The following is a 44315-nucleotide window of genomic DNA, read 5'->3' on the forward strand; positions in this document are numbered from 1 at the left end:
GGTCATTGACGGCAAGGTGGCTTTCACCGGAGGCATCAATCTGGCGGATGAATATATCAATGAAAAGGAGCGCTTCGGACACTGGAAAGATGTGGGCGCCATGATTTCGGGAGATGCCGTGGAGCGGTTCACCTATATGTTCCTGGAGATGTGGGATGTGGACGAGAAAGAGCCGGAGGCATACGGAAAATATGTACTTCCGCCGGAGGCGTCCCTGTCCAGCGACGGCTATGTCATTCCTTACAGTGTCTGCCCGCTGGGGTCGGAGCGGGTAGGGCAGATGGTGTATCTGGAAATCCTGAATACGGCCCACACCTACGTGCATATCATGACGCCATATCTGATACCGGATTATCAGCTGCTGACGGCCATGACCTATGCCGTGAAACGGGGGGTGGAGGTAGTCATCCTCATGCCCCATATCCCGGACAAGAAATACGCCTTTCTGCTGGCGAAGACCTATTATAACCAACTGTTGGAGGCAGGGGTGCGGATCTGCGAATATGAGCCCGGTTTCGTCCATGCCAAGGTATTCATCTCCGATGATGTGAAAGCCGTGGTGGGCACGGTGAATCTGGACTACCGGAGTCTGTTCCATCATTTCGAGTGCGGCGTGGTGCTGTACCGAAATTCCCAGATAGGGGTGATGGAGCGGGATTTTCAGGATACGCTGGAGAAATGCATCGAAGTGAAAGTAGAGGATTATCAGAAATTAAGGCTGCGGGACAGGGCAATCGGAAGAATCATGCGGCTTGTGGCGCCGCTGATGTGACGGCGCTTCGTTCAGAATATGCAAAGGGTAGGGTCTCCTGCCCTTTTTCTATCTATTTTTTTCAATTAAGAAACTTTTCGCCATGCGTATCGTCTATAGAGGCATGAGACGGCTGCCATGCCGGGAGGGAGGCATACTTTGAAAGATGCGGAGATACTGGATCTATATTGGGGGAGAGAGGAACAGGCGATTTATGAGACACAGAAAACTTACGGAAACTACTGCTATAGTATCGCCTGGAATATCCTGTACTCCAAGGAGGACTCGGACGAGTGCGTGAACGATACATGGCTGCGGGCGTGGAATGCCATACCGCCCAGGCGGCCGGGGCGTCTGGCTTTGTTCCTGGGGACCATCACCAGGAATCTGTCGCTGGACAGGTGGAAAGAAAGGCATGCCATGAAGAGAGGAAAAGGCGAGATGGAGATTGCGCTGGACGAGCTGGCGGAGTGTGTGCCCGCCGCCCACGATACGCAGGCCGAGGTGGAGGCCGCGGAACTGGAGAGGCTGGTGAACGACTTCCTGCGTGGGCTGCCTGAGCGGGAATGCAATATATTCCTGCGCCGCTACTGGTACGTGGAGGAGTACAGCGACATCGCGAGACGATATGATATGAAGCTGAACACAGTGAAGACTTCCCTGTTCCGCACAAGGGCAAAGCTTCGGGATTATCTGGAAAAAGAGGGTGTGTTGATATGAAGGACGGGAAGAAGCGCGGGGCAGTGCGGCTGATGGAGGCGCTGTCAGGAGTGGACGAAGATTTGCTGGAACGCTGCGGTCAGGATTGCAGGAGGCAGATTCACCGCGGACTTTGGCAGTGGAATATGAGGACCGCTGCAGCAGTATTGTGCCTGGCGGTGGCAGGTGCGGTCAGCTGGGGAGGGTATCAGTTGTCTAATCTGAAGATGGGCAGTTCCTCAGGAGGGAAAGCCCAGATGATGGCCACGGATTCGGAGGGAGACGGACAGGAGGCCGTACCGGAAGATATGGAACCTGAGGAATTTGGGGCGGCAAAGGAGGAATCCGCGCTGGATGATATGGCGGATGCGGGAGGCACGGACATGACGGGACAGCGGGAAGAAGCCGCCGGAGGCGTAGGGAAGAGTCAGGACGTTTCGACGGAAGAAGGAGCTGCTGAGGAAAACGGCAGTTCCGGCGCGGACAGTGATGGCTGCCTGCCTCTGCAGTCTCGGAAACTTACGGAGGCCCAGAGCAGAGAGGAGGCGGTACTGGGAGCCTATGTGCCCACGGTGCTCCCGGCAGGATATGCTTTTGAGGATGCCTACTGCACAGTGGATGACGAAGAGGCGAATCTGACGGTGTGCTGGAGCAGAGGGATGGATACCATCATGCTGCACCTGAGAAAGACGGAAAATCCGCCCGGAACGGTGGATGTAGAGCAGGAGGAAAGCTATGACGAGCGTCTGTACGAGATTCCATATGGGGAGACCGTGCCGGAGCAATATCGGGAAAGTTTCGACAACCCGGTGTTCGCCGCGGAGGATTTCAGCCTGGAAATCGTAGAAAGCCGGATGAAATCCTATGATGACCAGGGGGACACGGATACCCCCAGAGGGAATTTCGGCGTACTGTATCCTGATAATGTGCTGGTGCGTTTCAGCGGCCGGGGCACGGCGGTAGAAATCTGGGAGATGTTCTGTTCCATGGGGGAAAGCAAATAGAGCCGGCAAAAGCCGGCTCTATTCAGTGTCGTTTTCCCGCATCCGGTATCCCACGCCCACCTCGGTGAACAGGTATTGGGGCTGGGCGGGATTCTTTTCGATTTTCCGGCGGATGTTCGCCATGTTGACCCGCAGGATCTGATTGTTGGTTTCCGCGTAGGGGCCCCAGATGCGCCGCAGCATTGTGTTGTAGGTCAGCACGCGGCCCGCGTTCTCGGCCAGGAGCGAGAGCAGCTGGTATTCTATCTGGGTCAGGTGGACCTGCTCGCCGTCCAGATGAATGGTCCTCTTGTCCAAATCAATTTCCAGATTGAGGGCTCTGTAAATCTGGCTTGGCGCCTGGCTGCGGCTATGGCGCAGGGCGGTGCGGATGCGGGCCGTCAGCTCGCCCGGATAGAAAGGCTTGGTGACATAATCGTCAGCGCCCAGATCCAGCGCTTTCACCTTTTCCTGCTCTTCGCTGCAGACGGAGACGATGATGATGGGGATATGGCTCCAGCTGCGCAGTTCTTCCAGCACCAGAAATCCATCTATGTCCGGCAGGCCTAAATCCAGCAGAATCAAGTCAGGACAGAGGGAGGCCGCAAGGCTTAAGCCCTCTGTGCCGGTCATGGCAGTGGTGATGTGATAGCCGCTCCTGCCCAGAAGAGCGGTGATATACGAACAGAAACTTTTTTCATCCTCGATTAAGAGGATATGGACTTTGGCATTCATGATAAATCAACCGCTCCTTTTTGGAAGGGTGAAGGTAAATTCCGCACCGAGACTGTGATTCCTGCCTGTAAGGGTACCGTGGTGGGCCGAGATGATGGCTTTGCAGATGATCAGCCCGATGCAGGTCTTTTTGTGAGGGTCTGAGGCGGCCTTTGTCAGGGAATCGCTGTCGAAGAGCCGGTCCAGCATTTCCTCGGGGATGCCGCGTCCGTAGTCCCTGACGGTAAAGATTACGGAATCTTCGCCCTCCTCTACGATGACCTCCACAGGTTTCCGGCTTTCGGAATGGAGCAGGGCGTTTTCCAGCAGATTGATGATGACCTGCTCTATCAGCAGCGCATCCATGGACAGGATGATGATTTCGTCCGGAATGATGGCACGAATCTCAAAGCCGGGATGGCGCATCTCCATTTTCTGCAGTGCCTCCCCCAGCACCTCTTCTACGATTTCTTCCCTGGTGCTGACAGGGTTTTCCGTGTCCCCGATACGGGTCATGGCCAGGAGATTTTCCACAATGTTGATCAGCCAGCCGGAATCTTCATGGATATGGCCTACAAGTTCCAGCTTCTCCTCATCATCCAGAGTCTGGTGATTTTCCAGATAGAGGAAGCTGTTGCCCATGATGCCGGAGAGGGGCGTGCGCAGGTCGTGGGAGATGGCGCGTATGAGGTGGCTGTGGATTTTCTCCAGATCCGTCTCCTGCAGTGGATTTTCCTCCGGGACTTTTTCCGCTTTCTGGCCGATGAACCGTGAGGCCAGCAGGCCGGTTACAGCGACTGCGGCCGCCGCGCAAAAGGCGGCGTAGAAACCGCTGCCGCTCTGGGTGGAAGGTTGTGTGTGCTGTGTTGGATTCTGTTGATTTTTACGCATGCTATATCCTTTCCTTATTTGTCTGGGTTTGAAATGGTTGCTGTCTTCTATTATATATTTTTTGGATACAAGAAGCAAGGAAACGGGCATAAAGAAAATGTTAAGAAGTTGTAGTCATATGGATGTAAATCGGTCCATTTCTTAAAATTTTCCTTTTGGCTTGCGGCATCTGCCTTGGTGGGGTACAATGTTGACACAGAAGAGGAGAAAGGCAGTGGGAATGAAGCAGATGAAAGAGCGGGAAGCTTTTCTGGATAAACTGAGGGTGTTTGCCACCTGTGCGGTAATATTGCTCCACACAGTGACCGGGGTCACGGATGCCACGGATATGAATCTCTATCCGGGGGAGAAAAGGGTCTTCCTGGCGGTGATGGATTTGGTGTGCTGGAGCGTGCCGGTATTTCTGGTGATATCGGGGTACCTGTTCCTGAATCCGGAACGGCGGATCGGAATGGGGAAGATGCTGACGAAATACTGCAGGCGCATCGCGCTGGCCCTGCTCCTCTTCGGGGTGCCCTACGGATGCCTGGAGCTGATTGCCGCGGAAAGGACTTTTCGCCTTGGGATGCTCCGGGAGGCTTTTCTGGGGGTGCTGCGTGGAAAGAGCTGGTCCCATATGTGGTATCTCTACCTGATACTGCTCCTGTATCTGCTGACGCCGCTTATGAAGAGGGCGCTCAAGTCCGTTCCGCGGTGGGCGGTATACGGAACTGAGCTTGTGCTGTTTCTTGGGTGTTCTGTCCTGCCTTATTTATATGAGCTTTTCGGGTGGACAGACGGGCCTGCGCTGCCGGGTGACGGCATCTATTTCTTCTATTATATATGCGGATATCTGTTTGCGGCGGAGAGCAGAAACCGGAGAGGGAAAGCAGCCGGAAAGAAAATTCTGCCCGCCCTGACTCTTCTGCTGGCAACCGGCATGGCGGCCAGCCGCCTTTGGGGAGAGTATATCCTGCAGATGGCCTATAATTATCCGTTTACGGTTCTGCTGGCGTTAATGCTGTTCGCCTGGATGAGCGGCAGGGAAGAAAGGCCGGATAGAAAGGAGGAGCGCATCGGCTGTCTCTTTTGGAGGCAGGCCTCAGAGCTCAGCTTTGCGGTGTACCTGATTCACCCGGTATTTTTGAACCTTGCGTACAAGTTCCTGCATGTGACACCTCTGTCACATTTAGACGTACTTTCTCTGGGGGTATCCCTGCCGCTGTTTTTCATCGGCACGGCGCTCCTCTCAACAGCAGTCGCGTGGATTCTGTACAAAATACCGCCGCTGAGAAAATATATCCTGTGAAATATCTTATGAAAAATGCTGCCAGCGTCCCGCGGCGCCGCAGGGCAGGACCAGGCCGCTGCCGGATACGGGCAGGCCGATTTCCTGAGCCTCCACCCGGCCGCCGAAAGGCCTGGCGATCGCTTCGCTGAGCATGTAGGAGAGTACTGCGGGCTGCAGGCCGGTGGTGTAGGAATTAATCAGGAAGAACAGGGCGTCTTTGGAGAGCAGCTGCGCCGTCAGGGCGATCAGGGGCCAGATGCCGGTCTCCAGTTTCCAGATTTCCCCTTTGGGTCCTCTGCCGTAGGAGGGAGGATCCATGATGATGCCGTCATAACGGCTGCCCCGGCGGATTTCCCGCTCCACGAACTTCACGCAGTCGTCCACCAGCCATCTGACGGGAGCGCTGCCTAAGCCGGAAGCGGCAGCGTTTTCCTTTGCCCAGTTCACCATGCCCCTGGAGGCGTCCACATGGGTCACAGATGCGCCTGCGGAGGCGGCAGCTATGGTGGCGCCTCCGGTGTAGGCGAAGAGGTTCAGTACTTTCAAAGGTCTGTCTGTCTGCTTTCCGGCGTCCCGCAGAAGCTGTGAGAACCATTCCCAGTTCGCCGCCTGTTCCGGGAAAAGGCCGGTGTGTTTGAAGCTGAAAGGCTTCAGCCGGAAAGTCAGGGGAGAATCCCCCAGCCGATAGGAGATGCTCCACTCGTCCGGCAGATGGAAGAACTCCCATTCCCCGCCGCCTTTGGCGCTCCTGTGATAGTGGCCGTTCTTTTTGCTCCAGCCCCTGTGGCCGCGGGGCGTGCTCCAGATGACCTGGGGATCCGGGCGGATGAGGATGTAGTTACCCCATCGCTCCAGCTTTTCGCCCTCTGTGGCGTCCAGCACTTCGTAGTCTTTCCACTTATCTGCGATCCACATATTCGTTTCCTCGATTCTTTCTGTTTTCTTTTGGTTTTTATTAAAGCATATTTATAGGAAAAAGTCATTTGTTTTCCCAAGAACAGATTGTACTAAAAAAAATACAAAATTTTTCAAAAATATCTTGCAAAGTAAGGAATTGCCATGTATACTAAGAATTGCTGTGACATGATAGCTGTGAAGCGTGAGGTTGCTGGTCGACAGCAATGGCGATTGGGTTTTCCGTGGAGCGAATGTCAAGATTGAAACTGACGACAAGTCACTGTACCGATTAAAATTCTGCAGATATGCAGTCCCGAATGTGGAGTTCCGGAATCGAGAGTGTTGCGTGAGAGGCCAGGACACACACGGGAGAGTGTACAGTCACCACTTGTCGTACTAAAGTGAAAATGTTTTTCACTTATGAAAAATGTTTTTCGCTTATGAAAATTCACATTTTCATCTTAAAAGTGCGAAAAGGAGGCGACTTTTTTTATGGCAAGTCAAGTAATGAGAATCACATTGAAGGCGTACGAGCACCAGCTGGTTGATGCATCCGCGAAGAAGATTATCGAGACTGTAAAGAAGACCGGATCCGAGGTGAGCGGCCCCGTTCCTCTTCCTACGAAAAAGGAAGTAGTGACCATTCTGAGGGCGGTGCACAAGTACAAGGATTCCAGAGAGCAGTTCGAGCAGAGGACCCACAAGAGGCTGATCGATATCATCGCGCCCACCCAGAAGACGGTGGATGCCCTGCAGAGGCTGGAGATGCCTGCCGGTGTGTACATCGATATCAAAATGAGAACCAAATAAGTGATTCGGATCGGATAACCGATTTGGATTTGACCTCTACTTAGACGTATGAACACAGGGAGCGGGAAACCGCTCACGGCCGCGGCGCAACAGTGGCTGATGTGGTCCGCTATGTAGATGAAGCCCTCAGGGCAGAAAGAGAGGAAACATGAAGAAAGCAATTTTGGCTACAAAAGTCGGAATGACACAGATCTTCGCCGAAGACGGCATGCTGATTCCCGTAACCGTCCTTCAGGCAGGCCCCTGCGTAGTGACGCAGATCAAGACAGTGGAAAACGATGGCTACAAGGCAGTGCAGGTAGGCTTTGTTGACAAGAAAGAGAGAATCATCAACAAGGATGCCAGCGGAAAGCGCGAGGTCATCCACAGACATGGCGCTACCAAGCCTGAGCAGGGCCATTTCAAGAAAGCCGGCGTCAGCCCCAAGAGATATGTGAGAGAATTCAAGTTCGAGAACGCTGAAGAGTATGCGCTGGGCGCAGAGATCAAGGCGGATATCTTCGAGCAGGGCGATAAGATAGACGCGTCCGCAATCTCTAAAGGTAAGGGATTCCAGGGCGCGATTAAGAGACACGGACAGCACAGAGGACCCATGAAGCACGGTTCCAAGTTCCATCGCCATCAGGGATCCAACGGCGCATGTTCCTCCCCCAGCCGCGTGTTCAAGGGCAAGGGAATGCCCGGCCATATGGGATGTGTAAAGGTGACAGTGCAGAATCTGGAAGTCGTGAGAGTGGACGCGGAGAAGAATCTGCTGCTGATAAAGGGCTCAGTGCCCGGTCCCAAGAAGGGATTAGTAACCATCAAAGAGACCGTAAAGGTAGAATGCTAGTTTAATGCGAAAGGAGGGCCAATCATATGGCAAGCGTATCTGTTTATAATATGGAAGGCAAGGAAGTCGGTACAATCGAATTAAACGATGCGGTATTTGGTGTGAAGGTTAATGAGCATCTGGTACACATGGCAGTTGTACAGCAGCTTGCAAATAAACGTCAGGGAACCCAGAAAGCGAAGACCCGCGGCGAGGTATCCGGAGGCGGAAGAAAGCCCTGGAGACAGAAAGGGACCGGCCACGCAAGACAGGGATCCACCAGGTCTCCCCAGTGGACCGGCGGCGGCGTGGTGTTCGCGCCCGTTCCCAGGGATTATTCTTTCAAGATGAACAAGAAAGAGAAGAGAGCGGCGCTGAAATCCGCGCTGACCAGCAAAGTGCAGGGCAACAACCTGATTGTGCTTGACGAACTGAAGCTGGATGAAATCAAGACAAAGAAATTTGTGGCAGTGATGAACAATCTGAAAGTTGAAAAGGGTCTGGTGGTCATCGCCGAGAACGATCAGAATGTGGTAATGTCCGCAAGGAATCTTGCTGATATCAATACGGCCCTGGCGAACATGATCAATACCTACGACATCATGAAGGCAAAGACGGTAGTCCTGACAAAGGATGCTGTGGCAAAGATAGAGGAGGTGTTTGCATAATGGCAGATATCAAATATTATGACGTAATCCTCAAACCGGTAATCACCGAGAAGAGCATGAACGGAATGGCCGCGAAAGAATATACTTTCCTGGTTCATCCCGAAGCGAATAAGAGCCAGATTAAAGAGGCTGTCGAGAAGATGTTCGAGGGCACAAAAGTGGAGCGTGTCAACACCATGAACTGCAAGGGCAAGGAGAAGAGACGCGGCACTGTGGTAGGAACCACTGCCAAGACCAAGAAAGCTATCGTCAAGCTCACCGAGGACAGCAAGGACATCGAAATCTACGCTGGTTTGTGATAAATAACAGCGCAGAGTCGGATTTAAGTATGTGGCTGCGGGAGAGCAGCCGCGCAAAGAATCATAGTAAAGGAGAATAGACAAATGGGAATCAAGACATATCGTCCCTATACACCTTCCAGAAGGCATATGACGGGCTCTGATTTCTCGGAGATTACGAAGAAGACACCGGAGAAGAGCCTTTGCGTTTCCTTAAAGAAACATTCAGGCCGCAACAATCAGGGTAAGATTACCGTGAGGCACAAGGGCGGCGGCTGCAGAAGAAAGTACAGACTGGTTGATTTCAAGAGAAATAAGGATGGCATTCCTGCAACAGTCATCGGTATCGAGTACGATCCCAACAGATCCGCCAACATTGCGCTGATCTGCTATGCAGACGGCCAGAAATCCTATATCCTTGCTCCTCAGGGACTGACCGACGGCATGAAGGTCATGAACGGACCCCAGGCCGAAGTAAGAGTAGGCAACTGCCTGCCTTTATCTGAGATTCCGGTAGGTACTCAGGTACACAATATCGAGTTGTATCCCGGCAAGGGCGGCCAGATGGCTCGTTCTGCGGGCAACAGCGCGCAGCTGATGGCAAAAGAGGGCAAATACGCCACCCTGCGTCTCCCTTCAGGCGAGATGAGAATGGTTCCCCTTGTATGCCGCGCTACGGTGGGCGTCGTAGGCAACGCTGACCACAACCTGATCAACATCGGTAAGGCCGGACGTAAGCGTCACATGGGCATCCGTCCTACGGTCCGCGGTTCCGTAATGAACCCCAATGACCATCCTCACGGCGGCGGCGAAGGCAAGACGGGTATCGGACGTCCCGGTCCCTCCACTCCTTGGGGCAAGCCCGCACTGGGCCTTAAGACACGTAAGGCTAAGAAGGCTTCCAATAAGCTGATTGTGAGAAGACGTGACGGCAGAGCGATCAAGTAATAAATGAGGAGGAAAGATAATGGCTAGATCACTGAAAAAAGGGCCTTTCGCAGATGAAAGCCTGTTAAAGAAAATAGATGCTTTGAATGCTTCCGGACAGAAGCAGGTCATCAAGACTTGGTCCCGTCGTTCCACGATTTTCCCTTCCTTTGTGGGACACACGATTGCGGTTCATGATGGCAGAAAGCATGTACCTGTATATGTTACCGAGGACATGGTTGGCCATAAGCTGGGCGAGTTCGTAGCGACCAGAACCTACCGCGGCCACGGTAAGGACGAGAAGAAATCGAAGGTCAGATAGCCTGGGCGCGGACTTCTCTCATGGCCGTATTGCGGCAGGGACGAGAAGAAGTCCAAGGTTAGGTAAGGATTAAGGAGGGTTTAGATTAATGGCTAAGGGACATAGAAGTCAGATTAAGAGAGAGAGAAATGCACAGAAGGATCCGAGACCTTCAGCAAAATTGTCTTATGCGAGAGTGTCCGTACAGAAAGCTTGCTTCGTACTGGACGCTGTCAGAGGCAAGGATGTGCAGACCGCACTTGCTATTTTGGAATATAATCCCAGATATGCTTCCGGCCTTATCAAGAAGCTGATTGAATCGGCAATGGCGAATGCTGAGAACAACAATGGCATGAACAAGGAGAACCTGTATGTGGCGGAATGCTATGCGAATAAGGGGCCTACCATGAAGCGTATCCAGCCCAGGGCGCAGGGCCGTGCTTACAGGATCGAGAAGAGAACAAGCCATATCACTGTTGTGCTGGACGAGAGGAAGTAAGGAAAGGAGCGGACGAATAAATGGGACAGAAAGTTAATCCTCATGGCTTAAGAGTCGGAGTTATTAAAGAATGGGATTCCAGATGGTACGCTGAGTCTGATTTTTCAGATTATCTTGTGGAAGATTACAACATCAGAAAGTACCTGAAGAAGAAATTATACAGCGCGGGTGTCTCCAAGATTGAAATCGAGAGGGCATCTGACCGCATCAGAGTCATCATCCATACCGCAAAGCCCGGTGTCATCATCGGTAAGGGCGGTGCTGAAATCGAAATCACAAAGACTGAGCTTTCCAAGATGACCGACAAGAAAGTCCTGATCGACATCAAGGAGATCAAGAGGCCCGACAAGGATGCCCAGCTGGTGGCCGAGAACATCGCGCAGCAGCTGGAGAACCGCGTGTCTTTCAGACGTGCCATGAAATCCTGCATGGGCAGGACCATGAAATCCGGCGCTCTGGGCATCAAGGCGGCATGTGCCGGACGTCTGGGCGGCGCGGATATCGCCCGTACCGAGTTCTACAGCGAGGGCACGATTCCCCTTCAGACCCTGAGGGCGGACATCGACTATGGCTTCGCGGAGGCAGATACCACCTACGGCAAGGTTGGAGTCAAGGTTTGGATCTATAAAGGCGAGATACTTCCCACAAAAGGAAATCAGACGGAAGGGAGTGATAAATAATGTTAATGCCTAAAAGAGTAAAGCATCGTAAACAGTTCCGCGGCAGCCTGGCAGGCAAGGCATCCAGGGGCAATACCATCACTCACGGAGAGTATGGCTTAGTGGCTACAGAGCCCTGCTGGATCAAGTCCAATCAGATTGAGGCAGCCCGTATCGCCCTTACCCGTTACACAAAGCGTACCGGACAAGTGTGGATTAAGATTTTCCCTGACAAGCCCGTGACAGCGAAGCCCGCTGAGACCCGTATGGGTTCCGGTAAAGGTTCTGTAGAGTATTGGGTAGCAGTCGTAAAGCCCGGCCGTGTGATGTTTGAGATTGCCGGTGTTCCCGAGGATCAGGCAAAGGAAGCGCTGCGTCTGGCAATGCATAAGCTTCCCTGCAAATGTAAAATCATTGCAAAGGCAGATTCGGAAGGCGGTGTAGAATAATGAAATCTAGTAAGTTTGTAGAAGAATTAAAGAACAAGTCCGTGGAAGAGTTGAATAAGGATCTTGTTGCTGCAAAGAAAGAGCTTTTCAATTTGAGATTCCAGAACGCAACCAATCAGCTGGACAATACTGCAAGAATCAAGGAAGTCAGGAAGAATATTGCACGTATTAACACAGTCATAACCGAGAAGTCAAGAGCGTAATTGTCCCAGGGCAATGAAAGGAGATCAATCGTGGAAAGAAATTTGAGAAAAGTGCGTACTGGCAAAGTTACCAGTAACAAGATGGATAAGACAGTAGTCGTAGCTATCGAAGAGCATGTAAAGCATCCCCGTTATAAGAAAATCATAAAGAGGACCTACAAGCTGAAAGCCCATGACGAGAAGAACGAATGCAATATCGGAGATACCGTCAAGGTCATGGAGACAAGGCCCCTGTCCAAGGACAAGAGATGGAGACTTGTCGAAATCATAGAGAAAGCCAAATAAATTTGGCCGGTTCATGTGAAATTTGGCCGTAGTACGGCAAAGGAGGAAAATCATGATTCAGCAGGAGACAAGATTGAAAGTCGCTGATAATACCGGTGCAAAGGAACTTTTGTGCATCCGCGTCATGGGCGGCTCTACGAGAAGATATGCGCATGTTGGCGATATAATCGTTGCGACTGTAAAAGATGCAACACCAGGCGGCGTTGTGAAGAAAGGTGACGTGGTCAAGGCAGTGGTGGTCCGCACTGTGAAAGAGGTGCGCCGCAAGGATGGTTCCTACATCAGATTTGATGAGAACGCAGCTGTAATCATCAAGGAAGACAAGACACCCAGAGGAACCCGTATTTTTGGGCCGGTAGCGAGAGAGCTTCGTGAAAAACAGTTCATGAGAATCGTATCTCTGGCTCCGGAAGTGTTATAAGGAGGTGCCCACACATGGCTATGTTGAAGATTAAGAAAGGCGACACCGTTAAGGTGATTGCCGGCAAAGATTGCAATGCAGAGGGAAAAGTAGTTTCCATAGATGCGAAGAAGCACAGGGTCATAGTAGAAGGCGTGAACATGATCACAAAGCATGCGAAGCCCTCAGCCGCGAACCCCAACGGCGGCATCGTTCAGAGGGAAGCCCCTATTGACATCTCCAACGTAATGCTTGTCTATAAGGGACAGCCTACAAGAGTCGGCTTCAAGATGGAAGGAGACAAAAAGGTTCGTTTCGCTAAGAAGACAGGCGAAGTGATTGATTAATCCAACTGTGTGTCACACAGTTTGGGAAGGAGGAGCGTAAAAGTGGCAAGATATAAGGAGACGTACTACGAGACGGTCGTAGACGCAATGACGAAGAAATTTGGATATAAGAATGTGATGGAAGTTCCCAAGCTCGAGAAAATCGTCATCAATATGGGTGTCGGCGAAGCAAAGGAAAATCCGAAAGTTCTTGAGAATGCCGTGTCTGACATGGAAATCATCACCGGCCAGAAGGCAGTCCTCACCAAGGCGAAGAAGTCTATCGCGAATTTCAAGATTCGTGAGGGGATGAACATCGGCTGCAAGACCACTCTGCGCGGCGAGAAGATGTATGAGTTTCTCGATCGTCTGGTGAATCTGGCGCTGCCCCGTGTACGTGACTTCAGAGGCGTCAATCCCAACGCGTTCGACGGCAGAGGGAACTATGCCCTTGGCATCAAGGAGCAGTTCATCTTTCCTGAAATCGAGTATGACAAGATTGACAAGACCAGAGGCATGGACGTCATCATCGTGACCACCGCGAAGACCGATGAAGAAGCGCGCGAGCTGCTGACACTGTTCAATATGCCTTTCGCAAAACAATAAGGAGGTAGATTTTTCATGGCTAAGACATCGATGAAGATTAAACAGCAGCGCAAGCCTAAGTTCTCCACACAGGCTTACACACGCTGCAGGATTTGTGGCCGTCCCCACGCTTACTTAAGAAAGTATGGCATTTGCAGAGTCTGCTTCCGCGAATTGGCATACAAGGGGCAGATTCCCGGCGTCAAAAAGGCGAGCTGGTAAAGTCAGTGCAAGTAGGCAGGCAGGTTGCTCGCCTGCAAGCTGGTAAGAAGGAGGAAAATATAATGACAATGAGCGATCCTATTGCAGATATGCTTACAAGAATCCGTAATGCAAATGCTGCCAAGCATGATACAGTGGATATCCCTGCTTCCAAGATGAAGCTGGCAATTGCCCAGATTCTTTTTGACGAGGGCTATATCACAAAATACGATGTTATCGATGACGGCAACTTCAAGGCTATCCATATCACCCTGAAGTATGGCGCTGACAAGCAGGAGAAGATCATCTCCGGCATCAAGAGGATTTCCAAGCCGGGCCTGCGCGTGTACGCGGGCAAGGACGAGCTGCCCAGGGTACTGGGAGGTTTAGGCATTGCCATCATTTCCACCAACCAGGGCGTCATCACGGACAAGAAAGCCCGTGAACTTCAGGTAGGGGGAGAAGTGCTTGCCTTTGTTTGGTAAAAGTGTGAGAGGATTTTCTAAGACAATAAAATTTATGATTCAAAAATATAGGAGGTACGGGCATGTCACGTATAGGTAGAATGCCAATCGCGGTTCCTGCAGGCGTAACTGTGGAAATTGCAGAAAATAACAAGGTGACCGTAAAGGGTCCCAAGGGTACTCTGGAGAGAGTTTTACCCGCTGAGATGGAAATCAAGATGGAAGGTGCGGAGATTCATGTAAGCAGGCCTAATGATTTGAAGAAGATGAAATCCCTTCACGGCCTGACCAGAACTCTCATCAATAATATGGTGCTAGGCGTCACTGTAGGGTACGAGAAGAAACTCGAGGTGAACGGCGTAGGATACAGGGCCGCAAAGGCCGGCAAGAAGCTGACCTTGAACCTTGGATACTCCCATCCTGTGGAGATGGAAGACCCTGAGGGCATCGAGTCCGTGGTAGAGGGACAGAATGTAATTATCATCAAGGGTATCGATAAAGAGAAAGTTGGCCAGTTTGCAGCTGAAATCAGAGACAAGAGAAGGCCTGAGCCTTACAAGGGCAAGGGTATCAAGTATGCCGATGAGGTCATCAGACGTAAAGTTGGTAAGACTGGTAAGAAATAATAGATAAGGAGAGTATGAAGATGGTTAACAAGAAGTCAAGAAAAGAAGTACGTGTGAAAAAGCACATGAGAATTCGTAACCGCTTCAGTGGCACTGCCGAAAGGCCCCGTCTGGCAGTCTTCAGAAGCAATAATCATATGTATGCTCAAATTATCGATGATACAGTTGGGAATACATTAGTATCCGCTTCCACCCTTGAGAAGGATATCAAGGCGGAACTTACGAAGACCAATGACGTCGCTGCGGCAAAATATATTGGTACCGTCATTGCCAAAAGGGCAGTGGAAAAAGGCATCACGACAGTTGTCTTTGACAGAGGCGGTTATATATATCATGGTAAAGTTGCAGCATTAGCTGACGCAGCCAGAGAAGCTGGCTTGGAATTCTAGGAAAGGAAGAGGAATACACCATGAAACACACAATCATAGATGCAAGCCAGTTCGAATTGAACGATAAGGTTGTAGCCATCAAGCGTGTTGCCAAGACCGTAAAGGGCGGACGCAACATGCGCTTTACAGCGCTGGTAGTTGTAGGCGATGGCAATGGCCACGTAGGCGCAGGACTTGGCAAGGCCGTAGAAATTCCTGAAGCCATCCGCAAGGGAAAGGAAGACGCTATGAAGCATCTCGTCCAGGTGGCGCTGGATGAGAACAATTCCATCAGCCATGATTTCATAGGCAAGTATGGCTCGGCGAATGTTCTGCTCAAGAAGGCTCCCGATGGTACCGGTATCATCGCAGGCGGTCCCGCACGTGTGGTGTGCGAGCTCGCAGGCATTAAGAATATCCGTACCAAGTCCCTTGGCTCCAACAACAAGCAGAATGTAGTCCTTGCAACGATTACCGGCTTAAGCCAGCTGAAATCCCCTGAGGAAGTGGCGAAGAGCCGTGGCAAATCCGTTGAAGAAGTATTGGCATAAGCTTTTTTCATGCCGATACAGTAGAAAGGAGAGCAACAATGGCAGATACAGATAAGAAATTGAAAATCACTTTGGTAAGGTCCACCATCGGCGCCGTTGCGAAGAACAAGGCAATCGTTGAATCTATGGGACTCCGCAAGATTGGCAAGTCTATCATCCTTCCTGACAATGCCGCTACGAGAGGACAGATTCGCCGGGTAGGCCATTTGCTGAAAGTAGAAGAAGTATAGTCGAGAAGGAGGTGTTCGAGATGGAATTATCCAATTTAAGACCCGCGAAAGGATCCAAGCATAATGATTTCAGGAGAGGCCGCGGACATGGTTCGGGAAACGGCAAGACTGCCGGCAAGGGACATAAGGGCCAGAAAGCCCGTTCCGGAGCTCCCAGGATTGGTTTCGAGGGCGGCCAGATGCCTTTGTACAGACGAATCCCCAAGAGAGGCTTCACCAATATAAATTCAAAGGATATCGTTGCTATTAAGTTGGGCGACTTAGAGCGTTTTGAAGACGGTTCCACCGTGGATGTGAATACACTCATTGAAGCCGGTATCATCAAGAAGCGCAGGGACGGCGTAAAGGTTCTCGGGAACGGAAAATTTACCAAAAAGCTCAATGTCAAGGTAGACGCGTACAGTGCATCCGCAAAAGAAAAGATTGAGGCGCTTGGTGGAACAGCAGAGGTGATGTAATGCTTACGACGCTGAAGAACGCATTCAAAATTAAAGAGCTTAGAGAGAAAATCCTTTTCACTTTCGCCATGTTAGTTGTGATCCGTATCGGATCACAACTGCCTGTGCCGGGGGTGAACGGAGAGTACTTCAGGAACTGGTTCGCTGCACAGTCCGGCGGAGCTTTCAGCTTCTTTGATGCGATTACGGGCGGCTCGTTCATCAACATGTCGATTTTGGCTTTGAACATCTCTCCGTATATCACATCATCCATCATCATGCAGCTGCTTACCATTGCTATCCCCAAACTGGAAGAGATGCAGCGGGACGGCGAGGATGGAAGAAAGAAGATTGCTGCCATTACGAGATATGTGACGGTAGGTCTGGCTTTGGTTCAGTCCACGGCCATGGCCATCGGTTTTGGCAGACAGGGGTACCTGATTCAGTATAATGCCTTAAACGTGATTTGTGCGATTGCGACTCTGACCGCAGGTAGTGCGTTCCTTATGTGGGTTGGTGAGAGAATCACCGAGAATGGTATCGGAAATGGTATTTCCATCGTTCTGGTAATCAATATTATTTCCAGACTGCCCGAGGATCTGGGCAATCTGTTCCAGCAGTTCGTATTCGGCAAGGCTCCGGCAACGGCAGTGCTTGCGGTTGTGATCATATTCGCAGTCATCATCGCCATGGTGGTGATGGTTATCATACTGAATGATGGTGTCCGGCGGATACCCGTGCAGTATGCGAACAAGGTGCAGGGCAGGAAGATGGTGGGAGGTCAGACTTCCAATATTCCGCTTAAGGTGAACACAGCCGGTGTCATTCCGGTCATCTTCGCACAGTCGCTGATATCTCTTCCCGGCTATATCTCCTCTTTTGCGGGCTATTCCGGCACAGGCGTCTGGAGTGAAATATTGCGGTACCTCAATGCCGGCAACTGGTGCAATCCAAGCCAGATTCAGTATTCTGTCGGGTTATTGCTGTATATCGCAATGATTATATTCTTTGCGTATTTTTATACCTCCATTACTTTCAATCCTTTGATGATTGCCGATAATATGAAGAAACAGAGCGGTTTCATTCCCGGCATCAGGCCCGGAAAGCCTACCAGCGACTATTTGAACAAGGTACTGAATTATATCGTGTTCATCGGCGCGATTGGCCTTACGATTATCGCAGTGCTGCCATATGTTTTCAGCGGCGTGTTCAAGGCTTCCGTGTCCTTTGGCGGCACCAGCCTTATCATTATCGTCAGTGTCATCTTAGAGACTATGAAGCAGGTGGAGTCTCAGATGCTCGTCCGCAATTACAAGGGCTTCCTGGAGAAATAAGAGGCCTGCCATGCAAGGAAAGGGATTGCCGGCGTGGAGCAAGAAGCTTACAGGAGGGGCTTTCCCGGAATGAGGGGAAGCTCCTTTTATAGAATGTTGTGCCGCAGATTGTCTGCGGGGCTTAAGAAAGCCATAGACGGAGGTTTATAATGAAGATTATCATGTTGGGAGCGCCTGGAGCAGGCAAAGGGACGCAGGCGAAGATGATAGCGGAAAAGTACGGAATCCCTCATGTTTCCACAGGGGATATTTTCCGCGCGAATATCAAGAATGGTACGGAGCTTGGTAAGGAAGCGAAGCAGTATATGGATCAGGGCCTCCTGGTTCCCGATGAGCTCACCGTGAAGATTCTGCTGGACAGGGTAGCTCAGGAGGACTGTAGGAACGGTTATGTCCTTGACGGATTCCCCCGGACGATTCCTCAGGCCCAGGTGCTGGACGAGGCTCTGGAGAAGCTGGGAGAGAAAATCGATTATGCGGTGGATGTGGATGTGCCGGATGAGAATATCGTAAAGAGGATGTCCGGCAGACGGGCATGCTTAAAGTGCGGCGCCACATACCACATTGAGCATGTTCCTCCCAAGAAAGAGGGTATCTGCGACAGCTGCGGCTCCGAACTGGTACTGCGGGATGACGACAAGCCCGAGACCGTGCTGAACCGCCTGAAAGTATACCATGACCAGACCCAGCCTCTGATTGAGTACTATACCGGCAAGGGCGTTCTCCAGACCGTGGATGGGACCATGGATATGCAGGATGTGTTCCAGCGTATTGTAGAGATATTAGGATAGGAAATGAAAGTGTCATGGCGATTATAATTAAGACAGAAGAACAGATTAAGCTGATTCGGGAATCCTGCAGGCGGCTGGCCATAGTGCACAAGGAACTTGAGGAGATGATACGTCCTGGCATATCCACCAGGGAAATAGATATCATGGGGGACAGCCTGATTCGGAAGATGGGAGGGATACCGAACTTCCTCCATTATAATGGATATCCTGCCAGCATCTGTGTATCCGTAAACGACGAGGTGGTTCACGGTATTCCCAGCAAGCACCGTATCCTGCAGGAGGGAGACATCGTGAGCCTGGACGCGGGGATGATTTATAAAGGATATCATTCCGATGAGGCCAGGACCCACGGCGTAGGCCAGATCAGTCCGGAGGCCCGCAAGCTCATCGATGTGACCAGGGAAAGCTTTTTTGAGGGTATAAAAAAGGCAAAAGCCGGAAATCATCTGTTTGAAATTTCCAATGCCATCGCAGCCTGTGTGAAGCCTTACGGCTACGGCATCGTGCGGGATCTGGTGGGCCATGGCGTGGGAACGAAGCTCCATGAGGATCCCCAGATTCCCAATTTTGCCCAGATCAAGCGGGGCCCGAAGCTGCGGGTGGGGATGACGCTGGCGGTAGAGCCTATGATCAACATAGGCAGGGCGGATGTGGAATGGCTGGATGATGACTGGACTGTAGTCACGGAGGACGGTTCCCTGTCGGCCCACTATGAGAATACGATTTTGATAACGGACGGAGAGCCTGAGATTCTGACGAAGTGTTAGCGCATTGTTGCGGAAAGGCATGGAATTCATATGATAGGACAGTTTGTGACCTCAAAGGCCGGACATGACAAGGGGCGCTTATACGTAGTCGTGGCGCAGGAAAACGATTTCGTGTATCTCTGCGACGGAAAGGCGAAAGGCCCTGAAGGGCCGAAGAAGAAGCGGAGGAAGCATATACAGCCAATCAGCGCGTGGGTGGATGAGAGTCTGCTTGAGAAGCTGAAAAGCGGCAAAAAGGTATATGCGGAGGAAATCAAATACGCGCTGAAGCAGTATTGCCATACATGTATGGGCAATTAAGAAAATTGGAGGAGATATATGTCTAAAAGTGATGTAATCGAAATCGAGGGTACTGTGGTAGAGAAGCTTCCGAACACCATGTTCCAGGTAGAACTGGAAAATGGACACCGCGTGCTTGCGCACATCAGCGGCAAGCTGCGTCAGAACTTCATCCGCATCCTTCCCGGGGACAGGGTGACTCTGGAACTGTCGCCTTACGATCTGACCAAGGGACGCATCATCTGGAGAGATAAGTAAATGGGAATCTGCGGGAAATTTGATTGAAATAATCATAAAAAATGGTTGCAAACAAGTTTCCCGCATGTTATAATACAAAATGGTCTTTTTTGAAAGGAGGGTTTAACGTGAAGGTTAGATCATCAGTAAAACCAATGTGCGAAAAGTGCAAGATCATCAAGAGAAAAGGACGCATCAGAGTAATCTGCGAGAATCCGAAACACAAGCAGAGACAGGGATAATCACCGCATGAGTGTTGCTCCCTGAGCGGAGCGCGTCATGTCAAGTGAGTTCTTGTCCTGTTTTTATGCGCGGCTGAACCAATGTGCAGATGCTTTGTACTGCGTGTTGATTGACATAGAACTGGGATAGGGCTTACAGGAGATTACTTCTTGATACCAAGGCGAAAAGATTTTCTAAAATTGTAAAGGACACAATTTAAGAAAATCTAAGTTTCGCCTACAAGAAATGCACAAGTGCAGTGCATTTCTTGCGGGTTGGAGCAAGCTGTCTTGGAAAGATCGGATAGATCAGAGAAATGAGTGTCCGGTTGGGTGGAAGCCCCAATCAATTAGTAACAGAAAATGGAGGAAATTTAAATGGCTCGTATCGCAGGTGTAGACTTACCCAGAGAGAAACGTATTGAAATCGGACTGACCTATGTCTATGGAATCGGCAGGACTACCTCTAACAAGATTCTGAAAGAGGCAGGCGTGAATCCCGATACCAGAGTCAGGGATATCACCGATGACGAGGTGAAGAGGATTTCAGAGGCTATCGAGAAGCTGAACGTGACGGTGGAAGGCGATTTGAGACGTGAAATCGCCCTGAACATCAAGCGTCTGCAGGAGATTGGCTGCTATCGCGGGATCCGTCATCGTAAGGGCCTGCCTGTTCGCGGTCAGAATACCAAGAACAACGCCAGGACCCGCAAGGGACCGAAGAGAACCGTTGCCAATAAGAAAAAGTAAAAAAACGTAACTGTAGAAAGATGAGAAAGTAGGTTAGTTTAAAATGGCGAAACAAGTTGCAAAAAAAGTGACAAAAAAGCGCGTTAAGAAAAACGTTGAACGTGGACAGGCACATATCCAGTCTTCTTTTAACAACACGATTGTTACGTTGACGGATACACAGGGAAATGCCTTAAGCTGGGCAAGTGCCGGTGGCCTGGGATTTAGAGGTTCAAGGAAATCTACTCCGTATGCTGCACAGATGGCGGCAGAGACAGCTACGAAAGCAGCTCTGGTACATGGACTGAAATCTGTCGATGTATTCGTAAAGGGTCCTGGATCAGGACGTGAGGCTGCTATCAGGGCGCTTTCCGCATGTGGTCTGGAAGTAGTGAGCATCCGTGACGTGACTCCTGTTCCCCACAATGGATGCAGACCTCCTAAGCGCCGTCGTGTATAAGTGCGAGAAGAAGTTCTAGGCGGCCAAAGGACGCCCGCCAAGAACTTCTAGGATTGCTTGCGAACAAGTTCGCTTTGCAATCGCATCTCGCACAGAAGAATGCCCGAAGTGCACGGGCATTCTTCCAGACTAAAGCAGACGAATTATATAATTAAGTTGGAAGAAGGTGCCTCCCCGGCACTGTAAACAAACAGGAAAGTTGAGGAAAACAGAATATGGCAGTAAATCGTGTACCCGTATTGAAGAGATGCAGAACTCTGGGCCTGGAGCCTTCTTATCTGGGATATGACAAGAAGTCCAAGAGGCAGAACGTGAGAGCGGGCAAGAAAGTAAGCGAGTATGGCTTACAGCTTCGCGAGAAGCAGAAAGCGAAATTCATCTACGGCGTTCTGGAGAAGCCTTTCCGTAACTATTACGAGAAGGCTGACAGAATGAAAGGGATGACCGGTGAGAATCTGATGATTCTGCTGGAGAGAAGACTGGACAACATCGTGTTCAGGATGGGATTTGCCAGGACAAGGAGAGAGGCAAGACAGGTCGTTGGCCACAAGCACATCCTTGTGAACGGCAAGAAAGTAAATATTCCTTCTTATCTGATTAAAGCCGGAGATGTGATTGAAATAACCGAAAAGGCAAAATCCATGCAGCGGTATAAAGAGATCGTCGAAGTGACCGGCGGCAGACTGGTACCGGAATGGATGGAAGTCGATATGGAAAACCTGAAAGGAACAATCAAGAATCTTCCTACCAGGGAGATGATTGATGCACCTGTGGACGAAATGCTTATTGTCGAGTTGTACTCTAAGTAAGCCCTGCTGGCCTCTGAGGTCATATTCCACCGAACAAGAGGAGGAATATGGCTTCGGAGTGCTTGTGTATTCATAAACAAAAAAAGGAGGGTATTCGAGTGTTTGAGTTTGAGAGACCCAATATTGAGGTTGCTGAGATTTCAGAAGACAAGAAGTATGGCAGATTCACAGTAGAGCCCCTGGAAAGAGGCTACGGCATCACCCTTGGCAATTCTTTGCGGAGAATCATGCTTTCCTCTCTGCCCGGCGCTGCGGTAAGCCAGATCAAGATTGAAAGCGTGCTGCATGAATTCAGCGGTGTGCCCGGCGTCAAGGAAGATGTGACAGAGATTATCATGAACATCAAGAGCCTCGCTATTAAGAACAGCAGCGAGACCAATGAAGCCAAGACTGCGTACATTGAATATGAGGGTGAAGGCATCGTACACGCTTCTGATATTCAGACAGACCAGGATATCGAGATTCTGAACCCGGATCTGGTAATCGCCACGCTCAGTGGTAAGGATGCCAAGCTGTATATTGAGCTGACCATCACCAAGGGCCGCGGTTACGTGAGCGCTGATAAGAACAAACACGAGGATTTACCGATTGGCGTGATTGCAATCGATTCTATATACACGCCTGTTGAGAGAGTAAATGTTTCGGTAGAGAATACCCGCGTGGGTCAGATTACCGATTATGATAAGCTGACACTGGATGTGTTTACGAATGGGACGCTGGCTCCCGACGAGGCTGTCAGCCTTGCGGCAAAGGTGCTGAGCGAGCATCTGAGCCTTTTCATCGATTTGTCTGAGAACGCCAAGACTGCTGAGGTCATGGTGGAGAAAGAGGACGATGAGAGGGAGAAAGTGCTGGAGATGAGCATCGATGAACTGGAGCTTTCTGTCCGTTCCTACAACTGTCTGAAGAGGGCAGGCATCAATACAGTGGAAGAATTGTGCAACAAGACTTCAGAGGATATGATGAAGGTTCGCAATCTGGGCCGGAAGTCACTGGAAGAGGTGCTGGCAAAGCTGAAAGAGCTCGGCCTGCAGCTGAACCCCAGCGAAGAATAGCATGAGGAGAAGTTCCAGGCTCGCATGAGCGAATGAATTTGCTCGCAAGCCAGTCTCGTGCGAAAGAATGCCAAGCAGAGGCATTCTTCCAAGTGCCGTGTATTTTGGCACTTTGCCTGCACCAGTTGTAAGAAAGATAATCTGCGGGTGGTAAATCCGAAGGGTTCATCTGCGGTTCATCTCTAAATGGAAATAAGGGTGCTGCAAGAGCAGCTGCACAAAGCGCCGCAAGAGCGGCTGCACAAAGCGCCGCAAGAGCGGCTGCGCTTGGCCAGTAAGACCAAAAGGCATGGCCGGGCGTACCATGAAAGGAGAAAGGAAAACAATTATGGCAAAGTACAGGAAATTAGGCAGGACATCACCCCAGAGGAAAGCGCTTCTGAGAAATCAGGTAACCGCTCTTCTGTATCATGGAAAGATCGTCACCACTGAGGCGAGAGCCAAGGAAGTGAAGAAGATTGCGGAAGGTCTGATCGCGATGGCTGTCAGGGAGAGAGACAACTTTGAGACTGTTACCGTGTCCGCAAAGGTGCCGGTAAAGGATAAGGACGGCAAGCGTGTGAAAGAGGTAATCGACGGCAAGCGCGTCACGAAATTCGAGACCGTGGAGAAGGAAATCAAGAAAGACCTGCCCTCCAGGCTGCATGCAAGACGCCAGATACTTAGAGTGCTGTATCCTGTGGTATATGTTCCCACAGAGGCTGCCGGCCGCAAGAGAAATACCAAAGAAATTGATTTGGCCGCAAAGCTGTTTGACGAGTACGGACCGAAGTACGCTGGCCGCAACGGCGGTTACACCAGAATCATCAAGAAGGGTCTCCGCAAGGGTGACGCAGCTATGGAAGTCATTCTGGAACTTGTGTAAATGTAAAGAGAAAATGGACAGGGAGCCAATGGGAAGTCATTGGTTCCCTTTTTACAAGGACAGATTTTGTGAAAGGCAGAAAGAATGAGATTGTTCCAGTATGACAAGGATGACGTGAAGAAGACTTTTGCCATGGCATGGCCCGCGATTTTGGAGTCGTTTTTTGCCGCGTTCGCAGGCCTTGTGGATTCCCTGATGGTCAGTTCCATGGGCTCCTACGCGGTGGCGGCGGTAGGCCTGACTACGCAGCCCAAATTCGTAGGTCTGTCCCTGTTCATAGCCGCGAATGTGTCCATATCTGCGCTGGTAGCCAGGCGGAAGGGTCAGGGAAAGCGGGAGGAGGCAAACCAGATTTTTGCCACATTTCTTGTATTCATTGTGGCCATGGCCATTGCTGTAAGTGTTCTGATGGTGGCGCTGGCTGACCCTATCATACGTCTGTGCGGTTCTGAAGAAGTCACCCATGACAGCGCGGTACTGTATTTCAGGATTATCATGGGCGGCATGATCTTCAACTGTATCCAGATGGGCATCAACTCCGCCCAGCGGGGCGCTGGCAATACCCGCATCACCATGCGCACGAACCTGGTGTCCAATACCGTGAATATCGTGTTCAATTATCTGCTGATTCAGGGACATTTCGGTTTTCCTGCCCTGGGGATAAGGGGCGCGGCTCTGGCCACGGTGCTGGGGACTGTGGTGTCCAGTGTCATGAGTGTCCTTTCCGTGTGGAAGACAGATAATTTCGTGAGCATTCCCTATATCCTCAAGGAGCGGATAAAGCCGGCCGGAGAAGCTCTGAAGAATATCATCAAGGTGGGCTACAGTGTCTTCGCGGAGCAGATTCTGATGCGCATCGGATTTATGCTGACGGCTATCATGGCGGCGAAGCAAGGAACCGCGGCCATGGCGGCTCATCAGGTGGGAATGAATATCATGGGCTTGTCTTTCTCTTTCGGAGACGGTCTGCAGGCCACTGCGGTGGCGCTGATCGGGTTCAGCCTGGGGGCGAAGCAGCCTGAGCGGGCCAAGCAGTACGGCAGGACATGCCGGATGATGGGCACGGTGATTTCCGTAGCGCTGGCGGTCATATATTTCTTTGGAGCCAGGGCTTTGATGGAGCTGTTCTTCGAGGAAGAAGAGATTGTTGCAATCGGCATCAGCATCATGCACATCATCATATTCGTGGTCGTCCTGCAGATTGCGCAGGTCATCTACATGGGATGCCTGCGGGGCGCAGGAGATACCCTGTACACAGCCGTTGCGTCTACCATCAGCGTCACCATCGTGAGGACTTTCGGCTCCTACTTCTTTGGATATGTGCTACATATGGGAATCACCGGCATCTGGATAGGGGTCATCGCGGATCAGCTGTCCCGTTTCATTTTCGGCAGCATCCGGTTCCGGCAGGGTAAATGGACGGAAATCAAGATATAGGAAATGCGGTTTACGGGGTTTTCTGGAAATGCTGGTAATCTTTCATATTGTTCCAGTTTCCGCCCCAGGTAAAGCCGTGTTGGGTGAAGAGCTTATAGCATAGATCGTTTTCATCGATTTTGTAGGGAAAGCCCGAATCCCTGTCGGCATAGGGGAGGGCGGAGGCAGGGGATACTTTTTCCCTGCCGTCCTCTGTATAGGTAACATAGGGATTGTACAGGGGATTGATGTCGATGGCCAGGCCGTAGGCGTGCCTGGAAAGGCGGTCTGTGTCATCCACCGTGCGGTAGTTGAAGCAGGAGGTGTTGTTGTCCTCCATGGAGGCGGTGTCGTCCCCCTCGTACTCATCGATTAAGAGCACTTTTTCCAGCCTGTATTCACTGCGGTAGAGCTCCTGGAAGATTTCCGCCAGATCGGCGGCTATCGACGCATTACAGACAAGTTCCCCCTCCGCAACCTCTCCGTCAAAGTCATAGTGGAGGATATGGAGATATCTAAGCTCGTCAAAGGTGATTTCCGGAGCGGAACCCTCTTTAACGGCGTCATCCTTATCTGTGCCGTCAGCAGCGGGATAAGAGATGCCGGTCATATAGCGGCGCAGGTTATCGGATATGGGCTCATAATAAAAGCCTTTCTCCAATGAGACGCGCTCTTCCAGCTGGCTGGTGCCGTTTAGTGAGGCGCCGATTAAAGAACCGGAGACAAAGGCGTCTTCCGGGCTGCCGGAGGAATCGGAAAGCATGGAACCGTCCGCCGATTCTGAAGAAGCCATGCCGTCTTTTGGAGGCAGAGTTGTCCCGGGGGAAGCCGCGCCGCTATGTGGCGCCGCGGGAGAGGGCGAGGGGAAGCCGTCATCGCTTTCCGGCATCGGTGAAGCGCTTGCTGGAACATGGCTGTTTTCAGGTTTTGGAGAAGCTTCCGCCGCGATGCCGTTCAGTTCGGCATATTCGCTCAGGCTCATGGAATCTCTGTTGAACAATTTGCCAAGGCTGGTTGCGATAATGACGATAGCCGCTAAAGCCACTACCATTTTAATGATTTTATCTCTATCCATAGAGGGAATTCCTTTCCGCATCTTTTTGCATAATAGAACTTTGGTAATAGAAATCCTGTGTCAGATTCTATTATAGAAACTTGATAATAGAATCCTCTCTTGGATTCTATTATAGAAACTTGATAATAGAATCCTCTCTTGGATTCTATTATAAGAATATCACAGGAAAAGATTTTTGTAAATCCAGCTGTGGCCGGAGGCACTGAAATATACTATATAACGCCAGAATCTGCCATACTGCCTTAGTTAATCGTATATAGCTGGCGCATGCAGTCAGGTTACTCGGAAATTTGAACTGTTAAGCAGTATATCTTGTAATAATCCATGGAATCTAATATAATGTGAGACAGGCGGGCCGTTTTCGGCCGCATGCCGTGGATGAAAGGAAGATAAGAAAGCATGGGAATCATTCGGACAAAGGATTTGGTATATGAATATGTCAGGCGGGATGAAGAGGGAAATGTAGAGGGCTTCACAACGGCTGTGGACAAGGTGAGCCTGGACGTTCAGGCAGGGGAATTCATTGCCATCCTGGGCCATAACGGCTCGGGGAAGTCTACGCTGGCCAAACATATCAACGCCATTTTGAATCCCACCGAGGGGACTGTCTGGGTGGACGGAATGGACACCTCCAAGGAGGAGCATGTCTGGGACATCCGCCAGAGAGCGGGGATGGTGTTCCAGAATCCGGATAACCAGATCATCGGGCAGGTAGTGGAGGAGGACGTGGGCTTCGGGCCGGAGAACATGGGCGTCCCTACCAGGGAGATTTGGGAACGTGTGGAGGAGAGCCTAAAGGCTGTGGGCATGTATGAGTATAGGAAGCATTCCCCCAACAAGCTTTCCGGCGGGCAGAAGCAACGCGTCTCCATAGCAGGAGTGCTGGCCATGCATCCCAAGTGCATCGTGCTGGACGAGCCCACCGCCATGCTGGATCCCAAGGGGCGAGGAGAAGTGGTCCGGGCAGTGCGGGCGCTGAATGATGTGGAGGGCATCACGGTGGTGCTGATTACCCATTATATGGAAGAAATCATCCATGCGGACAGAGTGTTCGTCATGGACAGCGGCAAAATCGCCATGGAGGGCACGCCCCGGGAGATTTTCTCCCAGGTGGAAAAGCTGCAGGAGCTGCGTCTGGATGTGCCTCAGGTGACGCTTCTGGCCCATGAACTGCAGAAAAAGGGCATCAGGCTGCCGGACGGCATCCTTACAGTGGAGGAACTGGCGGATGCCCTGGCCGCGGGCAATGAGATGCATTAGAACGCATATGAGGTATCGTTATGTCGATTATTCTGGATCATGTGAATTATATATACGGAGAGGACGGCCCTTTGGCGGTTAAGGCGCTGGACGATGTATGCCTTCAGATTCCGGACGGGCAGTTCGTGGGCATCATCGGGCATACAGGCTCAGGGAAGTCCACGCTGGTACAGCATATGAACGGCCTGTTGAGGGCTGCCTCGGGCCATATCTATTTTAACGGCGAGGACATTTATGACAAGGATTTCCAGATGAAGAAGCTGCGCAGCAAGGTGGGGCTGGTCTTCCAGTACCCGGAGCATCAGCTCTTTGAGATAGACGTGTTCAGTGATGTGTGCTTCGGGCCGAAGAATCTGGGACTGGACAGGAGAGAGGCAGAGCTTCGGGCTTTTGACGCGCTGCGCAAAGTGGGGATGCCTGCAGAACTGTATTACCAGTCGCCCTTTGAACTTTCCGGGGGACAGAAGCGCCGGGCGGCCATAGCAGGAGTGCTGGCCATGTCGCCGGAGGTGCTGATACTGGACGAACCTACGGCGGGCTTGGATCCAAAGGGCAGGGACGAGATACTGCGCCAGATTAAGGAACTGCAGGTCAGGACAAATATGACTATCCTGCTGGTGTCCCACAGCATGGAGGATGTGGCGGAATATGTGGATCGGATCATTGTCATGAACAAGGGAAAGGTCATGTATGATGATGTGCCCAGAGAGGTATTCTCTCATTATAAAGAGCTGGAGAAGATAGGACTGGCAGCCCCCCAGGTCACATATATCCTCCATGCGCTGAAAGACAGGGGATTTGATGTGGATGTGAATGCTACGACTACCGGCGAGGCGGTTGAGACGGTGCTGGGGGCGCTGGGGCGTAAAGGAACATATATATGAAGCGGTTAAATTTTGCAAAAAAAGGATAAACGGCATGACTGGCTGTGCTATGCGGCCGGCAGAATGAAATGTTGTTTATATAGATACTGGCGAGGAGCGATATGCTGAGGGATATTACATTAGGACAATATTATCAGACGGAATCGGTGATACACAGACTTGACCCCAGGGTGAAGCTGGGCGGAACGCTGCTGTATATCATTTCCCTGTTCCTGTTCCGTAATTTTCTGGGATACGGAGCGGCGGCCGTTTTTCTGGCAGCGGTCATTGGGCTTTCCCATGTGCCTTTTAAGTTTATCGTAAAAGGCATGAAAGCGATAGTGTTCCTGCTGCTGATTACGGTAGTCTTCAATCTCTTTCTGACTCCGGGCACGGAACTGGTCTCGGTCTGGAAACTGACGATTACGGTGGAGGGACTGCGGACAGCCGTCACCATGGCTGTGCGGCTCACGATGCTGATCATCGGCTCATCCCTTATGACTTTGACCACCACGCCCAACAATCTGACGGACGGCATGGAGCGGATGATGCGGCCGCTTAAAGTGTTCAAGGTGCCGGTGCACGAGGTGGCCATGATTATGTCCATCGCGCTGCGCTTTATCCCCATCCTGCTGGAGGAGACGGACAAGATTATGAAAGCCCAGATTGCCAGGGGAGCGGATTTCGAGACAGGGAATATCGTGAAAAGGGCCAAAGCCCTGGTGCCGCTGCTGGTGCCTCTGTTCATCTCCGCGTTCCGCAGGGCGAACGACCTGGCCATGGCCATGGAAGCCAGATGCTACCGGGGCGGAGAGGGCAGGACGAAGATGAAGCCGCTTGTCTATGAAAAGAGGGACAGGCTGGGCTATCTGTGCATCTTTGTCTATCTGGCGGTGGGCATCACGGTGGGCAGGCTGCGGTTCTGACAGATTGGGGCATGTCCTGCGGTATCGGAGTATGCAGGCCGGCGGAAAGACTGCGGCTGATGGGTGCCGTTCCCGGCACTTATGCTGCAGGCGGCATGCCCGGAAGCGTGCCTGAAGATACGTATGGAGAAAGAAGGGATAAGGGATGGATAAAAAGCGCGTCCGCATGATAGTGGCCTACGACGGCACGAATTATCATGGCTGGCAGGTTCAGGACAACGGTATCACCATCGAATCGGAGCTGAACAGATGCCTTACGGAACTTTTGAAAGAACCTATACAGGTCTCCGGCGCAAGCCGCACGGATTCCGGCGTCCATGCCATGGGCAATGTGGCCATATTTGACACTGTGTCCAGGATGCCGGCCGGGAAGTTTGCCTATGCGCTGAACCAAAGACTGCCGGAGGACATCCGCATACAGAAGTCCGAGGAGGTGCCCGGGGACTGGCACCCCAGATACTGCGAGAGCCGCAAGACTTACGAATACCGGATCTACAGGGCGGAATTTCCCATGCCGGTGAAAAGGCTGTATTCTTATTTCAATTATCATCCGCTGGATGTGGGGCGGATGCGGGAGGCGGCCGCTTACCTGGAGGGGGAGCATGATTTCAAAAGCTTCTGCCAGGCCGGGGCCCAGGTGCAGAGCACGGTGCGGACCCTCTATGTGCTGTGGGTGGAGGAGCAGGGCCCGGACATCGTCATCAGGGTGTGCGGGAATGGCTTTCTGTATAATATGGTGCGGATCATCGCAGGGACTCTGCTGGAGGTAGGCCAGGGAAAGCGGGAGCCGGAGTCCATGCAGGAGATTCTGGAGGCAAAAGACCGGGCCGCCGCCGGCCCTACCGCGCCGGCCCACGGGCTGACGCTGATACGCTATGAATTTCTATAGAAATCCTTAAATTTTTTGGATTTTTTGGGAAAATAATGATTGACATGAGATGTCGATTATAGTACAATATCCAAGTGTGACAGCGATTCAAAATGCCGAGCCAAAGCCCCGGCGAAGCATTTGATAATAGAAAAACCGTCCCGGCGAAGCGTGGAATGCAGCCCGGACATCTGCAGGATGCGGCGGACACGGGATACCGACTCAAGGAAAACGCAATACGGAGGGAACGCAATGAAAACTTTTATGGCTACTGAAGCTACAATCGATAGAAAATGGTATGTAGTAGATGCTGCTGGTATGACTTTGGGACGCCTTGCCTCAGAGGTTGCCAAGGTTTTAAGAGGAAAGAACAAGCCGATCTTCACCCCTCATATGGATACAGGTGACTATGTCATCATCGTCAATGCGGAGAAGATTAAGGTGACCGGCAAGAAGCTTGACCAGAAGATTTATTATCATCATTCCGATTATGTAGGCGGCCTGAAGCAGACCACCCTGAGGGATAAGCTGGCTAAGAAGCCGGAGCAGGTTGTGGAGCTGGCAGTTAAGGGCATGCTTCCGAAAGGACCTTTAGGAAGGCAGATGTACAGAAAGCTGTTCGTATACGCCGGGCCTGAGCACAAGCATGCGGCTCAGAAGCCTGAGATACTGACATTCTAAGGGATAGGAGGATAAGATAAATCATGGCTAAGACGGAAAAGTATTACGGCACAGGCAGAAGAAAGAAATCCATCGCAAGAGTGTATTTGACACCCGGCAAAGGCGATGTTATCATCAATAAGAGGAACATGGATGATTATTTCGGGATGGAGACACTGAAAGTCATCGTCCGTCAGCCTTTCGTGGCTACCGGCACCAATGAGAAGTTCGACGTGCTGGTGAACGTGAGCGGCGGCGGATACACAGGACAGGCAGGCGCTATCAGACATGGCATCGCAAGAGCGCTGCTTCAGGTGGACGCTGAGTACAGGCCGGTCCTGAAGAAAGAAGGCTTCCTCACGAGAGACCCTCGTATGAAGGAAAGAAAGAAGTACGGCCTGAAAGCTGCGAGACGTGCTCCTCAGTTCTCCAAGAGATAAGAGCATTTCCCTTAGAGAGAGGAAGATAATTTTACGGATTCAAAAATATGGACTCCGCAGGAAAACCTGCGGAGTTTTTGATTAACATATCAGGATATTCGGGTTATAATATTTGAAGATAAATTTGATATTTTGAGGTGCAGATATGTTTGATAAAAAGAAGAAATATATGCGAAAAAGAAAATACAGCACAGTCCTGCTTTCTGCCTTTCTAACGGCAGGGCTGATATGCGGATGCGGGGAAGACGCGTCTATAGGGGAGATGAAAGAGGGGACTTCCCAGAGCGGCACATCACAGGCTGCAGAGGAGGCGGAAAGTCCGGCTGCCGTCAGCTTTTCCGGACAGGATATGGAGGGGAATATCGTCACTTCAGATATCTTCGGCCAGTCCAGGCTTACTATGGTCAATGTGTGGGCTACCTACTGCAATCCCTGTCTGAGCGAGATGCCGGATCTGGGCGAGCTGGCCGGTGAATATGACGCGGGCGACTTCCAGCTGATTGGAATCATCAGCGATGTGGAGGAGGGCGCCGATGAAGAGATTATGGAGAACGCAAGGACTTTGATTGAGCAGACGGGGGCGGACTATCCTCATCTGCTGCTGAACAGATTTCTGTACTATTCAATGCTGAAAGACGTGACAGGGGTGCCTACCACTTTCTTTTTCGACCAGGAGGGCAATCTGCTGGAAGCGGTGCAGGGGGCGAAAAGCAAGGATGTGTGGAAGGAGAAGATAGATGGATTTCTGGAAGACATGTAGGAACCGGAATGGCCGCAGGGGGGCAAAAGACCAGTGGAAATGCACAGACCGCGCATGGATCCCGGGGCTGCTGGCCGGAGCGCTGTTCCTCTGGGCAGGCGCCGCCAGGGGAGAACTTGCCGATATCTGGCGAAAAGCGGTGATGATTTGTATGGAATGTATAGGGATAGGGTAGGATGATGAAGAGACTGAGAACGGCTGTCCAAATTATTTTTACCGTTTTTACGAATGGATATGCATACGGCTTTCTGCGTGGAAAAATCTATCAGGGGAATCTGAAGTATGCCTGTGTGCCGGGATTGAACTGCTATTCCTGTCCGGGGGCGCTGGCTTCCTGTCCGCTGGGGGCCCTGCAGGCTCTGCTGAATCGGCAGGGCTTCCGGATTCCTTTTGGGGCTTTGGGCTTCTTTTTTATCTTCGGAAGCGTTTTCGGGCGTTTCATCTGCGGATGGCTCTGTCCCTTTGGGCTGGTGCAGGACCTTCTGCACAGGATTCCCGTATTCCGCAAAAGGAAGAGGCTGCCTTTCCATCATATTCTGAAGTACGGAAAATACCTTGTGCTGATTTGCCTTGTGGGCATCGGCTCCGTTTTTTTGTTCAGTGGATTTGCCAAGGTGCCGGCTTTCTGCAAGTTTTTATGTCCCTCCGGCACTTTGTTCGGAGCGCTGCCGCTGCTCGCCTCCAATAAGGGGCTGCAGGAGCAGATAGGGGGGCTGTTTTTCTGGAAACTGGGCCTCCTGGTTTTTCTCCTGCTGCTCTCCGTGAAGGTCTACCGCCCTTTTTGCCAGTATCTGTGCCCGCTGGGAGCCATCTATGGCTGGTTCAACCGGTTCAGCCTGGTGCAGGTGCGCTGGGAGGAAGAGCGCTGTACTTCCTGCATGGCATGCAAAAAAGCCTGCCCTGTGGACCTGGCTCCTCGTGAGATTTCGCGCTCCCCTGAATGCATCCGCTGCGGCAAGTGTGTGGCTGCCTGCCCGGAGAAATGTCTTGGTTTCCGTTCCTTTACAAATTCTCCCAAAGCTGATATAATAAAAGAGAAACTGAAAAGCGATAAACAAAAAGCGGGGAACTGAAAATGGATGTAAAAGAACAGATTGCGAAAGCAGTAGACAAAATCACCAAAGACAAGCAGCTTCAGGAACAGTTCCGGAAAGATCCGGTAAAGGCGCTGGAGAGCGTCCCGGGCATCGATTTGCCGGATGATGTCATAGAACAGGTGGTGAAAGACGTAAAGGCAAAGCTGACCGCTGACAAGCTTTCGGATTCAGCGGATGCTCTGAAGGGCCTTTTCAAGAAATAAAATCATAAAAAGACAGTAAAAGCTGTGCGGAAGAAAGCGGCGTCATATGCGCGGTAAGGCCACTAAAGCATATGATGCCGTTTTGTTTTACCTGTTTCGCAGCTTAGAAATAATTTTCAGCATGATTTTGAATCATCAGGAAAGGTGCGTAAAATGATGGATTGGATTATAAATCTGGATGCCGGCATACTGCTCTTTATTCAGGAAACAATCAGGAATCCCGTGCTGACCCCTCTTTTTGCCGCTGTCACGGTGCTGGGGAACGCCGCCGTGGTATGGATTCTCATATCTCTGGGCATGTCGGCTTCGAGAAAGACCAGGAAGACTGCCCTGATGTGTGCCGTTGCCCTGCTGGTGTCTTTGCTGATCAACAACATGGTCTTAAAAAATATAGTGGGGAGGATTAGGCCATATGAAGCGATAGCGGGCCTTGTCCCGCTGATCGGGAAGCCCAGGGACTACTCTTTTCCCTCCGGGCACACCGCCAGTTCCTTCGCTGCGGCGTGGGTCCTGTTCCGCAGACTGCCGAGGCGCTTCGGAATCCCGGCGCTGATGCTGGCGGGCCTGATTGGCATATCGCGGCTGTATCTGGGCGTGCATTACCCTACGGATGTGCTGTTCGGCGTCATCAGCGGGATCGGGTGCGGCTGCGCTGCCTGTGCGCTGGTGTCCGCGCCGGCGCGGGGGAAAAGGCATGCCAAGACATAGAAAGAGGGATGGAAGGAAGCGGACAGTGATTGACAGGAATCTGCTTCTGGGAGTATGATGGAGATGACACGAAGGTGTCTGAAAGCACGGATTCAGCGGATGTATGGATTGGAGGGAAGAAAGCGGATGGAAAACGAACAATTGGATATGGATCAGATTTTGGCACAGGTGGATGCACTGTATGAGGAGAATAAGGGAGAGGAAGCGGAGCAGCTCATGCTGCGTGCTGTGGAAGAGGCAATCAGACTAAAGGACGACGGTGCCCGCCTGCAGCTTCAAAACGAGCTGTTGGGGTACTACCGCGAGACCAGCCAGAGGGAAAAGGTCTATCAGATGGCTTCGGAAGCCATAGAGTATGCGAAAGCCATAGGGCTGGAGGGAACGGTCCCTTATGCCACTACGCTGCTGAACGTGGCCACTGCCTACCGCGCCTGCGGCAGGCTTGAGGAATCAAAGGAATACTACGCACAGGTACAGGAAATTTACGACAGTCAGCTAGAACCGGACAGCATGCTCATGGCTGGTCTGAAGAATAATATCGCTTTACTGTATCAGGAGACGGGGGATTTTGCCACCGCAAAGGAAAAACTGCAGGAGGCTCTGGCAATCGTTTCGGGGAGAGGAGAGGCCTACGAGACAGCCGTCACCTATGCCAATCTGGCCAGCACCTGCATGCAGCTGCAGCAGAACGAAGAAGCGCGAGAGTATGCGCTGAAATCCGTAGAGATATTCGAGCGGGAAAAGGTGGCGGACAGTCATTACGCCGCGGCCCTGGCCACGCTGGGCGCCTACAGTTTTTATGGGAAAGATTTCAAAAAGGCCCTGGAGTATTATCAGAGGGGCATGGAGGCCGTGGAGAGGAATCTGGGCAGGAATGAATATTACCGCAGGCTTCAGGAGAATGCCGCCGCCTGTGAAAGGGCACTGGTGAAAGAGGAGCAGGGAGCAGGCCTTGTGCTGGCCAGGCAGTACTATGAAAGCTGCGGCAGGCAGATGATAGAAGAGCGCTTTTCTGCTTATGCCGGAAAGATTGCGGTGGGTCTTGTGGGCAGGGGCTCCGATTGCTTCGGTTACGACGATACGGCCTCCAGGGATCACGACTGGGGTCCGGATTTCTGCATGTGGGTGACGGACGAGACCTATGAGGAAATCGGGGAGGAGCTGCAGCGGGCCTATGAGAGCCTGCCTGAGGAATTCGGCGGCTATAAGCGCGCTTCCCGGGTCAATGGGCGCAACCGGAGGGGCGTAATCAGGATATCGGAATTTTATAAAGGGCTGGTGGACGCGGCAGGCTATGGGGAAATCGACTGGCGGAGCGTAAGCGATGCGGGCCTGGCTGCTGCGGTGAACGGAGAGGTATTCCGGGATGACGAGGGCATCTTCACGGCATTCAGGGACAGGCTGAAAGAGGGCTATCCTGAGGATATCCTCTACCTGAAGCTGGCGGAGAGCGCGGCCAGGTTTTCCCAGACGGCCCAGTACAATTACCCCAGGATGCTGCGCAGAGGGGATATCCTCACAGCCCAGATGATGGTGTGGGACGGTCTCAAGGAAGCCATGAAGCTGCAGCACTATATCGAGAGGAAATATCCGCCACATGACAAATGGCTCTATCAGAGCCTGGTATCATTGGAGCAGGGCGGGGAAATGGGGAGCATGCTCCTGGATATTTCAAGCAGGCTGGCAGGAAGCGGCGTTATGAAGAATGCCCGGGAAGAGGAGCCCATTGAGAGAAAGATTGAGCGTGTGGCATCCTATTTCGCAGCGGAGATGTACCGGGCAGGCTTTATCAGCGATACGGACAGCTATCTGGACGCCCACAGCCAGGAACTGGTATACAAGGCGTCCCTGTCCGTGAAAGAGAAAGAGGCTCTGGTGGAGGAAATCGCAAAGCTGGAGTTCGAAGCGTTTGACAAGGTGAAGAACGAGGGCGGCAGAGCCAGCTGCCAGAACGACTGGGCCACTTTTTCCATTATGAGAAAGAGCCAGTACCTGACCTGGAACAAGCCTATGCTGATACAGTATCTCTACGATTTCCACAGGGAGTACCGCAGAGGGCATAACCTGATCGAGGAAAAATACGGAAGGATGATGGAGAGCACTGCGCCGGAAAAATATGAGGAGATCAAGTCCTATTTCCCGGAGCTGACCCTGGAGAAGAAAGAAATCATAGAACAGATTGTCCGTTTCCAGGTGGGATGGATGGAGAAATTTTCGGAAGAGTACCCGGAACTTGCGGGCAATGCCAGAAATATCCATACCTATGAGGACAACAGCGAGGACACTTCCTACGAGACTTATCTGAGAGGAGAACTGGGGACTTACTCGGACAAGATGCTGGAACTGTACGGCAGATATGTAGTGGGATATGCCCGCTCCGGGAAGAACCTGACCCGGGATATCATGGAATTAAGTGTAAAAATGTACGGCTACGCGGATGTGGAGGACGCGGAGCGCAAGCTGGAACAGGCCTGGCAAAAATAAATATTTTTGGAAGACAGCATCTGGGAGATTCTGCATGTCCACATAAATGTCGAAAAACTGCACACTCTGTATAATGGAAACAGGAAAGGAGTGTATGGTAAGATGGATATGAACGGCTTAGGAGGAGTGGGCATGCCTTATGGCGTTTCGACAGCCGGGCAGCTGCCGGTAGGCTTCGGGATGCCGCTGGCCATGAATGATGCGGCCATGAAGGGCTATGCGGATCTGACGGAGGCGCAGAAAGAGGAAGTCATCCTGCGCTGCAAGGACGCCGGGACGAAAGAAAAGATGCAGGAAATCGTAGATTCCCTGGCGCCCGGCACGGATGTGCGGGAAGTGTACGAGGAAGAGCGGGAAAGCATGTTTTAACGCAACAGACGGCGGATCAGGTGTACCATCCGCCGTCTATTGTTATAATCTGTCCTGTCAGATAGGCGGGAGCCTCGGCCAGCTGGAGGGCCAGCCGGGCTACTTCCAACGGGCTTCCCAGCCTGTCGGCTGGGATTTCTTCCCTTAATGTTTCCAAATCCTCCGCGGACAAGGTGCTGTTCATGGCAGTGTCGATGACGCCGCAGGCGATGGCGTTGACCTGGATATTGCTGGGAGCAAGTTCCTTGGCCAGGGCTTTGGTGAAAGCGTTCATGCCTCCCTTTGACGCGGAATAGGCCACCTCCATGGAGGCGCCCCGGGTGCCCCAGACAGAGGAGATGTTGATGATTCTGCCCGCGTGCCGCTGCAGCATCAGGGGGATGGCCGCCCGGCAGGTATAGAAACAGGAGTCCAGGTTCACCGCCAGGACTTTGTGCCACTGGGCGGAGGTCATGTCCGAGAGCAGGCCCAAATGCGCCATGCCGGCATTGTTCACCAGCACGTCCAGAGAGCGGAGGCCTGCAAACAGTTTTCCCACATCCTGTTCACTGCCGGCATCTGCCTGTACTGCCCTGCAGGAGGTGCCGTAAGCGGAATGCAGCTGTCGGGCAAGCTCTTCCAAAGCCTCCATGGAATGATGGCAGGTAAGCACTAAGTCGTAGCCGTTTTCCGCAAAGAGCTCCGCCGTGGCTTTGCCGATACCTCTGGAGGCCCCGGTGATCAGGGCGGTTTTATTCTGGCGATTCGTGTACATGATATTCTCCTCTGTGCCGGTTTTCTCTTTTTGCATCTATATATTATACTGCTTAACAGTAAAATTTCCGGGTAACCTGACTGCATAACGCCAGCCATATACGCTGAACCAATGCGGTATGGTGAATTCCGGTGTTATGTAGTATAACAAGGCGGAGGGAGAAAGTCAATAAAGCAGAAGGACAAAGATGGTGTGCGAAAGATTTGTGCGGAGGGCTTGTAAAAAGCGGGAGAAGAGCCTATAATTTCATTTGTGGCCCACATGCCGCACAGGGCTGGTTAAGGAGAGACTATTTTGACAGAGGAAATGGAGAAAAAGATATGTACGATTTGATTATTATCGGTTCCGGCCCCGCCGGCCTATCGGCTGCCGTATACGGAAAGCGGGCGGGACTGAACCTGCTGGTGCTGGAAAAGAATCCCATGAGCGGAGGACAAGTGCTGAATACTTATGAAGTGGACAATTACCTGGGGATGCCGGGGATGGACGGCTTTGACATGGGAACCAGATTCAGGGAGCATGCGGATAAGCTGGGGGTGGAATTTCAGGAGACGACAGCGCTTTCCCTGGAAGATATGGGCGACAGCAAGCTGGTGCGCACAGATGGCGGAGAACTGGAGGCCAAAACCGTGATTCTGGCCACGGGGGCAGTCCATGCCCTGCTGGAGGTGCCGGGAGAGGAAAAGCTGAGCGGAAGAGGCGTGTCCTACTGCGCTACCTGCGACGGCGCCTTTTTCCGGGGAAAGACCGTGGCTGTGGTAGGGGGCGGGGATGTGGCCCTGGAGGATGCCATTTATCTGGCCAGGACCTGCGAGAAAGTATATCTGATTCACAGGCGGGATGAGCTGCGGGGAGCCATGGTGCTGCAGGAAGAGCTTGGAAGTCTGCCCAATGTGGAGATTCTCTACAGCCATGTGGTGGAGGAAATTCTGGGGGAGGACGCGGTAGAGGGCGTGAATCTGAAGGACTGTAAAACGGGTGGGGTTTCTCTGCTGCCTGTGGCAGGTGTGTTCGTGGCCGTGGGCATCCGGCCGGAGACAGAACTGGTACAGGGGCTTGCGGCCTGTGATGAAAACGGCTATGTGCTGGCGGGGGAGGACTGTGCCACGGATGTACCGGGACTGTTCGCGGCAGGGGATGTGCGCAGAAAGCCCATACGCCAGATTGTGACGGCGGTGTCGGACGGGGCCAACGCCGCTGTGTCGGCCGGAGCCTGGTGCAGGTAAAGGATTTCTTTAGTTTTCTTTAAGAAAAATAAAATAAAGAAATTGTAAAAATCCCGAAGAAGCGCGTAAAATAGGCATTCTTCGGGATTTCGATAATTTTCTCTTCGTCTTGACAAATTTAAGAATAGGTGCTATATTTATTAACAGATGTAATAAATCTGTAATAAATTGTAGATAAAGACGTAATGATTGAGAATGAAGAACGGCTTTTCGATACATAGTTTCAGGTTAGGAGAGGAGATAAAAATGGCACATAAGACGAAGAGAACAGCAGTGTATTTGTTGACGGCGACGATGGCTTTTACAGGAATGGGCATGACGGCACAGGCATCTGCCCTGCCGGGCGGCGGTGTGAGCCTGGCGCTGGAAAATGGAAATAAGCTGGAAGATGTGGCCGCGGAAAGTTCTACACTGCCTATCGAGTCTATTATAGAGAGCATTAATCTGACAGATTCCGAAGTACCGCAGGCAGAGCCTGCGGAGGAGGATTTGTTCCGCAATCTGGTAATCGCCCAGGTAGACAGTTATGTAAATGTCAGGAGTTTGCCCAGCGAAGAGGGTGAAATCCTGGGAAAACTTTATGATAATTCCGTAGGGACTTTCATCTCAGAGGAGAATGGCTGGTATCAGATTAATTCCGGCAGCGTCACAGGCTATGTGAAAGGGGAATACTGCGTTACCGGCGAAGCCGCTGTGGAAATAGCCAGACAGGTAGGAAAGCGCATCGCCACTGTCAACACAGAGACCCTGTATGTCCGGGAGGAGCCCAGTACGGAATGCAATGTTATAGGTATGGTGCCCCAGACCGCAGATCTGCTTGTCCGTGAAGAGGGCGAAGGCTGGGTAAAGGTAGACATAGAGGAAGGCGAAGGCTGGGTATCCGCTGATTATGTATCGCTCCACAGTGAATTTGTCCAGGCGGAGTCCAAGGAAGAGGAAGAGAGACGTCTGGCCAAGGAGGAAGAGGAGCGCAGGAAAGCGCAGGAGGCGGCTCGGGCAGCCCAAGCGGCACAGGCAGCAGCGCAGGCGGCACAGGCGGCACAGGCGGCACAGAATGCTCAGGCTCCACAGGAGGACGTGACATATGCCGTTAGCGGCGGCAGCGAGCTGGGCCAGGCTGTGGCATCGTACGGATTGCAGTTCGTAGGGAATCCTTATGTATATGGCGGCAGCAGCTTGACGAACGGTACGGACTGTTCCGGCTTCGTGATGAGCGTCTATGCGAACTTCGGCGTCAGCCTGCCTCATAACGATGCGGCAGACCGCACACAGGGCTATGCGGTAGACGGTCTGGCGAATGCGCAGCCCGGCGATATCATCTGCTATTCCGGCCATGTGGGGATTTATATCGGCGGAGGACAGATTGTGCACGCTTCCAGTTCCACGACAGGCATCATCGTCTCCAATGCCGCTTACAGAGATATTCTGGCAATCAGGAGAATTTTCTAAAAGAGCAGGTTTCGGCCGCATCCGCAAGGATGCGGCCTTTTTGTATAAAATGACCAAATATTTCCGGTAAAATGTTATAAAAAAGATTTACATACGGAAAAGAGAAATGGTTATCCACAGCCCTAAGTCCGGTAAAGACAGAAAATTCCACTTATGCACGGAGTTATACACATAATCCACAGTCTTTATGACCTTTCACAGATGCCGGAAGAAAGATGAATACAAAACATATGTTTTGTAAATAATAGACAAAGTCGTGTTTTTCAGGAAGCCGGCCCATAAGGCAATTGACAGAAATGAATTCTAAAATATGTAAATAATCTGTTAAATCGTTGCAAAAACCCCGGGAGACATGTTATAATGTCTATACAATAAACAACCGAAAGGGATGATCATATGAAATTTATCATTGTAGGCAGAAATTTAGAGGTAACACCTGGATTAAAATCGGCTGTAGAGGAAAAAATCGGGAAGCTGGCAAAGTATTTCAATCCTGATACGGATGTGCATGTGACCTTAAGCGTGGAGAAGGACCGTCAGAAGATAGAGGTGACGATTCCGGTAAAAGGTAATATCATCCGTTCCGAGCAGGTCAGCAGCGACATGTATGTCTCAATCGATTTGGTGGAGGAGATCATCGAGAGGCAGCTGAAGAAATACAAGACGAAGATAGTGGACAAGCAGCAGACGGCGGAGTCTTTCAGCCAGATGTACGTGGAGAACAATTATATGGACGACGAGGAAGTGAAAATCGTCCGTACCAAGAAGTTCGACATCAAGCCCATGTACCCGGAGGATGCCTGCATCCAGATGGAACTTCTGGGCCACAGTTTCTTTGTGTTCATCAATGCAGAGACGGATCAGGTGAATGTGGTCTACAAGAGGAAAGGCGATACCTATGGACTGATTGAGCCGGAGAACTGATTTTGGCGTAAAAGACTTGAATAGAAGACTTGAATACAAGGTCTGAATAGAAGACGAGCTGCCGCAGGGATGCGGCGGCTCCTTTTATATGGCATTTGTCTTTTGTTTTCCACATATATTTTCAATAACGGCATGTTTTGGAGTGGAAATGGAAAGAGAGCGAAAGGGAGGATTCGGAGGTTTTGGCCGGGCGGGAAAGGAATGTCCGCGGAAAAAGACAGGGGAATTCAGGCTTGTCGGGTGGATGAAAAAAGGAATCCTGGCGGAGTGCCTGCTGTTGGCGATGTTTGCGGTACTGACATTTTATCAGGAGCAGAAGGAGGCCTTAAAGGAAAGCGCAGGCAGCAAGGTGGTCTTTGTAGAGGATGATTACATAAAGTGGGTGGATTTCACGGCATCCTACGAGGCGCTCTGTCAGGCTTATGACTGGGATGTGGAGACCCATGCCACTGAGCATGAGATTGACTGGGTGGAGCTGCTGGCTTACACGGCGGCCAGAACAGGCGGGGAATTTGACAAGGACGCCTTAAAAACCATGGACAAGGCGGCGGAGAAGCTTTCGGCAGGGGAGATTACGATGGCGGAGCTGACAGAGGATCTGAAGTATTATGATTACTATAAGGAGGCTTATGACGCAGCCATTGGCGGACTTGTGGGGGAGTACTGGGAGGAGGCGCCGGATGCCGGAGGGAGCAGCGGACAGGTGACGGGCAGCGGTGCGGAAAATAATGTTCCGGGATTGCAGAGCAGCCTGGCGGACGAGGTGAAGGACGGATATGTGAAAAAGTATGGGCTAAAGGGATATTTCCCATTGGCGAGAGGATTTGATTATACGCATTATGATGATTTTGGAGTGGGGAGGAGTTACGGGTATCAGAGGAAGCATTTGGGGCATGATATGATGGGGTTGGTAGGGACACCAAATAGTATAAAAAACTATATAGAAAAACGCCAGCCATGTATGTTTTGCCAATGCAGTATGATGCAGAGGTTTCCAAAGTAATCGACTTCGTCCTGTCCCCACGTTTCAAAAGTTCCTTCGGAAGGGTGCTGTGGATACCAATGCTCCACAGAGCTGCGAAACTCAAATACAAAATCAGCGTACTTCCGCTTATTGCCCTTCCACAACAGATAGTCCAGGTAATTGAAAACAATATGGGGCACAGCATCCTTTGCAATCTGCTCCGCCACAGAATTAAATTTCCACAATTTCTCCCGGTTCTTATCGCTGTATAACCAGATAAGCAGTTCTGTAATCCAGTGCGTAACCTTTGGTGATGTGTAAGAGACACGTAAAGCCGACCGCTTACTTCCAGTTGCTTCAGGCTCCATTCACCATCTGCGGACTCGTTGGCATATTCTCTCTTGATGATGTACTTATCGAACAAGAAGCGGCATTTCAACAGACAAAGAACGAAGTTCCATGCAAAGTGTTCCTTATGAACCGCAACACGCCTGCGCCCATATGTCTCGTGCTGAAGGACACATTCAAATTCTGAAATGAGCTTCTTATCGTCCAAAAGCCTTTGCGGTTCCTCGCCATCAGGCAGTTGGATATAGTTAGCATCGATGTAGACCCGCAAAACATGGAGCAAAAAGTATGGGAAGTCTATGATACTCTCAAACCGTACACGTTCATTCTTGTCCGTACTTCCATCATTATACTGCACCTTGAATCCGGGGGATAGAATCTCGTCAAGCGTCAGTTCCGGCTCATCGTCCCGTTCTCTTCAATCCAAAAATCCTCATCCAGCCGGTTCCATGAGTTCGTGAAGATGAGGTTCCTGATGGGTACATCAAAGTGCATCTGCACATAGCCGGTCATATCGCCGCAAGCGTCCCAAATCTTTGCAAACATATCCCGCTTCGCATCATCTCCGATTTCACTCATCAGGCTGGCCTTTAGAATGTCATGCGGTTCAAGCTGTTCTCCCCGTGTATTCATAATTTCAAAATATCGGTTCAGGTCAGTTCTGGGAGGCACTTGGATTCGGAACAGCTTTAGGTGCGCCAGCTTATGAATGAGGACTGTCCGGTCAATACCATCAGACAGCAGCTTCTCGGCAATGATTCTTCTGCCCCGCACAATATTCTGCTCCAAATCATCGTCAAGGATTTCTTTTCCATCAATATAGTGACTCAACGTATCATCCGCACGTTTGCGACAGGCAAAAGAAAGGTTGTTCCTGACTGGTAAGCCGAGTTCTATTGCCAGCAACAGCAGAGTTGTCAACCGCTGTTGCCCATCAATGACTTCGTATTCCTCGCCGCGTTTATAGACGATCAAAGAGCCGATATAGTACCAATCTCCATTATGCTCCACAATATCATCAATAAGTTGTTCAATCTCGGTATCTGTCCAGGCATAGGCTCGCTGATAGAGCGGTATCACATATTTTTCCTTTGCACTGCAGAAAATCGTTGTATGGCGTTTTTCATCATATACCGCTAGTCCTTCAATCATATTTTCACAACTGTTTATCATATATGCCACCTACACTTGATTCATCTTTTTGAGGATACTGTAAAGCCTGTCCCACTTGGAACTTTTTGCGGCATCCGGCTCTCTGACCACTTGGACGGCAAGGTTAGAGATTGCAGTATGCACTCTCGCATGGGCAATGAGGGAGAACATTGGATAGGTATTTGTATAACTACCATCAATGCCGATCGCATACCGATTTACACTGTCAAATCCAAGATTCTCCATATCAACACGCAGCATAAATGCCCAAGTGAACAGCTTCTTAACCGTCCGCTCATCCAGATTGCGGAAGCAATCGTAGTAGCTCAACAGGGTGCATTCAAAAAGGGTTCGTGCGTATTTGAACCCAACGGATTTTATCATCTCTGCATCGTCCAAAACGCTGACCAGACCGAAAAATGCCTCATTCTCTCGAAGTGTGGAACGGAGATAGTAGAGGAGAGCCAAGTAATGATCAACCATTGTATACACCTCTATTGGCAGTAGCGGCTTTTGCTCTCATCTTTTGGCTTGCTGAA

61 protein-coding genes (1 of these 61 cut by a window edge) are annotated in these 44315 nt (G+C 51.3%); 54 read left to right on the plus strand and 7 right to left on the minus strand.

Going from position 1 to position 44315, the window contains the following annotated elements; translation table 11 throughout:
- The 3 genes from cls to NFS35_RS06410 all read left to right on the plus strand — a co-directional run.
- Nucleotides 1–772, plus strand: partial view of a cardiolipin synthase gene (cls, locus tag NFS35_RS06400; protein WP_251206303.1) — the end only. Its footprint begins 788 nt before the window's first position; 772 of the gene's 1560 nt are visible here — the last part of the coding sequence; its start codon lies beyond the left edge, outside the window; it ends in the stop codon at nucleotides 770–772.
- 138 nt (nucleotides 773–910) lie between these two features.
- Nucleotides 911–1471: an RNA polymerase sigma factor gene (locus NFS35_RS06405; protein ID WP_251206304.1), complete on the plus strand. Its 561-nt coding sequence runs from the start codon at nucleotides 911–913 to the stop codon at nucleotides 1469–1471.
- Nucleotides 1468–2454 carry a hypothetical protein gene (locus tag NFS35_RS06410; RefSeq protein WP_251206305.1) on the plus strand — a complete coding sequence of 329 codons (987 nt, stop codon included), beginning with the start codon at nucleotides 1468–1470 and terminating at the stop codon, nucleotides 2452–2454. The genes NFS35_RS06405 and NFS35_RS06410 overlap by 4 nt, the downstream gene beginning before the upstream one ends.
- An 18-nt stretch (nucleotides 2455–2472) precedes the next feature.
- On the opposite strand, the gene NFS35_RS06415 is transcribed toward NFS35_RS06410, so the two are convergent.
- Complete coding sequence (locus tag NFS35_RS06415) at nucleotides 2473–3168, minus strand: response regulator (RefSeq protein WP_251206306.1); 696 nt, start codon at nucleotides 3166–3168, stop codon at nucleotides 2473–2475.
- A gap of 6 nt (nucleotides 3169–3174) precedes the next feature.
- The gene (locus NFS35_RS06420; RefSeq protein WP_251206307.1) at nucleotides 3175–4038 is read right to left on the minus strand and encodes a sensor histidine kinase; all 864 of its coding nucleotides are present in this window, start codon (nucleotides 4036–4038) and stop codon (nucleotides 3175–3177) included.
- A gap of 187 nt (nucleotides 4039–4225) precedes the next feature.
- Between NFS35_RS06420 and NFS35_RS06425 the strand changes: the two genes are divergently transcribed.
- A complete protein-coding gene (locus NFS35_RS06425; protein WP_251206308.1) occupies nucleotides 4226–5326 on the plus strand; it encodes an acyltransferase in 1101 nt (366 codons plus the stop codon).
- A 6-nt stretch (nucleotides 5327–5332) separates the two neighbouring features.
- Here the strand turns inward: NFS35_RS06425 and NFS35_RS06430 are convergent, their stop codons facing one another.
- Complete coding sequence (locus NFS35_RS06430) at nucleotides 5333–6223, minus strand: class I SAM-dependent methyltransferase (RefSeq protein WP_251206309.1); 891 nt, start codon at nucleotides 6221–6223, stop codon at nucleotides 5333–5335.
- Nucleotides 6224–6697: 474 nt separating this feature from the next.
- On the opposite strand from NFS35_RS06430, the gene rpsJ reads away from it, so the two are divergent.
- From rpsJ to NFS35_RS06595, 33 genes are all read left to right on the plus strand, one after another.
- Entirely contained in the window at nucleotides 6698–7015 is a 318-nt protein-coding gene (rpsJ, locus tag NFS35_RS06435) for a 30S ribosomal protein S10 (protein WP_103238339.1), read from the plus strand.
- Nucleotides 7016–7163: 148 nt separating this feature from the next.
- Nucleotides 7164–7847, plus strand: a complete 684-nt coding sequence (gene rplC, locus NFS35_RS06440) for a 50S ribosomal protein L3 (RefSeq protein ID WP_251206310.1) — start codon at nucleotides 7164–7166, stop codon at nucleotides 7845–7847.
- Between the two features lie 26 nt (nucleotides 7848–7873).
- Nucleotides 7874–8494 carry a 50S ribosomal protein L4 gene (gene rplD / locus NFS35_RS06445; protein WP_251206311.1) on the plus strand — a complete coding sequence of 207 codons (621 nt, stop codon included), beginning with the start codon at nucleotides 7874–7876 and terminating at the stop codon, nucleotides 8492–8494.
- A complete protein-coding gene (gene rplW, locus NFS35_RS06450) occupies nucleotides 8494–8793 on the plus strand; it encodes a 50S ribosomal protein L23 (RefSeq protein WP_251206312.1) in 300 nt (99 codons plus the stop codon). Before rplD ends, rplW begins: the two co-directional genes overlap by 1 nt.
- A gap of 84 nt (nucleotides 8794–8877) precedes the next feature.
- A complete protein-coding gene (gene rplB / locus NFS35_RS06455; protein WP_251206313.1) occupies nucleotides 8878–9720 on the plus strand; it encodes a 50S ribosomal protein L2 in 843 nt (280 codons plus the stop codon).
- A gap of 19 nt (nucleotides 9721–9739) precedes the next feature.
- Nucleotides 9740–10021 (plus strand): 30S ribosomal protein S19, encoded by a 282-nt coding sequence (gene rpsS, locus NFS35_RS06460; protein ID WP_103238344.1) that lies wholly within the window; start codon nucleotides 9740–9742, stop codon nucleotides 10019–10021.
- An 88-nt stretch (nucleotides 10022–10109) separates the two neighbouring features.
- Complete coding sequence (rplV, locus tag NFS35_RS06465) at nucleotides 10110–10499, plus strand: 50S ribosomal protein L22 (protein WP_251206314.1); 390 nt, start codon at nucleotides 10110–10112, stop codon at nucleotides 10497–10499.
- Nucleotides 10500–10519: 20 nt separating this feature from the next.
- The gene (gene rpsC / locus NFS35_RS06470; RefSeq protein ID WP_251206315.1) at nucleotides 10520–11179 is read left to right on the plus strand and encodes a 30S ribosomal protein S3; all 660 of its coding nucleotides are present in this window, start codon (nucleotides 10520–10522) and stop codon (nucleotides 11177–11179) included.
- A complete protein-coding gene (gene rplP / locus NFS35_RS06475; protein ID WP_251206316.1) occupies nucleotides 11179–11607 on the plus strand; it encodes a 50S ribosomal protein L16 in 429 nt (142 codons plus the stop codon). The genes rpsC and rplP overlap by 1 nt, the downstream gene beginning before the upstream one ends.
- Nucleotides 11607–11810 carry a 50S ribosomal protein L29 gene (gene rpmC / locus NFS35_RS06480; protein WP_251206317.1) on the plus strand — a complete coding sequence of 68 codons (204 nt, stop codon included), beginning with the start codon at nucleotides 11607–11609 and terminating at the stop codon, nucleotides 11808–11810. Before rplP ends, rpmC begins: the two co-directional genes overlap by 1 nt.
- Before the next feature lie 30 nt (nucleotides 11811–11840).
- Nucleotides 11841–12095: a 30S ribosomal protein S17 gene (rpsQ, locus tag NFS35_RS06485; protein WP_334303549.1), complete on the plus strand. Its 255-nt coding sequence runs from the start codon at nucleotides 11841–11843 to the stop codon at nucleotides 12093–12095.
- 52 nt (nucleotides 12096–12147) lie between these two features.
- Entirely contained in the window at nucleotides 12148–12516 is a 369-nt protein-coding gene (gene rplN, locus NFS35_RS06490; protein WP_251206318.1) for a 50S ribosomal protein L14, read from the plus strand.
- A 14-nt stretch (nucleotides 12517–12530) separates the two neighbouring features.
- Nucleotides 12531–12842, plus strand: a complete 312-nt coding sequence (gene rplX / locus NFS35_RS06495) for a 50S ribosomal protein L24 (protein WP_251206319.1) — start codon at nucleotides 12531–12533, stop codon at nucleotides 12840–12842.
- A gap of 42 nt (nucleotides 12843–12884) precedes the next feature.
- Nucleotides 12885–13427 carry a 50S ribosomal protein L5 gene (gene rplE / locus NFS35_RS06500; RefSeq protein ID WP_251206320.1) on the plus strand — a complete coding sequence of 181 codons (543 nt, stop codon included), beginning with the start codon at nucleotides 12885–12887 and terminating at the stop codon, nucleotides 13425–13427.
- Between the two features lie 15 nt (nucleotides 13428–13442).
- The gene (locus NFS35_RS06505; RefSeq protein WP_251206321.1) at nucleotides 13443–13628 is read left to right on the plus strand and encodes a type Z 30S ribosomal protein S14; all 186 of its coding nucleotides are present in this window, start codon (nucleotides 13443–13445) and stop codon (nucleotides 13626–13628) included.
- 62 nt (nucleotides 13629–13690) lie between these two features.
- Nucleotides 13691–14092, plus strand: coding sequence for a 30S ribosomal protein S8 (gene rpsH / locus NFS35_RS06510; protein ID WP_251206322.1), 402 nt, complete (start codon nucleotides 13691–13693; stop codon nucleotides 14090–14092).
- A 62-nt stretch (nucleotides 14093–14154) separates the two neighbouring features.
- Nucleotides 14155–14697, plus strand: coding sequence for a 50S ribosomal protein L6 (gene rplF / locus NFS35_RS06515; protein ID WP_251206323.1), 543 nt, complete (start codon nucleotides 14155–14157; stop codon nucleotides 14695–14697).
- Nucleotides 14698–14717: 20 nt separating this feature from the next.
- Nucleotides 14718–15086 (plus strand): 50S ribosomal protein L18, encoded by a 369-nt coding sequence (gene rplR, locus NFS35_RS06520; protein WP_251206324.1) that lies wholly within the window; start codon nucleotides 14718–14720, stop codon nucleotides 15084–15086.
- Between the two features lie 20 nt (nucleotides 15087–15106).
- A complete protein-coding gene (gene rpsE / locus NFS35_RS06525; protein WP_251206325.1) occupies nucleotides 15107–15616 on the plus strand; it encodes a 30S ribosomal protein S5 in 510 nt (169 codons plus the stop codon).
- 38 nt (nucleotides 15617–15654) lie between these two features.
- The gene (gene rpmD, locus NFS35_RS06530) at nucleotides 15655–15846 is read left to right on the plus strand and encodes a 50S ribosomal protein L30 (RefSeq protein ID WP_251206326.1); all 192 of its coding nucleotides are present in this window, start codon (nucleotides 15655–15657) and stop codon (nucleotides 15844–15846) included.
- 20 nt (nucleotides 15847–15866) lie between these two features.
- Complete coding sequence (gene rplO, locus NFS35_RS06535) at nucleotides 15867–16304, plus strand: 50S ribosomal protein L15 (protein WP_251206327.1); 438 nt, start codon at nucleotides 15867–15869, stop codon at nucleotides 16302–16304.
- On the plus strand, nucleotides 16304–17617 hold the full coding sequence (gene secY, locus NFS35_RS06540; protein ID WP_251206328.1) for a preprotein translocase subunit SecY: 1314 nt from the start codon (nucleotides 16304–16306) through the stop codon (nucleotides 17615–17617). The genes rplO and secY overlap by 1 nt, the downstream gene beginning before the upstream one ends.
- Before the next feature lie 149 nt (nucleotides 17618–17766).
- On the plus strand, nucleotides 17767–18408 hold the full coding sequence (locus NFS35_RS06545) for an adenylate kinase (RefSeq protein WP_251206329.1): 642 nt from the start codon (nucleotides 17767–17769) through the stop codon (nucleotides 18406–18408).
- 14 nt (nucleotides 18409–18422) lie between these two features.
- Nucleotides 18423–19175: a type I methionyl aminopeptidase gene (gene map / locus NFS35_RS06550; protein WP_251206330.1), complete on the plus strand. Its 753-nt coding sequence runs from the start codon at nucleotides 18423–18425 to the stop codon at nucleotides 19173–19175.
- Nucleotides 19176–19205: 30 nt separating this feature from the next.
- Nucleotides 19206–19475, plus strand: a complete 270-nt coding sequence (locus NFS35_RS06555; protein ID WP_251206331.1) for a KOW domain-containing RNA-binding protein — start codon at nucleotides 19206–19208, stop codon at nucleotides 19473–19475.
- Nucleotides 19476–19493: 18 nt separating this feature from the next.
- Nucleotides 19494–19712 carry a translation initiation factor IF-1 gene (infA, locus tag NFS35_RS06560; RefSeq protein ID WP_251206332.1) on the plus strand — a complete coding sequence of 73 codons (219 nt, stop codon included), beginning with the start codon at nucleotides 19494–19496 and terminating at the stop codon, nucleotides 19710–19712.
- A 107-nt stretch (nucleotides 19713–19819) separates the two neighbouring features.
- Nucleotides 19820–19933: a 50S ribosomal protein L36 gene (rpmJ, locus tag NFS35_RS06565; protein ID WP_103238484.1), complete on the plus strand. Its 114-nt coding sequence runs from the start codon at nucleotides 19820–19822 to the stop codon at nucleotides 19931–19933.
- A gap of 357 nt (nucleotides 19934–20290) precedes the next feature.
- Nucleotides 20291–20662: a 30S ribosomal protein S13 gene (gene rpsM / locus NFS35_RS06570; RefSeq protein WP_251206333.1), complete on the plus strand. Its 372-nt coding sequence runs from the start codon at nucleotides 20291–20293 to the stop codon at nucleotides 20660–20662.
- A gap of 43 nt (nucleotides 20663–20705) precedes the next feature.
- Nucleotides 20706–21101 (plus strand): 30S ribosomal protein S11, encoded by a 396-nt coding sequence (gene rpsK / locus NFS35_RS06575; RefSeq protein ID WP_251206334.1) that lies wholly within the window; start codon nucleotides 20706–20708, stop codon nucleotides 21099–21101.
- A 215-nt stretch (nucleotides 21102–21316) separates the two neighbouring features.
- On the plus strand, nucleotides 21317–21910 hold the full coding sequence (gene rpsD / locus NFS35_RS06580; RefSeq protein WP_251206335.1) for a 30S ribosomal protein S4: 594 nt from the start codon (nucleotides 21317–21319) through the stop codon (nucleotides 21908–21910).
- 98 nt (nucleotides 21911–22008) lie between these two features.
- Nucleotides 22009–22965, plus strand: coding sequence for a DNA-directed RNA polymerase subunit alpha (locus NFS35_RS06585; RefSeq protein ID WP_251206336.1), 957 nt, complete (start codon nucleotides 22009–22011; stop codon nucleotides 22963–22965).
- A 328-nt stretch (nucleotides 22966–23293) separates the two neighbouring features.
- Entirely contained in the window at nucleotides 23294–23830 is a 537-nt protein-coding gene (locus NFS35_RS06590; RefSeq protein WP_251206337.1) for a bL17 family ribosomal protein, read from the plus strand.
- A gap of 84 nt (nucleotides 23831–23914) precedes the next feature.
- Entirely contained in the window at nucleotides 23915–25267 is a 1353-nt protein-coding gene (locus NFS35_RS06595; protein WP_251206338.1) for an MATE family efflux transporter, read from the plus strand.
- A 10-nt stretch (nucleotides 25268–25277) separates the two neighbouring features.
- Here NFS35_RS06595 and NFS35_RS06600 read toward each other — a convergent pair whose 3' ends face one another.
- Nucleotides 25278–26321, minus strand: a complete 1044-nt coding sequence (locus NFS35_RS06600; RefSeq protein WP_251206339.1) for a M15 family metallopeptidase — start codon at nucleotides 26319–26321, stop codon at nucleotides 25278–25280.
- 399 nt (nucleotides 26322–26720) lie between these two features.
- On the opposite strand from NFS35_RS06600, the gene NFS35_RS06605 reads away from it, so the two are divergent.
- The 13 genes from NFS35_RS06605 (at nucleotide 26721) to NFS35_RS06665 (ending at nucleotide 36959) form a co-directional block, all read left to right on the plus strand.
- Nucleotides 26721–27581, plus strand: a complete 861-nt coding sequence (locus NFS35_RS06605) for an energy-coupling factor transporter ATPase (protein ID WP_251206340.1) — start codon at nucleotides 26721–26723, stop codon at nucleotides 27579–27581.
- Nucleotides 27582–27601: 20 nt separating this feature from the next.
- Nucleotides 27602–28465: an energy-coupling factor transporter ATPase gene (locus tag NFS35_RS06610; RefSeq protein WP_251206341.1), complete on the plus strand. Its 864-nt coding sequence runs from the start codon at nucleotides 27602–27604 to the stop codon at nucleotides 28463–28465.
- 101 nt (nucleotides 28466–28566) lie between these two features.
- On the plus strand, nucleotides 28567–29370 hold the full coding sequence (locus NFS35_RS06615; RefSeq protein WP_251206342.1) for an energy-coupling factor transporter transmembrane component T family protein: 804 nt from the start codon (nucleotides 28567–28569) through the stop codon (nucleotides 29368–29370).
- Between the two features lie 145 nt (nucleotides 29371–29515).
- Nucleotides 29516–30259, plus strand: a complete 744-nt coding sequence (truA, locus tag NFS35_RS06620; protein WP_251206343.1) for a tRNA pseudouridine(38-40) synthase TruA — start codon at nucleotides 29516–29518, stop codon at nucleotides 30257–30259.
- A 231-nt stretch (nucleotides 30260–30490) separates the two neighbouring features.
- On the plus strand, nucleotides 30491–30919 hold the full coding sequence (gene rplM / locus NFS35_RS06625) for a 50S ribosomal protein L13 (protein WP_251206344.1): 429 nt from the start codon (nucleotides 30491–30493) through the stop codon (nucleotides 30917–30919).
- Nucleotides 30920–30942: 23 nt separating this feature from the next.
- Nucleotides 30943–31338, plus strand: a complete 396-nt coding sequence (rpsI, locus tag NFS35_RS06630) for a 30S ribosomal protein S9 (RefSeq protein WP_251206345.1) — start codon at nucleotides 30943–30945, stop codon at nucleotides 31336–31338.
- A gap of 169 nt (nucleotides 31339–31507) precedes the next feature.
- Nucleotides 31508–32098, plus strand: a complete 591-nt coding sequence (locus NFS35_RS06635; protein ID WP_251206346.1) for a TlpA family protein disulfide reductase — start codon at nucleotides 31508–31510, stop codon at nucleotides 32096–32098.
- The gene (locus tag NFS35_RS06640; protein WP_251206347.1) at nucleotides 32076–32273 is read left to right on the plus strand and encodes a CD1871A family CXXC motif-containing protein; all 198 of its coding nucleotides are present in this window, start codon (nucleotides 32076–32078) and stop codon (nucleotides 32271–32273) included. Before NFS35_RS06635 ends, NFS35_RS06640 begins: the two co-directional genes overlap by 23 nt.
- A gap of 1 nt (nucleotide 32274) precedes the next feature.
- On the plus strand, nucleotides 32275–33171 hold the full coding sequence (locus NFS35_RS06645; RefSeq protein WP_251206348.1) for a 4Fe-4S binding protein: 897 nt from the start codon (nucleotides 32275–32277) through the stop codon (nucleotides 33169–33171).
- Between the two features lie 2 nt (nucleotides 33172–33173).
- Nucleotides 33174–33398 (plus strand): hypothetical protein, encoded by a 225-nt coding sequence (locus NFS35_RS06650; RefSeq protein WP_251206349.1) that lies wholly within the window; start codon nucleotides 33174–33176, stop codon nucleotides 33396–33398.
- Between the two features lie 153 nt (nucleotides 33399–33551).
- Nucleotides 33552–34106, plus strand: a complete 555-nt coding sequence (locus NFS35_RS06655; RefSeq protein ID WP_251206350.1) for a phosphatase PAP2 family protein — start codon at nucleotides 33552–33554, stop codon at nucleotides 34104–34106.
- A gap of 63 nt (nucleotides 34107–34169) precedes the next feature.
- Nucleotides 34170–36590, plus strand: a complete 2421-nt coding sequence (locus tag NFS35_RS06660) for a DUF4125 family protein (RefSeq protein ID WP_251206351.1) — start codon at nucleotides 34170–34172, stop codon at nucleotides 36588–36590.
- A 102-nt stretch (nucleotides 36591–36692) separates the two neighbouring features.
- On the plus strand, nucleotides 36693–36959 hold the full coding sequence (locus NFS35_RS06665) for a hypothetical protein (RefSeq protein ID WP_251206352.1): 267 nt from the start codon (nucleotides 36693–36695) through the stop codon (nucleotides 36957–36959).
- Nucleotides 36960–36975: 16 nt separating this feature from the next.
- Here the strand turns inward: NFS35_RS06665 and ymfI are convergent, their stop codons facing one another.
- Complete coding sequence (gene ymfI / locus NFS35_RS06670) at nucleotides 36976–37713, minus strand: elongation factor P 5-aminopentanone reductase (protein WP_251206353.1); 738 nt, start codon at nucleotides 37711–37713, stop codon at nucleotides 36976–36978.
- A 320-nt stretch (nucleotides 37714–38033) separates the two neighbouring features.
- Between ymfI and NFS35_RS06675 the strand changes: the two genes are divergently transcribed.
- From NFS35_RS06675 to NFS35_RS06690, 4 genes are all read left to right on the plus strand, one after another.
- A complete protein-coding gene (locus NFS35_RS06675) occupies nucleotides 38034–38939 on the plus strand; it encodes an NAD(P)/FAD-dependent oxidoreductase (protein ID WP_251206354.1) in 906 nt (301 codons plus the stop codon).
- Between the two features lie 246 nt (nucleotides 38940–39185).
- Complete coding sequence (locus NFS35_RS06680; RefSeq protein ID WP_251206355.1) at nucleotides 39186–40388, plus strand: C40 family peptidase; 1203 nt, start codon at nucleotides 39186–39188, stop codon at nucleotides 40386–40388.
- Between the two features lie 396 nt (nucleotides 40389–40784).
- A complete protein-coding gene (hpf, locus tag NFS35_RS06685; RefSeq protein WP_251206356.1) occupies nucleotides 40785–41312 on the plus strand; it encodes a ribosome hibernation-promoting factor, HPF/YfiA family in 528 nt (175 codons plus the stop codon).
- A 148-nt stretch (nucleotides 41313–41460) separates the two neighbouring features.
- On the plus strand, nucleotides 41461–42315 hold the full coding sequence (locus NFS35_RS06690) for a hypothetical protein (RefSeq protein ID WP_251206357.1): 855 nt from the start codon (nucleotides 41461–41463) through the stop codon (nucleotides 42313–42315).
- Between the two features lie 699 nt (nucleotides 42316–43014).
- Here the strand turns inward: NFS35_RS06690 and NFS35_RS06695 are convergent.
- Nucleotides 43015–43797 (minus strand): DUF262 domain-containing protein, encoded by a 783-nt coding sequence (locus NFS35_RS06695; protein WP_251206358.1) that lies wholly within the window; start codon nucleotides 43795–43797, stop codon nucleotides 43015–43017.
- A gap of 9 nt (nucleotides 43798–43806) precedes the next feature.
- Nucleotides 43807–44259 carry a DUF7834 domain-containing protein gene (locus tag NFS35_RS06700; RefSeq protein WP_251206359.1) on the minus strand — a complete coding sequence of 151 codons (453 nt, stop codon included), beginning with the start codon at nucleotides 44257–44259 and terminating at the stop codon, nucleotides 43807–43809.
- Nucleotides 44260–44315: the final 56 nt, after the last annotated feature.

Origin of the sequence: Acetatifactor aquisgranensis (genome assembly GCF_943193215.1) — a bacterium.
Taxonomy (GTDB): domain Bacteria; phylum Bacillota; class Clostridia; order Lachnospirales; family Lachnospiraceae; genus Acetatifactor; species Acetatifactor aquisgranensis.

What these genes read in the sequence shown, in the direction of transcription:
- NFS35_RS06410 (WP_251206305.1), top strand. Translation starts at nt 1,468, where the DNA reads ATGAAGGACGGGAAGAAGCGCGGGGCAGTGCGGCTGATGGAGGCGCTG.
- NFS35_RS06415 (WP_251206306.1), bottom strand. Translation starts at nt 3,168, where the DNA reads ATGAATGCCAAAGTCCATATCCTCTTAATCGAGGATGAAAAAAGTTTC.
- NFS35_RS06420 (WP_251206307.1), bottom strand. Translation starts at nt 4,038, where the DNA reads ATGCGTAAAAATCAACAGAATCCAACACAGCACACACAACCTTCCACC.
- NFS35_RS06425 (WP_251206308.1), top strand. Translation starts at nt 4,226, where the DNA reads ATGTTGACACAGAAGAGGAGAAAGGCAGTGGGAATGAAGCAGATGAAA.
- NFS35_RS06430 (WP_251206309.1), bottom strand. Translation starts at nt 6,223, where the DNA reads ATGTGGATCGCAGATAAGTGGAAAGACTACGAAGTGCTGGACGCCACA.
- rpsJ (WP_103238339.1), top strand. Translation starts at nt 6,698, where the DNA reads ATGGCAAGTCAAGTAATGAGAATCACATTGAAGGCGTACGAGCACCAG.
- rplC (WP_251206310.1), top strand. Translation starts at nt 7,164, where the DNA reads ATGAAGAAAGCAATTTTGGCTACAAAAGTCGGAATGACACAGATCTTC.
- rplD (WP_251206311.1), top strand. Translation starts at nt 7,874, where the DNA reads ATGGCAAGCGTATCTGTTTATAATATGGAAGGCAAGGAAGTCGGTACA.
- rplW (WP_251206312.1), top strand. Translation starts at nt 8,494, where the DNA reads ATGGCAGATATCAAATATTATGACGTAATCCTCAAACCGGTAATCACC.
- rplB (WP_251206313.1), top strand. Translation starts at nt 8,878, where the DNA reads ATGGGAATCAAGACATATCGTCCCTATACACCTTCCAGAAGGCATATG.
- rpsS (WP_103238344.1), top strand. Translation starts at nt 9,740, where the DNA reads ATGGCTAGATCACTGAAAAAAGGGCCTTTCGCAGATGAAAGCCTGTTA.
- rplV (WP_251206314.1), top strand. Translation starts at nt 10,110, where the DNA reads ATGGCTAAGGGACATAGAAGTCAGATTAAGAGAGAGAGAAATGCACAG.
- rpsC (WP_251206315.1), top strand. Translation starts at nt 10,520, where the DNA reads ATGGGACAGAAAGTTAATCCTCATGGCTTAAGAGTCGGAGTTATTAAA.
- rplP (WP_251206316.1), top strand. Translation starts at nt 11,179, where the DNA reads ATGTTAATGCCTAAAAGAGTAAAGCATCGTAAACAGTTCCGCGGCAGC.
- rpmC (WP_251206317.1), top strand. Translation starts at nt 11,607, where the DNA reads ATGAAATCTAGTAAGTTTGTAGAAGAATTAAAGAACAAGTCCGTGGAA.
- rplN (WP_251206318.1), top strand. Translation starts at nt 12,148, where the DNA reads ATGATTCAGCAGGAGACAAGATTGAAAGTCGCTGATAATACCGGTGCA.
- rplX (WP_251206319.1), top strand. Translation starts at nt 12,531, where the DNA reads ATGGCTATGTTGAAGATTAAGAAAGGCGACACCGTTAAGGTGATTGCC.
- NFS35_RS06505 (WP_251206321.1), top strand. Translation starts at nt 13,443, where the DNA reads ATGGCTAAGACATCGATGAAGATTAAACAGCAGCGCAAGCCTAAGTTC.
- rpsH (WP_251206322.1), top strand. Translation starts at nt 13,691, where the DNA reads ATGACAATGAGCGATCCTATTGCAGATATGCTTACAAGAATCCGTAAT.
- rplF (WP_251206323.1), top strand. Translation starts at nt 14,155, where the DNA reads ATGTCACGTATAGGTAGAATGCCAATCGCGGTTCCTGCAGGCGTAACT.
- rplR (WP_251206324.1), top strand. Translation starts at nt 14,718, where the DNA reads ATGGTTAACAAGAAGTCAAGAAAAGAAGTACGTGTGAAAAAGCACATG.
- rpsE (WP_251206325.1), top strand. Translation starts at nt 15,107, where the DNA reads ATGAAACACACAATCATAGATGCAAGCCAGTTCGAATTGAACGATAAG.
- rpmD (WP_251206326.1), top strand. Translation starts at nt 15,655, where the DNA reads ATGGCAGATACAGATAAGAAATTGAAAATCACTTTGGTAAGGTCCACC.
- rplO (WP_251206327.1), top strand. Translation starts at nt 15,867, where the DNA reads ATGGAATTATCCAATTTAAGACCCGCGAAAGGATCCAAGCATAATGAT.
- secY (WP_251206328.1), top strand. Translation starts at nt 16,304, where the DNA reads ATGCTTACGACGCTGAAGAACGCATTCAAAATTAAAGAGCTTAGAGAG.
- NFS35_RS06545 (WP_251206329.1), top strand. Translation starts at nt 17,767, where the DNA reads ATGAAGATTATCATGTTGGGAGCGCCTGGAGCAGGCAAAGGGACGCAG.
- map (WP_251206330.1), top strand. Translation starts at nt 18,423, where the DNA reads ATGGCGATTATAATTAAGACAGAAGAACAGATTAAGCTGATTCGGGAA.
- NFS35_RS06555 (WP_251206331.1), top strand. Translation starts at nt 19,206, where the DNA reads ATGATAGGACAGTTTGTGACCTCAAAGGCCGGACATGACAAGGGGCGC.
- infA (WP_251206332.1), top strand. Translation starts at nt 19,494, where the DNA reads ATGTCTAAAAGTGATGTAATCGAAATCGAGGGTACTGTGGTAGAGAAG.
- rpsM (WP_251206333.1), top strand. Translation starts at nt 20,291, where the DNA reads ATGGCTCGTATCGCAGGTGTAGACTTACCCAGAGAGAAACGTATTGAA.
- rpsK (WP_251206334.1), top strand. Translation starts at nt 20,706, where the DNA reads ATGGCGAAACAAGTTGCAAAAAAAGTGACAAAAAAGCGCGTTAAGAAA.
- rpsD (WP_251206335.1), top strand. Translation starts at nt 21,317, where the DNA reads ATGGCAGTAAATCGTGTACCCGTATTGAAGAGATGCAGAACTCTGGGC.
- NFS35_RS06590 (WP_251206337.1), top strand. Translation starts at nt 23,294, where the DNA reads ATGGCAAAGTACAGGAAATTAGGCAGGACATCACCCCAGAGGAAAGCG.
- NFS35_RS06595 (WP_251206338.1), top strand. Translation starts at nt 23,915, where the DNA reads ATGAGATTGTTCCAGTATGACAAGGATGACGTGAAGAAGACTTTTGCC.
- NFS35_RS06600 (WP_251206339.1), bottom strand. Translation starts at nt 26,321, where the DNA reads ATGGATAGAGATAAAATCATTAAAATGGTAGTGGCTTTAGCGGCTATC.
- NFS35_RS06605 (WP_251206340.1), top strand. Translation starts at nt 26,721, where the DNA reads ATGGGAATCATTCGGACAAAGGATTTGGTATATGAATATGTCAGGCGG.
- NFS35_RS06610 (WP_251206341.1), top strand. Translation starts at nt 27,602, where the DNA reads ATGTCGATTATTCTGGATCATGTGAATTATATATACGGAGAGGACGGC.
- NFS35_RS06615 (WP_251206342.1), top strand. Translation starts at nt 28,567, where the DNA reads ATGCTGAGGGATATTACATTAGGACAATATTATCAGACGGAATCGGTG.
- truA (WP_251206343.1), top strand. Translation starts at nt 29,516, where the DNA reads ATGGATAAAAAGCGCGTCCGCATGATAGTGGCCTACGACGGCACGAAT.
- rplM (WP_251206344.1), top strand. Translation starts at nt 30,491, where the DNA reads ATGAAAACTTTTATGGCTACTGAAGCTACAATCGATAGAAAATGGTAT.
- rpsI (WP_251206345.1), top strand. Translation starts at nt 30,943, where the DNA reads ATGGCTAAGACGGAAAAGTATTACGGCACAGGCAGAAGAAAGAAATCC.
- NFS35_RS06635 (WP_251206346.1), top strand. Translation starts at nt 31,508, where the DNA reads ATGCGAAAAAGAAAATACAGCACAGTCCTGCTTTCTGCCTTTCTAACG.
- NFS35_RS06640 (WP_251206347.1), top strand. Translation starts at nt 32,076, where the DNA reads ATGGATTTCTGGAAGACATGTAGGAACCGGAATGGCCGCAGGGGGGCA.
- NFS35_RS06645 (WP_251206348.1), top strand. Translation starts at nt 32,275, where the DNA reads ATGATGAAGAGACTGAGAACGGCTGTCCAAATTATTTTTACCGTTTTT.
- NFS35_RS06650 (WP_251206349.1), top strand. Translation starts at nt 33,174, where the DNA reads ATGGATGTAAAAGAACAGATTGCGAAAGCAGTAGACAAAATCACCAAA.
- NFS35_RS06655 (WP_251206350.1), top strand. Translation starts at nt 33,552, where the DNA reads ATGATGGATTGGATTATAAATCTGGATGCCGGCATACTGCTCTTTATT.
- NFS35_RS06660 (WP_251206351.1), top strand. Translation starts at nt 34,170, where the DNA reads ATGACACGAAGGTGTCTGAAAGCACGGATTCAGCGGATGTATGGATTG.
- NFS35_RS06665 (WP_251206352.1), top strand. Translation starts at nt 36,693, where the DNA reads ATGGATATGAACGGCTTAGGAGGAGTGGGCATGCCTTATGGCGTTTCG.
- ymfI (WP_251206353.1), bottom strand. Translation starts at nt 37,713, where the DNA reads ATGTACACGAATCGCCAGAATAAAACCGCCCTGATCACCGGGGCCTCC.
- NFS35_RS06675 (WP_251206354.1), top strand. Translation starts at nt 38,034, where the DNA reads ATGTACGATTTGATTATTATCGGTTCCGGCCCCGCCGGCCTATCGGCT.
- NFS35_RS06680 (WP_251206355.1), top strand. Translation starts at nt 39,186, where the DNA reads ATGGCACATAAGACGAAGAGAACAGCAGTGTATTTGTTGACGGCGACG.
- hpf (WP_251206356.1), top strand. Translation starts at nt 40,785, where the DNA reads ATGAAATTTATCATTGTAGGCAGAAATTTAGAGGTAACACCTGGATTA.
- NFS35_RS06690 (WP_251206357.1), top strand. Translation starts at nt 41,461, where the DNA reads ATGGAAAGAGAGCGAAAGGGAGGATTCGGAGGTTTTGGCCGGGCGGGA.
- NFS35_RS06695 (WP_251206358.1), bottom strand. Translation starts at nt 43,797, where the DNA reads ATGATAAACAGTTGTGAAAATATGATTGAAGGACTAGCGGTATATGAT.
- NFS35_RS06700 (WP_251206359.1), bottom strand. Translation starts at nt 44,259, where the DNA reads ATGGTTGATCATTACTTGGCTCTCCTCTACTATCTCCGTTCCACACTT.